Annotated in this window: 44 protein-coding genes; 15 read left to right on the top strand and 29 right to left on the bottom strand. The window is 70.4% G+C overall.

Annotated features, from left to right (window positions below; translation table 11 throughout):
• Positions 1–108: 108 nt before the first annotated feature.
• The gene (locus tag ABZT17_RS32030; RefSeq protein ID WP_356353970.1) at positions 109–516 is read right to left on the bottom strand and encodes a hypothetical protein; all 408 of its coding nucleotides are present in this window, start codon (positions 514–516) and stop codon (positions 109–111) included.
• Positions 517–653: 137 nt separating this feature from the next.
• On the opposite strand from ABZT17_RS32030, the gene ABZT17_RS32035 reads away from it, so the two are divergent.
• The gene (locus ABZT17_RS32035) at positions 654–1,304 is read left to right on the top strand and encodes a uridine kinase (protein WP_356353972.1); all 651 of its coding nucleotides are present in this window, start codon (positions 654–656) and stop codon (positions 1,302–1,304) included.
• A gap of 229 nt (positions 1,305–1,533) precedes the next feature.
• On the opposite strand, the gene ABZT17_RS32040 is transcribed toward ABZT17_RS32035, so the two are convergent.
• Entirely contained in the window at positions 1,534–2,277 is a 744-nt protein-coding gene (locus ABZT17_RS32040) for a SigE family RNA polymerase sigma factor (protein WP_356353974.1), read from the bottom strand.
• 256 nt (positions 2,278–2,533) lie between these two features.
• Between ABZT17_RS32040 and afsQ1 the strand changes: the two genes are divergently transcribed.
• The 5 genes from afsQ1 to ABZT17_RS32065 all read left to right on the top strand — a co-directional run bounded on the left by afsQ1 (position 2,534) and on the right by ABZT17_RS32065 (position 6,317).
• Complete coding sequence (gene afsQ1, locus ABZT17_RS32045) at positions 2,534–3,211, top strand: two-component system response regulator AfsQ1 (protein WP_020141253.1); 678 nt, start codon at positions 2,534–2,536, stop codon at positions 3,209–3,211.
• On the top strand, positions 3,208–4,773 hold the full coding sequence (locus ABZT17_RS32050; protein WP_356353976.1) for a HAMP domain-containing sensor histidine kinase: 1,566 nt from the start codon (positions 3,208–3,210) through the stop codon (positions 4,771–4,773). Before afsQ1 ends, ABZT17_RS32050 begins: the two co-directional genes overlap by 4 nt.
• Positions 4,773–5,375, top strand: a complete 603-nt coding sequence (locus ABZT17_RS32055) for a hypothetical protein (protein WP_356353977.1) — start codon at positions 4,773–4,775, stop codon at positions 5,373–5,375. The genes ABZT17_RS32050 and ABZT17_RS32055 overlap by 1 nt, the downstream gene beginning before the upstream one ends.
• Before the next feature lie 82 nt (positions 5,376–5,457).
• Entirely contained in the window at positions 5,458–6,009 is a 552-nt protein-coding gene (locus ABZT17_RS32060; RefSeq protein WP_356353979.1) for a VanZ family protein, read from the top strand.
• A gap of 104 nt (positions 6,010–6,113) precedes the next feature.
• On the top strand, positions 6,114–6,317 hold the full coding sequence (locus ABZT17_RS32065; protein ID WP_232647623.1) for a PspC domain-containing protein: 204 nt from the start codon (positions 6,114–6,116) through the stop codon (positions 6,315–6,317).
• Between the two features lie 92 nt (positions 6,318–6,409).
• Here the strand turns inward: ABZT17_RS32065 and ABZT17_RS32070 are convergent, their stop codons facing one another.
• Entirely contained in the window at positions 6,410–6,769 is a 360-nt protein-coding gene (locus ABZT17_RS32070; RefSeq protein WP_356353982.1) for an ATP-binding protein, read from the bottom strand.
• A gap of 139 nt (positions 6,770–6,908) precedes the next feature.
• Positions 6,909–8,066: an adenosine deaminase gene (locus ABZT17_RS32075; RefSeq protein WP_356353984.1), complete on the bottom strand. Its 1,158-nt coding sequence runs from the start codon at positions 8,064–8,066 to the stop codon at positions 6,909–6,911.
• Positions 8,067–8,179: 113 nt separating this feature from the next.
• Here ABZT17_RS32075 and ABZT17_RS32080 point away from each other — a divergent pair, with 113 nt between their 5' ends.
• Positions 8,180–8,941, top strand: coding sequence for an alpha/beta hydrolase (locus ABZT17_RS32080; protein WP_356353985.1), 762 nt, complete (start codon positions 8,180–8,182; stop codon positions 8,939–8,941).
• Between the two features lie 3 nt (positions 8,942–8,944).
• Here ABZT17_RS32080 and ABZT17_RS32085 read toward each other — a convergent pair whose 3' ends face one another.
• The 4 genes from ABZT17_RS32085 to ABZT17_RS32100 all read right to left on the bottom strand — a co-directional run bounded on the left by ABZT17_RS32085 (position 8,945) and on the right by ABZT17_RS32100 (position 16,909).
• Positions 8,945–11,017, bottom strand: a complete 2,073-nt coding sequence (locus ABZT17_RS32085) for a metallophosphoesterase family protein (RefSeq protein ID WP_356353987.1) — start codon at positions 11,015–11,017, stop codon at positions 8,945–8,947.
• The gene (locus tag ABZT17_RS32090; protein WP_356353988.1) at positions 11,014–14,484 is read right to left on the bottom strand and encodes an FtsK/SpoIIIE domain-containing protein; all 3,471 of its coding nucleotides are present in this window, start codon (positions 14,482–14,484) and stop codon (positions 11,014–11,016) included. The genes ABZT17_RS32085 and ABZT17_RS32090 overlap by 4 nt, the downstream gene beginning before the upstream one ends.
• 665 nt (positions 14,485–15,149) lie before the next feature.
• Entirely contained in the window at positions 15,150–15,833 is a 684-nt protein-coding gene (locus tag ABZT17_RS32095; RefSeq protein ID WP_356353990.1) for an SLATT domain-containing protein, read from the bottom strand.
• Positions 15,834–15,946: 113 nt separating this feature from the next.
• Positions 15,947–16,909, bottom strand: a complete 963-nt coding sequence (locus tag ABZT17_RS32100; RefSeq protein ID WP_356353991.1) for a LysR family transcriptional regulator — start codon at positions 16,907–16,909, stop codon at positions 15,947–15,949.
• Positions 16,910–16,972: 63 nt separating this feature from the next.
• On the opposite strand from ABZT17_RS32100, the gene ABZT17_RS32105 reads away from it, so the two are divergent.
• The gene (locus ABZT17_RS32105) at positions 16,973–18,298 is read left to right on the top strand and encodes an MFS transporter (protein ID WP_356353992.1); all 1,326 of its coding nucleotides are present in this window, start codon (positions 16,973–16,975) and stop codon (positions 18,296–18,298) included.
• 178 nt (positions 18,299–18,476) lie between these two features.
• Positions 18,477–19,484 (top strand): sigma-70 family RNA polymerase sigma factor, encoded by a 1,008-nt coding sequence (locus ABZT17_RS32110; protein ID WP_356353993.1) that lies wholly within the window; start codon positions 18,477–18,479, stop codon positions 19,482–19,484.
• Here ABZT17_RS32110 and ABZT17_RS32115 read toward each other — a convergent pair.
• Positions 19,368–19,754 (bottom strand): STAS domain-containing protein, encoded by a 387-nt coding sequence (locus ABZT17_RS32115; protein ID WP_356354041.1) that lies wholly within the window; start codon positions 19,752–19,754, stop codon positions 19,368–19,370. The genes ABZT17_RS32110 and ABZT17_RS32115 overlap by 117 nt on opposite strands.
• Before the next feature lie 203 nt (positions 19,755–19,957).
• Here ABZT17_RS32115 and ABZT17_RS32120 point away from each other — a divergent pair, with 203 nt between their 5' ends.
• Positions 19,958–20,878, top strand: coding sequence for an AEC family transporter (locus tag ABZT17_RS32120; RefSeq protein ID WP_356353995.1), 921 nt, complete (start codon positions 19,958–19,960; stop codon positions 20,876–20,878).
• 1 nt (position 20,879) lies between these two features.
• On the opposite strand, the gene ABZT17_RS32125 is transcribed toward ABZT17_RS32120, so the two are convergent.
• The 8 genes from ABZT17_RS32125 to ABZT17_RS32160 form a co-directional block, all read right to left on the bottom strand.
• Positions 20,880–21,464 carry a Uma2 family endonuclease gene (locus ABZT17_RS32125; RefSeq protein WP_356353997.1) on the bottom strand — a complete coding sequence of 195 codons (585 nt, stop codon included), beginning with the start codon at positions 21,462–21,464 and terminating at the stop codon, positions 20,880–20,882.
• 96 nt (positions 21,465–21,560) lie between these two features.
• Complete coding sequence (locus tag ABZT17_RS32130) at positions 21,561–22,853, bottom strand: thymidine phosphorylase (RefSeq protein WP_356353999.1); 1,293 nt, start codon at positions 22,851–22,853, stop codon at positions 21,561–21,563.
• An 85-nt stretch (positions 22,854–22,938) separates the two neighbouring features.
• Positions 22,939–23,337, bottom strand: a complete 399-nt coding sequence (locus tag ABZT17_RS32135) for a cytidine deaminase (protein WP_356354000.1) — start codon at positions 23,335–23,337, stop codon at positions 22,939–22,941.
• Positions 23,334–24,617, bottom strand: coding sequence for an ABC transporter permease (locus ABZT17_RS32140; protein WP_356354003.1), 1,284 nt, complete (start codon positions 24,615–24,617; stop codon positions 23,334–23,336). Before ABZT17_RS32140 ends, ABZT17_RS32135 begins: the two co-directional genes overlap by 4 nt.
• Positions 24,617–25,744: an ABC transporter permease gene (locus ABZT17_RS32145; RefSeq protein WP_356354004.1), complete on the bottom strand. Its 1,128-nt coding sequence runs from the start codon at positions 25,742–25,744 to the stop codon at positions 24,617–24,619. The genes ABZT17_RS32140 and ABZT17_RS32145 overlap by 1 nt, the downstream gene beginning before the upstream one ends.
• Positions 25,741–27,321 (bottom strand): ABC transporter ATP-binding protein, encoded by a 1,581-nt coding sequence (locus ABZT17_RS32150; protein WP_356354044.1) that lies wholly within the window; start codon positions 27,319–27,321, stop codon positions 25,741–25,743. The genes ABZT17_RS32145 and ABZT17_RS32150 overlap by 4 nt, the downstream gene beginning before the upstream one ends.
• Positions 27,322–27,520: 199 nt before the next feature.
• Positions 27,521–28,579 (bottom strand): BMP family ABC transporter substrate-binding protein, encoded by a 1,059-nt coding sequence (locus ABZT17_RS32155; RefSeq protein WP_356354009.1) that lies wholly within the window; start codon positions 28,577–28,579, stop codon positions 27,521–27,523.
• A 329-nt stretch (positions 28,580–28,908) separates the two neighbouring features.
• Positions 28,909–30,129 carry a M20 family metallopeptidase gene (locus ABZT17_RS32160; protein ID WP_356354011.1) on the bottom strand — a complete coding sequence of 407 codons (1,221 nt, stop codon included), beginning with the start codon at positions 30,127–30,129 and terminating at the stop codon, positions 28,909–28,911.
• A gap of 229 nt (positions 30,130–30,358) precedes the next feature.
• Between ABZT17_RS32160 and ABZT17_RS32165 the strand changes: the two genes are divergently transcribed.
• Entirely contained in the window at positions 30,359–31,027 is a 669-nt protein-coding gene (locus tag ABZT17_RS32165) for a class I SAM-dependent methyltransferase (RefSeq protein ID WP_356354013.1), read from the top strand.
• A 316-nt stretch (positions 31,028–31,343) separates the two neighbouring features.
• On the opposite strand, the gene ABZT17_RS32170 is transcribed toward ABZT17_RS32165, so the two are convergent.
• From ABZT17_RS32170 to ABZT17_RS32185, 4 genes are all read right to left on the bottom strand, one after another.
• Entirely contained in the window at positions 31,344–32,420 is a 1,077-nt protein-coding gene (locus tag ABZT17_RS32170) for a hypothetical protein (protein ID WP_356354015.1), read from the bottom strand.
• A 31-nt stretch (positions 32,421–32,451) separates the two neighbouring features.
• Complete coding sequence (locus ABZT17_RS32175) at positions 32,452–33,387, bottom strand: N-acetylneuraminate synthase family protein (protein WP_356354017.1); 936 nt, start codon at positions 33,385–33,387, stop codon at positions 32,452–32,454.
• A gap of 14 nt (positions 33,388–33,401) precedes the next feature.
• Positions 33,402–34,670: an acylneuraminate cytidylyltransferase gene (locus ABZT17_RS32180; protein WP_356354019.1), complete on the bottom strand. Its 1,269-nt coding sequence runs from the start codon at positions 34,668–34,670 to the stop codon at positions 33,402–33,404.
• Between the two features lie 164 nt (positions 34,671–34,834).
• Positions 34,835–36,181, bottom strand: a complete 1,347-nt coding sequence (locus ABZT17_RS32185) for a DUF6716 putative glycosyltransferase (protein WP_356354021.1) — start codon at positions 36,179–36,181, stop codon at positions 34,835–34,837.
• A 198-nt stretch (positions 36,182–36,379) separates the two neighbouring features.
• Between ABZT17_RS32185 and ABZT17_RS32190 the strand changes: the two genes are divergently transcribed.
• Both ABZT17_RS32190 and ABZT17_RS32195 read left to right on the top strand, forming a co-directional pair.
• Positions 36,380–37,366 carry a glycosyltransferase family 2 protein gene (locus ABZT17_RS32190; RefSeq protein WP_356354023.1) on the top strand — a complete coding sequence of 329 codons (987 nt, stop codon included), beginning with the start codon at positions 36,380–36,382 and terminating at the stop codon, positions 37,364–37,366.
• Positions 37,366–38,697 carry an alpha-2,8-polysialyltransferase family protein gene (locus ABZT17_RS32195; RefSeq protein ID WP_356354025.1) on the top strand — a complete coding sequence of 444 codons (1,332 nt, stop codon included), beginning with the start codon at positions 37,366–37,368 and terminating at the stop codon, positions 38,695–38,697. Before ABZT17_RS32190 ends, ABZT17_RS32195 begins: the two co-directional genes overlap by 1 nt.
• Before the next feature lie 143 nt (positions 38,698–38,840).
• Here the strand turns inward: ABZT17_RS32195 and leuE are convergent, their stop codons facing one another.
• Together leuE and ABZT17_RS32205 are read right to left on the bottom strand one after the other, a co-directional pair.
• Positions 38,841–39,488: a leucine efflux protein LeuE gene (gene leuE / locus ABZT17_RS32200; RefSeq protein WP_356354027.1), complete on the bottom strand. Its 648-nt coding sequence runs from the start codon at positions 39,486–39,488 to the stop codon at positions 38,841–38,843.
• Between the two features lie 49 nt (positions 39,489–39,537).
• A complete protein-coding gene (locus ABZT17_RS32205) occupies positions 39,538–41,118 on the bottom strand; it encodes a methylmalonyl-CoA mutase family protein (protein ID WP_356354028.1) in 1,581 nt (526 codons plus the stop codon).
• A gap of 233 nt (positions 41,119–41,351) precedes the next feature.
• On the opposite strand from ABZT17_RS32205, the gene ABZT17_RS32210 reads away from it, so the two are divergent.
• Positions 41,352–42,167, top strand: a complete 816-nt coding sequence (locus ABZT17_RS32210; RefSeq protein WP_356354030.1) for a L,D-transpeptidase family protein — start codon at positions 41,352–41,354, stop codon at positions 42,165–42,167.
• Positions 42,168–42,402: 235 nt separating this feature from the next.
• On the opposite strand, the gene ABZT17_RS32215 is transcribed toward ABZT17_RS32210, so the two are convergent.
• The 3 genes from ABZT17_RS32215 to ABZT17_RS32225 form a co-directional block, all read right to left on the bottom strand.
• The gene (locus tag ABZT17_RS32215) at positions 42,403–43,533 is read right to left on the bottom strand and encodes a hypothetical protein (RefSeq protein ID WP_356354031.1); all 1,131 of its coding nucleotides are present in this window, start codon (positions 43,531–43,533) and stop codon (positions 42,403–42,405) included.
• Positions 43,533–44,195: an RNA polymerase sigma factor gene (locus ABZT17_RS32220; protein WP_356354032.1), complete on the bottom strand. Its 663-nt coding sequence runs from the start codon at positions 44,193–44,195 to the stop codon at positions 43,533–43,535. The genes ABZT17_RS32215 and ABZT17_RS32220 overlap by 1 nt, the downstream gene beginning before the upstream one ends.
• Before the next feature lie 643 nt (positions 44,196–44,838).
• Positions 44,839–45,096, bottom strand: a complete 258-nt coding sequence (locus ABZT17_RS32225) for a hypothetical protein (RefSeq protein ID WP_356354033.1) — start codon at positions 45,094–45,096, stop codon at positions 44,839–44,841.
• Positions 45,097–45,337: 241 nt separating this feature from the next.
• Here ABZT17_RS32225 and ABZT17_RS32230 point away from each other — a divergent pair, with 241 nt between their 5' ends.
• Positions 45,338–45,886 carry a hypothetical protein gene (locus tag ABZT17_RS32230; RefSeq protein WP_356354034.1) on the top strand — a complete coding sequence of 183 codons (549 nt, stop codon included), beginning with the start codon at positions 45,338–45,340 and terminating at the stop codon, positions 45,884–45,886.
• Between the two features lie 101 nt (positions 45,887–45,987).
• On the opposite strand, the gene ABZT17_RS32235 is transcribed toward ABZT17_RS32230, so the two are convergent.
• The 3 genes from ABZT17_RS32235 to ABZT17_RS32245 all read right to left on the bottom strand — a co-directional run bounded on the left by ABZT17_RS32235 (position 45,988) and on the right by ABZT17_RS32245 (position 52,372).
• Complete coding sequence (locus ABZT17_RS32235) at positions 45,988–49,599, bottom strand: tetratricopeptide repeat protein (RefSeq protein WP_356354035.1); 3,612 nt, start codon at positions 49,597–49,599, stop codon at positions 45,988–45,990.
• Complete coding sequence (locus ABZT17_RS32240) at positions 49,596–50,492, bottom strand: S-4TM family putative pore-forming effector (protein ID WP_356354037.1); 897 nt, start codon at positions 50,490–50,492, stop codon at positions 49,596–49,598. The genes ABZT17_RS32235 and ABZT17_RS32240 overlap by 4 nt, the downstream gene beginning before the upstream one ends.
• Positions 50,493–50,866: 374 nt before the next feature.
• Complete coding sequence (locus tag ABZT17_RS32245) at positions 50,867–52,372, bottom strand: ATP-binding protein (RefSeq protein ID WP_356354039.1); 1,506 nt, start codon at positions 52,370–52,372, stop codon at positions 50,867–50,869.
• Positions 52,373–52,696: the final 324 nt, after the last annotated feature.

Genomic DNA, 52,696 nt, shown 5'->3' on the forward strand with positions numbered 1-52,696 from the left:
GCTGCGCTACCGGGTCGAGGTGGAGAAGGGCATCGACCTGTCCGCCGCGGACGTCGCGCGGCACCCGATCGAGTGACGGCACACAAGACTCACCTTGCGACACGGGTGTCAGTGGTTCAGCAGGCCCGTCGCCTCTCCCAGGACCGGGATGCTGCCGATCGACGACGCCTGGGCCACCGGGGCGGTCAGCATCTGGGAGTTCAGGGACTTGAAGTCGGCGAGCTGGGTGCCCACGCCGTTGTCGAGGGGGTCCACGCCCGTGCCGGCGAGGGGGTTGGGCTTGAGGGCGGAGACGGGGCCGGTGACATAGCCGACGGTGCCGGTGAGGGCCTGGAGGCCCGCCTGGGGGTCGACGCGGCCCAGCGACGTGGGCCGGGTGTGCACCACCTCGTTCAGCACCGGCGCGGTGTCCGCGGAGGCCGTCGCGGCACCCGCCCCGAGCGCCGCACCCGCCGTCGCGAGGGCGACCAGGGCGCGCTGGGCGGTCGGAGTCGGGGAAGACGAGTGTCGTGCCATCGCTGCTGCCACCTTCTACTGCGTTCTCATGCACAGGGTAATCAGGTCGACACGTAGGGTAGTTGAGGTGTGACGCGCGCTCCAAAGACGACCCGCGGGGTCGGCAGGGCGTACGGAATACGTCAAACTGGTGTCCCGTGAGCATCCATCGCCCCTCCCCCGCCCGTGTCGTGCTGCTCTGCGGTCCCTCGGGCTCGGGCAAGTCCCTGGTCGCCGCCCGCTCCGGCCTTCCCGTGCTGCGTCTCGACGACTTCTACAAGGAGGGCGACGACCCGACGCTGCCGCTGGTGGCGGGGAGCTCCGACATCGACTGGGACCACCCGGACTCCTGGGACACGGACATCGCCGTGGCCGCCATCGCCGAACTGTGCCGCACGGGCCGTACGAACGTCCCCGTCTACGACCTCTCCCTGTCCGCCCGCACCGGCGAGGAGGCCGTCGACATCGGGCGGACACCGCTGTTCATAGCGGAGGGCATATTCGCGGCCGAGATCGTCGACCGCTGCCGTGAGTTGGGCCTGCTGGCGGACGCCCTGTGTCTGAACCGCGGCCCGGTCCGCACGTTCCGCCGCCGCTTCCTGCGCGACCTCAAGGAGGGCCGCAAGTCGGTGCCCTTCCTGCTGCGCCGCGGCTGGCGTCTGATGCGCCAGGAACGCACGATCATCGCCCGCCAGACCTCCCTCGGCGCCCACCCCTGCGACCGGGACGAGGCCCTGGGCCGCCTGGCCGCGGCCGCGGTCGGGCGGCGCCCCGCACACACCACGGATACGGCGCCCTCAGCGTCGTAGAGGCGCACCCGGGCATACGAAAGCGGGACTGGACGGACCCCCCGGCCCTCCAGTCCCGCTTCCCCCGTTCCCCCGTGGTGCTTCCCCCGTGATCCCCCGTTTCCCCGTTTTCCTTCGGTGCTTCCCCCGTTGTGGTGCTTCCCCCGTGGGTCCCCCGTGACCCCCGTTGGCCCCCTCGGACCGTTCCCCCGTTACCGCTCCCCCGTGTTCCTTGCTTCCCCCCCGACCCTCAGGCGACGAGCTCCCCGAAGGCGTTCTCCTCGTCACGGCCGAAGCTGAGGACCTCGTCCTCGCGCAGCCGGCGCAGGGAGCGCCAGATGCTGGACTTCACCGTGCCGACACTGATGTCGAGGATCTCCGCGATCTCCGGGTCGGTGCGGCCCTCGTAGTAGCGAAGGACCAGCATCGTGCGCTGGAGTTCGGGGAGGCGGGCGAGCGCCTGCCACAGGACCGCGCGCAGCTCCGTGCCGCGCATCGCGTCCGTGTCGCCGGGCGTCTCCGGCAGCTCCTCGGTCGGGTATTCGTTCAGCTTGCGGCGGCGCCACGCGCTGATGTGCAGGTTGGTCATGGTCCGGCGGAGGTACCCGCCGACGGCCGCCTTGTCGCTGATGCGGTCCCATGCCTTGTACGTCGAGAAGAGGGCGCTCTGGAGGAGGTCCTCGGCCTCGAAGCGGTCACCGGTCAGGTGGTAGGCGGTGGCGTACAGGGAGGCGCGACGCTCCTGGACGTAGGCGGTGAACTCCGCCTCCGACAGCGAACGGCGTTCCCCCGTGTCCTCCCTGTACGCGCTTCCCCCGTGCGGTTCCCCCGTGAAACCGTCAACCACCGTCATGTACACGGTGTGCTGACGCCCGGCGCCGCGAGCGCACCCCCGCCCGCTCACGGCGCCGGACTCCTTGGAACCCCGGCCCCCGTTCACGTCGTGCAGGCGCGTGATCACTGCGCTATTGCTGTTGCTGTGCAGCGTGTTCATCTCGCGCCCCCCGTCGTGGACTTCCGGTGTTCGGCTTGCTCAGGCGGTGTATCCGTGCGGTGCTTGTTTGCCTGTGCCGAGAAGCTTGCCCTCGCACCTTCATGGCCGTGTCCGCCGACTGTCACAGACCTGTCACAGGGGTAGGCCCAGTGGTCGATCTCAGCGGGGCCACAGGGCGGTCACAGAGAAGAGCGCTACGTGCACGTAGGTGTACAGGAGTCGAAACACCGCCCCACCATGGGCCAGAATGAGCCCCGTGCCTTCCCTGTTGCTGATCGAGGACGACGACGCCATCCGTACGGCCCTGGAGCTGTCTCTTACGCGCCAGGGACATCGGGTTGCCACCGCTGCCACCGGTGAGGACGGTCTGAAGCTCCTGCGCGAGCAACGGCCGGACCTGATCGTGCTGGACGTGATGCTGCCCGGCATCGACGGGTTCGAGGTGTGCCGGCGCATCCGGCGCACCGACCAGCTGCCGATCATTCTGCTGACCGCCCGGAGTGACGACATCGACGTCGTGGTCGGACTGGAGTCCGGCGCCGACGACTACGTGGTCAAGCCGATCCAGGGCCGGGTGCTGGACGCCCGTATCCGGGCCGTGCTGCGGCGCGGCGAGCGGGAGTCGACCGACGCGGCGAGCTTCGGCAGCCTGGTCATCGACCGCGCCGCCATGACCGTGACGAAGAACGGCGAGGACCTGCAGCTCACACCCACCGAGCTGCGGCTGCTGCTGGAGCTGAGCCGGCGGCCGGGGCAGGCGCTGTCCCGGCAGCAACTGCTGCGGCTCGTCTGGGAGCACGACTACCTCGGCGACTCCCGGCTGGTGGACGCCTGCGTCCAGCGGCTGCGCGCCAAGGTCGAGGACGTGCCGTCGTCCCCGACGCTGATCCGTACCGTGCGCGGCGTGGGCTACCGGCTGGACACGCCTCAGTGACGATCGCGCAAGGGGGGGTTCGCGGCTGGGCCGCGCACCGCAAGGGACATCTCTCACGGCTGCGGTTCACCAGTCTCCGGCTCCGGCTGGTGGTGGTGTTCGGCCTGGTGGCGCTCACCGCGGCCGTCTCCGCGTCCGGGATCGCGTACTGGCTCAACCGCGAGGCCGTGCTCACCCGCACCCAGGACGCGGTGCTCGGCGACTTCAAGCAGGCGATGCAGACCCGGGCCGGCACCCTGCCCGCTCGTCCCACACAGGACGAACTGCAGCACACCGCCGGCCAGATGGCCAACAGCAGCCAGCGCTTCAGCGTGCTGCTCGTCGCGCGGAACTCCAAGGGCGAGACGGTGTACGGCAGTTCGGGCGGCCTCGACGGCTTCTCGCTGCGGGACGTGCCCGAGTCGCTGCGCGCGGCGGTCGACAAGAAGCAGTCCGTCGACCCCGGCTCGGGCAACAAGTACGCGTACCACCTCTACTGGCAGCGCGTCATCGACCACGGCACGCCCTACCTGGTCGCCGGCACCCGGGTGATCGGCGGCGGCTCCACCGGCTACATGCTCAAGTCGCTGGAGCCCGAGGCCAAGGACCTCAACTCCCTGGCCTGGTCGCTGGGGATCGCCACCGGCCTCGCGCTCGTCGGCTCGGCCCTGCTCGCCCAGGCCGCCGCGTCGACCGTGCTGAAGCCCGTACAGCGCCTGGGAGTCGCCGCCCGCCGCCTCGGCGAGGGCAAGCTCGACACCCGGCTGCGGGTCTCCGGGACCGACGAACTCGCCGATCTGTCGCGGACGTTCAACGACGCGGCGGAGGCGCTGGAGAAACGGGTCGACGACATGGCCGGGCGCGACGAGGCGTCCCGCCGCTTCGTCGCGGACATGAGCCATGAACTGCGTACCCCGCTCACCGCGATCACCGCCGTCACCGAGATCCTGGAGGAGGAGCTGGAGGCGGAGTCCGGGTCGATCGACCCGATGATCGAGCCCGCCGTCCGGCTCGTGGTCAGCGAGACCCGGCGCCTCAACGACCTCGTCGAGAACCTCATGGAGGTCACCCGCTTCGACGCGGGCACCGCCCGGCTGGTCCTGGACGACGTCGACGTGGCCGACCAGATCACCGCCTGCATCGACGCCCGCGCCTGGCTGGACGCCGTCGAACTCGACACCGAACGCGGTATCCACGCCCGCCTCGACCCGCGCCGCCTTGACGTCATCCTCGCCAACCTCATCGGCAACGCGCTCAAGCACGGCGGTTCGCCGGTGCGGGTCGCGGTGCGCACCGCGGACGACCAGGTGGTGATCGCCGTACGGGACCACGGCCCCGGCATCCCGGAGGACGTCCTGCCGCACGTGTTCGACCGCTTCTACAAGGCGAGCGCGTCCCGTCCCCGCTCCGAGGGCAGCGGCCTCGGCCTCTCCATCGCCCTGGAGAACGCCCATATCCACGGCGGCGAGATCACCGCCGCCAACTCGCCCGACGGCGGCGCGGTGTTCACCCTGCGCCTGCCGCGCGACGCGTCGGCGCTCACCCAGGAGGCCGACGGCGAGGCCAAGCAGGGGGACGCCTGATGAACGTACGACGTCTGCTGGCGCTGCCCGTCCTGGCCGTGCTGCTCACCGGCTGCGGCATCCGTTCCACGGAGGTGCCGACGGACTTCGGCGCGGCGCCCTCGCAGGTCATGTGCTCACCGGCCGAGCCGGACGTCTCGGCGCAGGCCTCGCGCGGGCTGCCGGTCCGGGTGTTCCTGCTGTGCGGCTCGTCGCTGGTGGCCGTCGACCGGACGGTACGGGTCCCGGACGGCACCGCGGACTCCCAGCGGCGCGTCCTGGTGGCGCAGGGGCTGCTGGACCAGCTGGCGGCGACACCGTCGGCGGCCGAGAAGGAGGCCGGGTACACGACGGACGTACGGGGCGGTATGAACGTCTCCGGACCGCGCTCCGGCGATCCCGACGACACCCTCCGGCTGAGCACCCGCCCCGACGACCTCACCTCCTACGCCCTGGCCCAGGTCGTCTGCACGTTCTCCGACTCGGCGGCGGCGGAGGGCGACGGCTCGGTCATCCTCGGCGGCCCCGCCAAGACCCCGCCGCGCCGCTACGAGTGCACGGACGAGGTCCGCTCCCGCCCGGGCAGCGAACAGCCGCCGTCGAGCCGGGTTACGGGCGGCTGACGTACACATGTGGTGCAAGCCTCATGAAGGTACGTAGGGGGATCCCGGAACCGTTCCGGGCGGGGGGTGCGTCTAGGGGGGCGTGCAGCGTCAAGGCTTCATCGGCGGCAACGCCGCGATCAGCGTCCGTGTGACAGGGGGTGTCCTCCTTGTCGCACACCTCGCGTTCGTCGCCTGGCTCACGCTGCGTCCGCTGGACGTGCCCTGGGTGACGCCGCCCAATGTGCGCCCGTTCGCGGGCATCCGGGCCGACCTGGTGCTCGGCTGGGCGGTGGCGGCCCGGCGCATCGCCGAGGGGCTCGCCCTTCTCGCGCCGCTGGGCGTGCTGCTCCCGATGGCCCACGGCAGGCTGTGGTCCTCTCCGCTGGGCTCCCTGCTCCGCACGGTCGCCACCGGCTTCCTGGTCTCCCTCGGCATCCTGCTGCTGCAGACGGGCGTGCCCGGCCGCGTCCCCGACGTCGACTCGCTGCTGCTGAACACGGTCGGTGTGGCCATCGCCCATCTCGCCGTCGTCCCCGCGTCCCGCACCTGGCTCCGCCGCAGGTCCGAGCGGCAGCAGGTGGCGGCCCTCCGCCAGGAGGAAGCGAGTCAGGGTCGTACCCCGACGTTTCCCAGGGTCGGCATAGCTCCGTAGAGTGACGCTTCGCGAGCTTCGGGTACGTAGCGTTGTGAACAGATGAGGAAGCCGTACCGGGCACCTCGTACCGACGCTCACCAGCCCAATCAAAGGAGCCGCACATGTCCGCCCTTGTCCGCCCCACCCACGGCCGCATGATCGGCGGAGTGTGCGCCGGTCTGGCGCGGCGCTTCGGCACCTCGGCGACCACGATGCGGGTGATCTTCCTGCTCTCCTGCCTGCTGCCGGGCCCCCAGTTCCTGCTCTACATAGCCCTGTGGATCCTGCTGCCCTCGGAGGACAAGGCGGCCCGCACCGCCTGGTGACGACCCACACCGCGCGTATACGCCGATGGGGCGCACCCCGTGTCCGGAGGGTGCGCCCCATCGGCGCGCTCAGGGGCTAGTCGCTTCCGGGGTCAGCCCAGCGGGACGCCGTTCACGGGCAGACCGTGCGTGGGCAGGCCCGTCTGGCCCACGGGGAGCCCGCCCAGGAGGCCGGCGACCGGGGCGGTCGGGCCGTCGGAGAGCACCTTCGTCGCGGCCGGCTGCGCCGCGGCCACACCCGAGTCGAGGGCGGCCTTGCCCTGGGCCACCGCCTCACCGGCACCCGGCAGCGCCGCGGAGAGGTTCTCCGCCGGGAGCGTCTTGGTGACGGTGTCCAGCGCCCCGGTGGCGTCCGGGAGCGCCGGAGCCGCGTTCGCGGCGCCCGCGCCGACGGCGGCGAAGGCGGCACCGAGGGCGGCGACACCGAGGGTCTTGGCAGCAGACTGCTTCATGGAATGCGTCCTCGAAATGGAGTTACGGGGATGTGAGCGGTCCACGACCGTAAACATGCGAACCCGCCCGCCGCAAACATCGAAATGCGGACGGATTGTGAACACCCGTCCGCATTCCGACCCCGCCGCTGTCCCCCGATCAGCCCTCCGCGTCCACAGAACCGCTGGTGGAGGCGGTCTGCTGGAACAGCCATTCGGACTTGAGCTCGGCATACCCGGGTTTGACGACGTCATTGATCATCGCGAGTCGTTCATCGAAAGGAATGAACGCTGATTTCATCGCATTGACGGAGAACCACTGCATGTCATCGAGCGTGTAACCGAATGCGTCGACAAGATGCTCGAATTCCTGGCTCACGCTGGTCCCGGACATCAGCCGGTTGTCGGTGTTCACCGTGGCCCGGAAGTGCAGTCGCCGCAGCAGCCCGATCGGGTGCTCGGCGTACGAGGCGGCGGCCCCCGTCTGCAGGTTGGAGCTGGGGCACAGCTCCAGGGGGATGCGCTTGTCCCGTACATAGGAGGCGAGCCGGCCGAGCTTCACCGAGCCGTCGGCCCCCACCTCGATGTCGTCGATGATGCGCACCCCGTGCCCGAGCCGGTCGGCGCCGCACCACTGGAGGGCCTGCCAGATGGAGGGCAGCCCGAAGGCCTCACCGGCGTGGATGGTGAAGTGGTTGTTCTCGCGCTTCAGGTACTCGAAGGCGTCGAGGTGCCGGGTGGGCGGGTAACCGGCCTCGGCACCGGCGATGTCGAAGCCCACCACCCCCAGGTCCCGGTAGCGGTTGGCGAGTTCGGCGATCTCCAGGGCGCGTGCGGCGTGCCGCATGGCGGTGAGCAGGGCGCCGACGCGGATCCGGTGGCCGTTGGCGCGCGCCAGCTGCTCGCCCTCCCGGAAGCCCTGGTTGACGGCCTCGACGACCTGTTCCAGTGTCAGACCGCCGTCGAGGTGCTGCTCGGGCGCGTACCGCACCTCGGCGTAGACGACCCCGTCCTCGGCGAGGTCCTCGGCGCACTCGCGGGCGACCCGGACGAGGGCGTCCCGGGTCTGCATGACGCCGACGGTGTGGGAGAAGGTCTCCAGATACCGTTCCAGGGACCCGGAGTCGGCGGCCTCCCGGAACCAGATGCCCAGCTTGCCCGGGTCGGATTCCGGCAGCCTGGAGTAGCCCGTCTCCCGGGCGAGTTCGACGATCGTCCCGGGGCGGAGGCCACCGTCCAGGTGGTCGTGCAGCAGAACCTTCGGCGCCCGGCGGATCTGGTCCGGCGTCGGGGTGTTCGAGATGGTCTGGCTCGTCATCTCCGCACTCTAACTCCTACGCGCGTAGATCGCGCGTTGTACAACTCCGTCGATACGTAACGGTGACCGCGAGGAGGGGTGGCGTACACCAGGGCTTCTGACACTGTTCTGTCATGGCACACCAAGCGACGCCGGTACGACGGGCCCGGCTGGGGAGGGCGATCGGTCCGGAGCCGACGGCGGTGAGCGCAGTGGTGCTGCTGCTCCCCGGCGGTGACGAGGAGTCGGATCGCAGACCGTCCCCCATGCTGGCGGCGGCATCCGTACGGGCGTTGGGGCGCAGACTGGCCCGCGCCGGCCGTGCGGACGGGCTGGCCGCGCATGTCGTCCACTACCGGTACCGGGGCTGGAACGGCAGCGCGGCGCATCTGGCACGGGACGCGGAGTGGGCCGCCGACGAGGTCGTACGGCGCTACGGGGACGTCCCGGTGTGTCTCGCCGGGTTCGACATGGGCGGGCGGGCGGCGCTGCGGGCGGCCGGGCACGAGGCCGTCAACTCCGTGCTGGCGATCGCTCCTTGGCTGCCGGAGGAGGACATGGCGGCTTCGCCTGAACCGGTGAAGCAGCTGGTGGGCCGGCGGGTGCTGATCGTGCACGGCACGAACGACGTGGTCTCCGACCCCGAGCTGTCCTTCCGGCTGGCGGCGCGGGCGAAGAAGGCGAACCGGGATGTGTGCCGCTTCGAAGTGCACTCCGACGGCCACGGGTTGCACCAGTACCGGAGCGAAGTCCAGGCGCTCGCGGAGGACTTCGTGATGGGAGCGCTCTTCGGCCGGGCCCTGTCCCGCCCGGTCCAGGACGCACTGGCCGCACCACCACCGCTGGGGCTGCGGATGCCGTTGGCGGCGGGGTTCGGGAAGTCGTTGCGGCGATAGGGCCTACCCGGAGTGAGACTCCACGAGGGTGGCCCGGTCGCAGGTCAAGTGGCTCATCGGTAACTCGCCCTCCGCGCCGGGCAAGAAGGCGACGGCCGCGTCCGGCACCCACTGGCCGCCTTCGAGGCGCACGGTGCGTAGCGCGACGGTGTGCCTGGTGCCCTCCCTGGCCAGGAGGATCTCGTTGTAGCCGTTCTGCTCGTCCGTGTGCCGACTGCCGAGCGCCGGGGCTCCGGCGATCCGAGTGGTCCAACTGCGCCGTCCGCCGAGGAACCGCTCCGCGGCCAGAAAGGCCAGATGGGTATGACCGTGCAGGACGAGCGCGGTCTCGGCGACGGCCAGGGCCCGTTTGACCTGGCCGGCGTTGATCACCCCGGAGTACGGAGCCACCTCGACCGAGGGCACCGGGGACAGTGGATGATGCAGGGCGGCCAGTGAGGTGTACCCGGGCTCGGCGTCGAGCCGGTCCAGCACACCGCGTGCGATCACACCCGGGTCCAGCCGTTCGAAGTCCTGGATGAGCGCGCTCACCTCGTCGTCGTCGAAGGTGCTCACGAACTCGGCCTGGAAGTCGGCGAGCCGCGCACGGTCGGCGTCCTTGGCTGGCTCGCCACCGGATTCCGCACTGCCCAGCAGCGCCACTTTGAGGCCTGCGTCGGGGTATCTGACGTACAGCCTCCGCCTGGTGTGGTCCGGGTTGTGCAGGTCGGGATGCGGGTAGTCCGCGAAGACCCGGGCGAACCACTCGTGCCGGGCTCCCGGCTCGGAGTCCAGGCACAGGTCCCAGGACACATCGTGGTTGCCGCCCGCCAGCAGGATGCGTGGGTCGGCGGGCCTGAGGTCGGGGTGGTCGACGACACAGGAGGCCAGCTCCCTCAGCCAGTCCAGGGCTTGCCGACCGAACTCCTCCTGCGGACGGTTGACGAGATCCCCGGTGACGATCACGAGATGGGGGGCGAGTCCCTGCCGTGCGAGGCCGCGCACGTGGTCCAGATAGCTCTCCAGCGGTGAGCCCGCCCCGGCGAGCGCGGCCAGCCGCCGCCCCGCCTCGGTGGTGTCCTTGGCGTCGACGGTGGTGCGCAACTCCCCGCCGTGGTGCAGGTCGGATACATGGTGCACGCGCAGTACCGCGGGCAGGTGGCGGGCCAGCACCGGGTCGGCGGAGAGGCGTGCGGCGTCGGTGGCCGCGGCGCGAGGGACAGCGGCGGACCGGGGCGTCCCACTGGTGCAGGGTTCTCCGGGGACAACGGATCCTGCCCGTGCCTGCCCAGCCGCCCCCACCGGCAGACCCGCATCCTGCCACCGCCGGGCACGGAGAGCGGACCTGTGCTCTTCCGACAGGCCGTTGTGGAACCACTGATCGACATACGCGTGGCGCGTCACCGCCTCCTCGAACGCGGCGCGGCCCAAGGCCGCGATGTCCGTGGACAGTCGCGGATCCGACTCGCACATCTGGAGGGCGAGTTCGAGGAGGAAGGGGGTCTGCAGCCAGGCCGGATCCTCCTCCCCGAGGCGGGCGACGGCCTGCGGTGCCCAGTCGGGTGCCCTCTCGGCCATCCGCCCGCACTCCGCCTCGTCAAGGGCCGGCGGCATGATGACGTCCTTCGGGGAATCCGCGCCGAGCAGCGGGCCGAGCAGCCCATGTTCGGCGGGCGTGGCGAGCACCACCGGGACGGCGCCCGCGTCCCGGATCCGCCCCAGTCCGGCGGCGAGCGCCTTCGTGGCCTCCTCGCCCCGGCCACCGGAGGCCAAGGCCGGCTCGTCGACAAGAACGAGCGTGCCGGCCGGAGTGCGTGGCACCACGCGAGGGTTCGTCAGACAGGCCAGGCCGGAGCGCCGTACGGTCTCAGGGTCCGCACGTAGGTCCACACGGCGGGTGGTGCCCTCCGGCCGGACCCGTTCGACGGCCTGGGCCAGCCAGGTCTTGCCCGCCCGACGGGGCAGTACGACGAACCAGGCGACGCTGTTGGGTACTTGTCCCTCCACAAGCGGCCGGGCCCAGCCCGGCACCTTCCGCGGGGTGAACCTGATGTCGAGTTCTGGGCGGTAGGCCTGGCTCGGCCTGTAGTGGTTCATGTACGCGGCTCCTCGTCCCGCAGTGAGTTCTCGTTCCGTGCGACCCAGCCGAAGAACGGCCGGTCGTCAAGCCATTCGTCGCCGTGCCGCAGCAGACCGACCTCCCGCAGGTCCTGGCGCTGGGCCAGGGCCGCGTCCGCCGGCACCCGGCCCGGCTGCACCAACAGGGCCGCCCGGCCGGCCGGGCCGATCTCCGTCCAGCGGGCCAGGAAGTGGTGGGTCCACTCGTCGAGAAGCTTTCGGTCCAGCAGCTCTCTCAGCGCGTCCGGATCGGTCAGCGGACGCAGCGAGTTGCCCAGCACGGCGCGGACGACCGCGTCGCCGGCCGCCTGGAGGTAGAACGGCCAGGTACCCACGAGGTCGATGATCGCCGCGCCTGTGCGGTCAGGAGCGATGTCGACACCGAGGTTGGCGGCCGTACCCGTGAGGAAGGTGAGGGCGTCCCCGATCTCCAGCGGGCCGAGCACGCGCGCGTTGACGTCGTTGCCGAAACTGGAGCCGGGCACGGTGAGCGCCCACCGCACCACCCGGTTCCAGTCCTTCTCGGTCCCGGTGTAGACGAGCCACGCACCGGCCTGTCCGAGATCCCGCAGCCACGAGACCACCTGGGCGTCGTAGCGGACCATGCGACCGATCTCGTCGAGCAGGAACGCGACCCGACGCTGCCCCGTCCTGCCGCGCACCTTCTCCACCAATCGTTGCGCCGCGCCAACATCACCGCCCACATCGGCATCGAGCAGCCCAGCGAGCACGTCGGGGCTGTCCGTACCCTCCGGCGGCAGGACGACGTGCCTTACCGCGCTCGCCCCCTGGTCGCGCAGGCGGCCCCGCAGCTCTTCGAGGACCCAGGACTTCCCGACTCGACGCTGCCCGAGCAAGGCCACGGAGGTACCGGTGGCGAACCGGTCACGCAGCCAGGCCAATACCTCCTCCCGGCCTACCGGATGCCCATGCGCGTCGCCCACATGGAACTGGTCGGCCACCAGGGGGAAGTCCTCGATCCGGAACGGCCGCCGGCTCGGCTGTACCGCCCGGTCCCGTTCTTCGGCCCGAGCCGCGATCACAGCCAGCGCGTCGGTCTGGGCGCCCCGGGTGAGCGGACCCGGCAGGACGGCGATCTGGAGCTCGCGCCCGCTGCCGCTGCGCAGGGCACGGCCGGCGACCTGCTGGATCGGGACATGCCGGGCGCGGACACCGAAGGCGGCGTAGTCCTCGCGGTCCCCCAGCGACAGCACCAGCGCCTCTCCACCGAGCGAGCTGACAGCGGTGCTGCGCGTGAGTGAACCCTTGTCCCCGGTCAGGACCGTGCGGATACCGACCTGTGGGCCCTCCCGAAGCAGGGCGAACAAGTCGAGCACGGCCTGCGGATGTCCCGCCGCCTCCATGCGGGAGACGAAGCCATCCCACTCGTCGAGCAGCACCAGCAGATACGGCAGCCTGCGTGGCCCCGCGACCGCCTGCCGCTGCGCCACCAAGTTGGCGAACTGCCCTTGGTGCAGTAGTTCCTGACGACGACGCATGGTGGCCGTGAGCCGCCCCAGCAGCCGAACGACCAGTTCAGGCCGGCCCGCACCCACCACCGCCCCACAGTGCGGGAGTTCATCGAGCGCCTGGAGGGCTCCGTTGCCGCAGTCGATGCCGTACAGGTGCACGTCAGCGCTGCTGCATTGACCGGCGACCGCGGCCGCGAGAGTACGCAGGGCCTGCGAGCGTCCGCTGCGCGGTCGGCCGACGATCCGGAGGTTGGCGTCCTCTGCCAGGTCCAGCAGCGCGGGCCGCTGGGCCTGCTCCTCGGGTACGTCCTCCAGGCCGAAGGCGAGCGGAGCGAGGTCCCGTCCCTGTGCCGGGGGTTCGAGATCGGTGAGGTGCACGACGTCGCCGAGCGGGGGAAGCCAGGGCGGGGCAGGGGCAGGTACGCCGAGGACGGTAGCTGCGTGCTGCAGCGCCCCCACGAGAACGTCCAGATCCTTGGTCACCGAACCCGGCGCGTACGTCGGACCTGGATCGGGTCCTAGCGTCAGTTCGCGCACGTGGACGCTCGGCCGACCGTCGACGGCCCGCTCGACCCGGTCCAGTACCCGGGCGAACTGGACCTGGGTCAACTCGCTGACGCCGGTGCGCACATACGCCCTCCCGGGCGCGGTCTTCGGGATGCGGGCGGCGTCTCGGGCGCCGATGGCCATCTCGCTGTCCTCGGCCGACGCCGTGCGCAGGGCGATACGGAGGTTGGTGTTGGCCTGGATCACCCGGCGATTACGGCCGGCCGGCTGCTGCGTGCCCAGGATGAGGTGGATGCCGAGCGAACGGGCTCGCGCGCCGAGCTCCACCAATCCCTCGACGAAGTCCGGCATCTCCTCGGAGAGCAAGGTGAGTTCATTGACCACCACTACGAGCCGGGGCAGCGGGGGAAGGGCTAGATGGGGCGAGCGCCGACGTAGGCCCGCGTAGTCTTCGATGTCCTTCGTGGACGTCTTGATGAGCTGCCGCTCCCTGCGCCGCAGTTCGGCCGCAAGGGCGGTCAGCACGCGCTCCCCGAGTCGGGAGTCGAGATCGGTGGCCGACGCCGCCGTGTGAGGCAAGCCGGCCAGGACGCCCAGTTCGGACCCACCCTTGTAGTCGATGAGCACGAAGTTCATCTCGTCCGGGCGGTTGCTCACCGCCAGGGACGCGATCCAGGTCCGCAGAAACTCCGTCTTCCCCGAACCCGACGCTCCGCAGACAAGCGCGTGCGGACCTTGACCGACCAGATCGAGGGCGAGCGGGCCGTCGTGGGCCATGCCCACCGGCGCGATGGTGCCACGGCCGTATTCGGACCATTGAGAAGCGATCTCCATCCCGTCGGGGTCCGGCAGGCTGAGGAGATCGAGGAGGCGGCAGGAGGCGAGGGGGGCGTCGTTCTGCACGGTGGCGTCGCGGAGCGGGGCGAGGGTACGGGCGGTCTCATCCAGCCAGGCGGGGGTGACAAGGTCCAGGGAGTCGATCTCCCTCCGCATGATCTCCGAACTCGGCGGCCGGGGGCGTCCGCCGGTGATGGCTTTGCCGACGAGTAACGCCCCTGTCCGTGACTCCGGGCGCCACTCGATCGCGGCCGGGCACTCGGCGGGCAGCAGGCGCAGCTCCGACTCCAGGCAGATCGAGTAGATACCTAGCCCGGGTCCTTCACGCAGGATCTGGGTCATGGGGGACGAGGCACGCAGCCCACGCACTCCATCGAACACCACTACGACGGCCGGCTGCTTTTTCGCGCGGCTCTCCTTGTCACGGGTGCGCTGCGCGGCCCGGGCCTCCAGCAACTCCATGACGGGCCCGATTTTCTGATCAATGCCGACCGCGGGCAGCCAGCGCAGGAACCGCCACACGTCGTCGAGGGGTCCGTCACTGAAGATGTGAAAGGTGACCTCGGCCGGGCTGTGCAGCAGAGCCGCCTGCGCGACGAGCCAGGCGCAAATGGACCGGGACTCAGCCATGTTTCCACCGGCGATGCCCAGCACGCCTGCCACACCTAGGGGCACGGTTCTCGGGTGCCCGGATCCGTCCGTCCCGCAGCGCAACGCGAGGAAGTCGACGTCATCGGGCCGACGCTCCCACAGCCTGGGATCCGGCGCGTAGGCGGCTTTGCGCAGGGTCGTCGGACCTGGCCACAACCGCTCCACGAGATGGTCCGGAATTGTGAGCGTGCGTCGTCGTCGCCCTAGGGGCCACATCGCCTGGCGCAGGCTGGTCACCACATCACGGACTGACAGACTGGGGCGCCGACCCTCCCGAAGCGGCCGCGCGAACAGCAGTGTCCTGTTCGGCCCCGGCGACATCATGCTCGCCGGCAGCCGCACATAGTCCGGCTGCGGTATCTCCCCCACCGGCCGCGCCCCGAGCCCGACCCGGAAACCGTCGAGCAGAGGCACGTGCCCCAGCGGCATCTCCGGTGGCAGCGCGCCCCCTTCGGACAGGTACAGCGATGGTGTCCCCGGCTCCCCGCAATAGACCGCAAGCTTTCTCGCCACAGCCCGTACAGGCGTCCGCTCATCCCCCTCCAGGACGACGTCCCGCTGTTCCCCGTCCGGTGTCACCACCGTGAACTTCCACTCCACGTTGTCGCTCGCTCCCCCTTGAGACGTGCATCGGCCCGACGCCGTCAGCGTTCGGAAGCAGGGGCGGGGCTGGGCAAGGTGGGTGCGCCCGCCAGACCTCCGTCCTGCCGAAGTTGCTGGTCGGCCGAGGCGAACTCGACCATCCACGTGGCCGTTTCCGATTCGAGGCGGGCGTGTACTGCACCGATGAGCTCGGTGATGAGCCGCATCCGCAGTTCCAGGTCGGCCGTGTCCCGTGCGCCGTCCGCGGGCAGGGCGGCGTGACTCGCGGCGCGCAGGTCCTCTGTCGTCCAGCCCAGCCGGAACTCGTCGAGCCGGCTACGAAGAGCCTGGGCGGAGCTCACGTCCCGCATCCACCCGGCGGACAGTCCGAAGAAGTGGTCGAAACCCTTACAACCGGCGGCGAGCGCCAGCAGGACGTAACCCCAGCCCTGCCAGGAGCCTCCGACTGCGGTGCTGGCCAGCGGTACGGCCGTGCCCGCGACGGCGAGCACGATGGTGCAGCCGCGTACGACTCGGGAGCCGATGCGCTTGAGCCGCTTGTCCTGGTAGTACCACTCGATGGTGTCCTCGGCCTGCTGCTCAGCCCAGCGCCGCACGCTGTCCAGCGCCTCCCGCTGCTGTCCGGGCCCGATGACCCGTATCTCGGGGAAGGGCAGGCTGCGTAAGTCGCGCGGAGACCTGCGCCGGGCATCACCCGCGGCCGACGAAGTACCCTGACGCACCATCAACATGTCCCTCGAGCTGGGATATCCGGCACACCGGAGCGTAACCGGTCCCGCCCTCCCACGTCGCGCGGTACGGCGCTCTCTGCTCGGGCGCCTGCCCCCCGGGACAGCGGTCAGTTCGCGAGCAGGCGCCCCCGGCGGGAGAGCAGGAACTTCTTGAACGCGGATACCGGGGGTGTGTCCGGGTGGCCGTCCAGCCAGGCGACGCCGATTTCTCTTGCGGCTCTCGGGGCCGTGACCGTCAGTTCCGCGACTCCCGGGCGGGGGAAGGCCGGTGGGGGCAGGAGGGCGACTCCCAGGCCGGCGGCCACCAGGCCCCGTAGGGTCTCCGCCTCCTCTCCCTCGAAGGCGACGCGGGGTCTGAAGCCCGCCTCCTGGCAGAGGTCGTCGGTGATGCGGCGGAGGCCGTAGCCGGGTTCCAGGGTCACGAAGGTCTCGTCGGCGGCCTCCGCGAGGCGGATGCGGCGGCGGGTGGCCAGACGGTGGTCCGCGGGCACCACCAGGCGGAGTTTCTGTTCGTCCAGGCGGCGGGCGACCAGGTCCGGGGCGTCGGGGACCGGGGAGGTGAGGCAGAGGTCGAGCTCGCCCGCCCGCAGCTTCTCCAGCATGGCCTCGCCGTAGTTCTGGACCAGGCTGAAGCGGACTCGGGGGTGGTCGGTGCGGAAGGCCTGGATGAGGGCCGGGACGGTCTCCGCGCCCATGGTGTGGAGGAAGCCGAAGGCGACCTTGCCGGTGGTGGGGTCGGCGTCGGCCCGCACCTCCTCCGCGGCCCGTTCGATCTCGGTGAGGGCGCGCTCCACGTGGGTGAGGAAGGTGCGGCCCGCCGGGGTGAGGGAGACGGTGCGGCCGTGGCGGGCGAACAGGTCGACACCGAGGTCCTGTTCGAGGCGGGCCATGGCGCGCGAGAGCGTGGACTGGGGGACCTGGAGTTCGTGCGCGGCGCGCGTGACGTGCTCGGTGCGGGCCACCGCGGCGAAGTGGGCGAGGCGCGGGGCCAGCGACCTCGTCATCCCGGCCATGTCTTCTGTGTCACCGGACGGTGACAGGCGGGCCTGTGAGCTGTGTTGATGCACCATGGGAACGATTATGGCGATTCCATGCATTGGACGGATGAACGGGAGCGTACGTAGCTTCGAGGCATGTCTCCCGCCAGTACCGGGGCGTCCACCGTCATGGACGCCGTCTCGTCCGTCTCCGCTTCCGAATCCGCTTCCGAATCCCGTATGGCCCCGGGTGGGCCCGGCTACCGCCGGATGAGCTTCGCGCTCTTCCTCGCGGGGGTCGCGACCTTCGCGCTGCTGTACTCCACGCAGGCCCTGCTGCCGTTGATCTCGGGTGACTTCGGGGTGACGGCGAGCCGGGCGAGCTGGACCGTGGCCGCGGCGACGGGCGGGCTGGCCCTGTTCGTGCTGCCGATGAGCGCGCTGTCGGAGCGGTTCGGGCGCCGTACGGTGATGACCGCCTCACTGGCCGTCGCGGTGTCCGTGGGTCTGCTGGTCCCCTTCGCGCCCTCGCTGGGTGTGCTGGTGGTGCTGCGGGCCTTGCAGGGGGCGGCACTGGCGGGTCTGCCCGCGTCGGCGACGGCGTATCTCGCCGAGGAGGTCCGGCCGAAGGCGCTGGTCACGGCGATCGGGCTGTTCGTGGCGGGCAACAGCGTCGGCGGGATGAGCGGCCGGGTCATCACCGGCTGGGTCGCGCAGGAGTGGGGCTGGCGGGTGGCGGTCGGCGTCATCGGGGCGATCGCGGTGGCGTGTGCGGTGGCCTTCCGGCTGCTGCTGCCCGCGCCGAGGCACTTCGTCGCCGGTTCGCTGCGGCCCCGGGTGCTGGCCCGGACGGTCCGCGCCCATCTGTCCGACCCGCTGCTGTGCCGGTTGTACGCGATCGGCGCGCTGTTCATGACGGTGTTCGGCGGGGTCTACACGGTGATCGGCTACCGGCTGACGGAGGCACCGTTCGCGCTGCCGCAGGGCGTCATCGGGTCGATCTTCCTGGTGTACCTGGTGGGCACGGTGTCGGCTTCGACGGCGGGACGGCTGGTCGGCCGGCTGGGCCGCCGAGGGGCCCTCTACCTGGCCGGTGGCACCACGGCGGCGGGCCTGCTGCTGTCCCTGGCGGCCTCCCTCCCGCTGGTCCTGCTGGGCCTGGTCCTGATCACGGCGGGCTTCTTCGCGGGCCACGCGGTGGCCTCCTCGGCGGTCAGCAAGACGGCCACCACCGGGCGGGCACAGGCTTCGGCGCTGTACCAGTCGGCGTACTACATCGGTTCCAGCGCGGGCAGCACGGCGGGTGCGCTGGCCTTCCACTCCGGCGGATGGGCCGGGACGGTGGGCGTCGGGCTGCTGGCGGTGCTGGGAGTCGTGACGATCACGGTGTTCGGGACCCGTGCGGCGAGGGCGAGCGCACGCCGGGAACACCGGTCCGCGCATCTCAGCCCGTCTGGGGGTGTCCCCTCCGCGGGAGTTTGAGGACGCGCCCCCTCGGGGCCGATCGGGGATCTGGGGGGCAGCGCCCCCCCAGCACCACGGCAACCCCCGCCCACCTGCGCATTCCCCCGCTCGGCAAGCCATTGTCAGTGCCCTGCGCTAGCTTCGGACGTGCTGGGCGCGAAGGCGCGACACAGACGGCCACAGGGGTGGGTGGACGATGACGACAACGGACCTCGACGTCAGGCTCGAGAAACACCGCGTCGAGCTGACCGGTTACTGCTACCGCATGCTCGGCTCCTCCTTCGAGGCCGAGGACGCGGTGCAGGACACGATGGTCCGCGCCTGGCGGAGCTACGACAAGTTCGAGGGCCGCTCCAGCCTGAGGTCATGGCTGTACCGGATCGCGACCAACGTCTGTCTCGACATGCTGACCGCCGGCAACAAGCGCGCCCGCCCGATGGACCTCAGCGAGTCCACCCCGCTGGCCCAGGCCGCCCTCTCCCCCCGTCCGGACCACACCTGGCTGGAGCCGATGCCGGACGCGCGTGTGCTGCCCACCACGGACGACCCGGCGGAGGCGGCCGTGGCCAAGGAGTCCGTGCGGCTCGCCTTCATGGCCGCGCTGCAGCAGCTGCCCGCCAAGCAGCGCGCCGTGCTCATCCTCCGTGAAGTGCTGGCCTGGAGGGCGAGCGAGGTCGCCGAGCTGCTGGACACCTCGGTGGCGTCGGTGAACAGCGCGCTGCAGCGGGCGCGGGCCACCCTCTCCGAGCGCGAGCAGTCCGACAAGGCGGCGGGCGCGTCCGTGTCGGACCCGCTGGACGAGGAGCAGCGAAAGCTCCTCGACCGCTATGTCGCCGCCTTCGAGGGCTACGACATGGCGGCCCTGACGGCGCTGCTGCACGAGGACGCCGTGATGACGATGCCGCCGTTCGACCTGTGGCTCACGGGCCACGACGACATCACCGGCTTCATGACGACCCTCGGCTCCGCCTGCGAGGGCTCACGCCTGATCCCGGTGCAGGTCAACGGGCTGCCGGGGTTCGCCCAGTACAAGCCGGACCCGGAGACCGGCGGTTACACGCCCTGGGCGGTGCAGGTCCTGGAGATCTCAGACGGCCGGCTCACCGGGTTCCACTTCTTCCTCGACACCAAGCGGTGGTTCCCGCTGTTCGGCGTGCCCCTCCACCTCGAAGCGGAGCCCGACCAGGTCGAGCAGGGCGCGTAGGGAGGGCGCCGGATCCCGCAGCCGGATCCGTCCGCCGGCCCGCCGGGCGGCCAGCTGCAGCCGCGCCAGCAGGTCCACGGCGGTGAGGCCGGGCGGTCCGATGGCGGCGACGTCCACCACGAGGACGCTCGCCCCGGTGGACTCCAGCAGCGCGCGCACGTCGTCGCACAGCCCCCTCACCTCGTCCTGGGTGACGGGGCCGGGCAGCACGACTACGGCAGGTGTCATGGCGTCCACGAACGGTAGACCCCCGCGGCGGGCCGAACTCATCGGGTCCACCGGGCGGGGCAGCCGGTCGGGCGGCCCGTCGGGCGGCCCGTCCACCGGCCGGAATCACATTGACCTGTACACCTCCTCCCCCAGAGGGTTGGGTGTATGCCCCACGGATCATCGCCTCCCCGGACACCCCGCGGCCTCCCGCACACGCAGACCGCCGAGGCCACCCAGGCCACCGAAGCCACCCAGGAGGCGCCTTGCAGGGCGTGCTGACGGGCTTCGCGGTGATCGCCGTCGTCATCGGCGTCGGCTATGTCATCGGACGCCGGGGCCATCTCGGCGAGCACGGCCGGGAGGTCCTGACGAAACTGGCCTTTCACGTCGCTTCCCCGGCCCTGCTGTTCACCACCCTCGCCCGGGCCGACCTGTCGGTGATCTTCTCCAGCCGGCTGCTGGTGACGGCGATGAGCACGGCAGCGGCGGCAGGGGTGTTCGTGGCGGTGGGTGTCGTACGGGGCTGGGGCGTCGGGCGCACCACCATCGGCGCCCTATGCTCCAGTTACGTCAACTCGGGCAACCTCGGCATCCCGATCGCGGTGTACGTCCTGGGCGACGCCTCCCTGGTCGCCCCGGTACTCCTCTTCCAGATCATCGCGGTGACCCCGATCGCCCTGACGGTCCTGGACCTTTCCGGGAGGGGCGAGAAGGGACCGCTGTGGCTACGGCTGCTCACTCCCCTGCGCAATCCGATCGCGGTGGGCTCGCTGGCGGGGGTGGCCGTCTCCGCGACCGGCGTGAAGGTCCCGGCCCCCGTCATGGACCCGCTCACCCTGATCGGCAACATGTCGGTCCCGGCGGTCCTGCTGGCCTTCGGCATCTCCCTGTGCGGGAGCACGATGCCGGGACGGGGTGCGGAGAGAGTGCCGGTCTTCCTGTCCGTCGCGCTGAAGGCGGTGGGCCAACCGGTGGCCGCCTGGGCTCTGGCGACAGGTGTGTTCGGGCTGCGGGACCATCAACTCCTGGACGTGGTGGTGACGTCGGCGCTCCCGGCGGCGCAGAACCTGTACACGTACGCGAGCCGGTACGGGGTGGCGGAGGGGTTGGCGCGGGACTCGATCCTGCTGTCGACGGTGTCGTCGGTGCCGGTGCTGGTGGTGGTCGCCGCGTTGCTCGGGTGACTCACGTCTCGGGGAACTCGCTGGTGTCGATGACGAGGTCGAAGGGCGCGGGAAGCGTGAGGAGTTCGCCGAACTTGGCGACGGCGAGCGGGCGATAGACGTCTCCGTGCGGCTCTCCGTAGAGCGTCGCGGTGGGGCCCTCGGGCGCCCAGCGGTCGACCAGGAGGTAGAGCGGGATGCCCGCGGAGGCGTAGGCGGCCGGCTTGCTCACACGGTCGTGGCGGGCGTTCTTCCTGGAGGTGACCTCCACGACGAGTTCGGCGACGGCAGCCGGCAGGTAGGTGTCCGCCTCGGTGCACTCCTGCACTGGGGCGACCAGGATGTCCGGGATGAACATGCCGAGCCGCGAGGGGACGGCGATGGCCTGCGTCTGATAGACCCCCCAGTCCTCGGGGATCACGGAGTACAGGCGACGCTGGCTGCGGGCCGCGATCACGTTGTGACGGGGTGCGGGAGCAGGTGACACGGTGATGATCCCCTCGATGATCTCCACCTTGCTGCCCTCGGGCCAGTCCATCTCCTCCCAGAACCGGACGAGGTCGTCCCAGCTCTGCCCGGGGTCGTGGCCCACGGTGAGTGCGCCCATGGCGGTCTCCTTCGGTTGCGTCACAGATCCCAGCATGCCGAACGGGACCGGTGGCGGTCCACCGATCCCGTTCACTCGAAAGAGAAAGTCCCCTGGTCAGGCGATACGTTCCAGCACCACCGGCGACGCCGTGAACTCCGTACCCGCCACCCCGATGTCGTACGAACCCTCCACCGCCTGGAGGGCGTACTCGAAGCGTTCGGGGGTGTCCGTGTGGAGGGTGAGGAGGGGCTGGCCCTCCGCCACCGTGTCGCCGGGCTTGGCGTGCAGTTCGATGCCCGCGCCCGCCTGGACCGGGTCCTCCTTGCGGGCTCGGCCCGCGCCGAGGCGCCAGGCGGCGACACCGATGTCGTAGGCGTCGAGGCGGGTCAGCACACCCGTGGACGGGGCCTTGATGACGTGCTGCTCGCGGGCCACCGGCAGCTCCGCGTCCGGGTCGCCGCCCTGGGCCGCGATCATCCGGCGCCAGACGTCCATCGCCGAGCCGTCGGCCAGGGCCTTCGCCGGGTCGGCGTCGCGGACGCCGGCGGCGTCGAGCATCTCGCGGGCCAGGGCGATGGTCAGCTCCACCACGTCGGCCGGGCCGCCGCCCGCCAGGACCTCGACCGACTCACGGACTTCGAGGGCGTTGCCGGCGGTGAGGCCGAGCGGGGTGGACATGTCGGTGAGGAGGGCGACCGTCTTGACGCCGTGGTCGGTGCCGAGTCCCACCATCGTGGAGGCCAGCTCGCGGGCGTCCTCCAGCGTCTTCATGAAGGCGCCGGTGCCGACCTTCACGTCCAGGACCAGGGAGCCGGTGCCCTCGGCGATCTTCTTCGACATGATGGACGAGGCGATCAGGGGGATCGCCTCGACCGTGCCGGTGACGTCCCGCAGGGCGTAGAGCTTCTTGTCGGCGGGGGCCAGACCGTCGCCCGCCGCGCAGATGACGGCGCCGGTGCCGTCCAGCACCGACAGCATCTCCTCGTTGGAGAGCAGGGCGCGCCAGCCGGGGATGGACTCCAGCTTGTCCAGGGTGCCGCCGGTGTGGCCGAGGCCGCGGCCCGACAGCTGGGGGACGGAGGCACCGCAGGCCGCGACCAGCGGGGCCAGCGGGAGGGTGATCTTGTCGCCGACGCCGCCCGTGGAGTGCTTGTCGGCCGTCGGGCGGGACAGGGACGAGAAGTCCATGCGCTCGCCGGAGGCGATCATCGCGGCCGTCCAGCGGGCGATCTCACGGCGGTTCATGCCGTTGAGCAGGATGGCCATGTTCAGGGCGGCCATCTGGTAGTCGGCGACCTCCCCGCGGGTGTACGCGTCGATGACCCAGTCGATCTGCTCATCGCTGAGCTCACCGCGGTCCCGCTTGGTGCGGATGACGGAGACGGCATCCGCCAAGAAGTCGGTCATGGCTTGCTTTCCTTCCGAAGGTTCCAGAAGTCGTACGACCCCTCCGAGCCGGTCGCTTGCACAACTCGGAGGGGTCGTACGGGACTTACTTGGCGAGGTACTCGGGGCCGAAGGCCTGGGGGAGCATCTCGGAGAGCGGGAGGATTCCCGCCGGGGTCTCCAGGAGCAGGTCGGGGCCCCCGAACTCGTACAGCAGCTGACGGCAGCGGCCGCACGGGACCAGGATCTCGCCGCGGCCGTCCACACACGTGAAGTGCGTGAGGCGGCCGCCGCCCGTGCGCTGCAGCTCCGAGACCAGCCCGCACTCGGCGCACAGGCCGAGGCCGTAGGAGGCGTTCTCGACGTTGCAGCCGGAGACCGTGCGGCCGTCCTCGACCAGGGCGGCGACGCCGACCGGGTAGTCCGAGTAGGGGGCGTAGGCGTGTGTCATGGCCTCGCGAGCCAGGTCGCGCAGGGCCTCCCAGTCGACGGCGGCCGGCGTCACTTGCCCTGGCCCTTCCGGTAGCGCATACCGTCCGCCTTGGGCATCCGCAGACGCTGCGCGGACAGCGACAGCACCAGCAGCGTGACGACGTACGGGGTGGCGCCCACGAAGTCGCTCGGGACCTCGTCGGTGACCAGGTACCAGACCAGGACGCCCGCGGCCACCATGAGGCTGATGCCGCCCTGCCAGTGCGCCTTCTTGTACAGCTTCCAGCCGGCCATCGCCAGGAGCAGCACGAACAGCAGGAGCAGCAGCGCGTGGACGGTCTCGCCGCCGTTGCGCAGCTGGAGGGCGTCGGAGTAGCCGAACAGGCCCGCGCCCATGGCGAGGCCGCCGGGACGCCAGTTGCCGAAGATCATGGCGGCGAGACCGATGTAACCGCGGCCGCCGGTCTGGCCCTCCAGGTAGCTGTGCGAGGTGACCAGCGCGAGGAAGGCGCCGCCGAGGCCGGCGAGGCCGCCGGAGACGGCCACGGCCATGTACTTGTACTTGTAGACGTTGACGCCGAGGGACTCGGCGGCGATCGGGTTCTCGCCGCAGGAGCGCAGCCGCAGGCCGAACGGGGTGCGCCACAGCAGCCACCAGCTGCCGATGAACAGCACGACCGCGAGGACCGTCACGATGGACAGGTCGGTGAACAGGCCGCCGAGGATGCCGGCGATGTCCGAGATCAGGAACCAGTGGTGGTTCTCGACGGAGTGCAGCCCGCTGGACAGGCCCGGCACGTCGAAGCTGGGCAGGGAGTCCACGGGCGGGGACTGCTTGGGGTTGCCGCCCGCGTTCGCCGCCTTGCCGTCCACGAAGAAGAGCTTGGCGAGGTACTGGGTGGTGCCGAGCGCGAGCAGGTTGATCGCGACACCGGAGACGATGTGGTCGACGCCGAAGGTGACGGTCGCGACCGCGTGCAGCAGGCCGCCGAGGACGCCGAAGACGACACCGCACAGCAGGCCGAGCCAGGGGCTGGACTGCCAGCCGATCCAGCCGGCGCCGAAGGTGCCGAGGATCATCATGCCTTCGAGGCCGATGTTGACCACCCCGGAGCGCTCGGACCACAGACCGGCGAGACCGGCGAGGCCGATCGGCACGGCGAGGCTGAGCGCGGCGGAGACCTGGCCCTCGGAGGTGAGCTGGTCGGAGCCGGAGATGACGCGGACCGCGGCGACGAGCAGCAGCGCGCCGGCGACGATCATGAGGATCTGGCCGAGCGAGCGGCCGGACCGGGTGGCGGTGTCCGCCTTGGGTGCCGCGGGGGGCGGCGTGTCGGTCATCGTGGCAGTCATCACGCCACCTCCTGCTTCTGGGTCGGGGCTGCGGCCTGGGCGGCGAGCTCGGCGCCGACCCGCTGCTGCTGGCGCTTGAGTCCGTACCGGCGTACGACCTCGTAGGCGATGACGACGCACAGGACGATGACGCCCTGGATCACGCCGAGGATCTCCTTGTCGTAGCCCTCGAACTCCAGGTGGTTGGTGGTGCGCTCCAGGAAGCCCCACAGCAGGGCGCCCAGCGCGATGCCGACCGGGTTGTTGCGGCCGAGCAGGGCGATGGCGATACCGGTGAAGCCGATGCCCACGGGGAAGTCGTTGCTGAACTGGTGGCTGTCGTTGAGCAGGGTCGGCATGCCGATCAGGCCGGCGATGCCGCCGGAGATGAGCATGCTGGTCGCGATCATCTTCTTCACGGAGACACCGCTCGCGGCGGCGGCGGACTCGGACTGGCCGACGGTGCGCAGGTCGAAGCCGAACCGGGTACGGCCGAGCACGAACCAGTACGCGATGCCGACGAGCACGGCGACGACGATGAAGCCCCACAGCTCACCCGCGGCGCCGGTGTCGATCTGGAAGAAGTACGACGACTGCGGCAGCGGCTTGGTGGAGACGACCGTGCCGCCGGCCTGGAGCTCGGCGAGCTTTCCGGGCTGGAGGAGGTAGGCGATGATCGCGGTGGCGATCGCGTTGAGCATGATCGTCGAGATGACCTCGCTGACGCCGCGGGTCACCTTCAGCACGCCCGCGATGCCCGCCCACACGGCGCCGGTGCCCATGGCGCACAGGATGATCAGCGGGATGGAGATCCAGCCCGGCGTGGTCAGCGCGCCACCGAGGACGGCGGCGAAGAACGCGGCGATGCGGTACTGGCCGTCGACGCCGATGTTGAACAGGTTCATCCGGAAGCCGATGGCCACCGAGACACCCGCCAGGTAGTACGTCGTCGCCTTGTTGAGGATGTAGACCTGGCTGTCGCTGGCGGAGCCGTAGGTCAGCATGTCGCTGAACGCGGCGCCCGGGTTCTTGCCGGTGGCCAGGATCACCAGGGTGGTGACGAGGAGCGCGGCGACGACCGCGAGCAGCGGGGCGGCGATGCCGAGGAGCAGCCGCTCCTTGTCGATGCGTTGGGTCAGCTTGTTCATCGGGCGTCGTCCTCGTCGTCCTCGGCGTCCTCGGCGGAGACCGCTGCGGAGTCCCCTGTGGAGCCTTCCGCGTGCTCCAGGTGACCGGTGGCCGCACCGGTCATGGCGGAGCCCAGCTCCTCGGGGGTGATGGTGGCGGGGTCGGCGTCGGCGACCAGTCGGCCGCGGTACATCACCCGCAGGGTGTCGGACAGGCCGATGAGCTCGTCCAGGTCCGCGGAGATCAGCAGCACGGCCAGGCCCTCGCGGCGGGCCTCGCGGATGTGGTCCCAGATCGCGGCCTGCGCGCCGACGTCCACACCGCGGGTGGGGTGGGCGGCGATGAGCAGCTTGGGCGCGTGGCTCATCTCGCGGCCGACGATCAGCTTCTGCTGGTTGCCGCCGGACAGCGAGGCGGCGGTGACGTCGATGCCGGGGGTGCGGACGTCGTACGCCTGGATGATGCGCTCGGTGTCGGTGCGGGCCGCCTTGATGTCGAGCAGCTGGCCGCGGGAGTTGGGTTTCTCGGTGACATGGCCGAGGATGCGGTTCTCCCACAGCGGGGCCTCGAGGAGCAGACCGTGGCGGTGGCGGTCCTCGGGGATGTAGCCGACGCCGGACTCGCGGCGTTGGCGGGTGGGGGCGTGGGAGATGTCGGTGCTGTCGAGGGTGACCGTGCCGGAGTCGGGGGGGCGGATGCCCATGATGGCCTCGACCAGTTCCGACTGGCCGTTGCCCTCCACGCCGGCGATGCCGAGGACCTCGCCCTTGTGGATGGTGAAGGAGATGTCGTCGAGGATGATCCGCTCGACGCCGTCGAGGTCGGTCTGGGCCAGGCGCAGGCTGTCGAGCTTGAGCAGCGCGACGTCCGTGACCGTGGACTCCTCGGTCTCCGGCGTGGGCAGTTCGCTGCCGACCATCAGCTCGGCGAGCTGCTTGGGGGTGGTACCGGCCGGCTTCACCGTACCGACGGTGGTGCCGCGCCGGATGACGGTGATCTCGTCGGCGACGGACAACACCTCACCCAGCTTGTGGGAGATGAAGATGACGGTGAGGCCCTCGGCCTTGAGCTCGCGCAGGTTGTCGAAGAGGGCGTCGACCTCCTGGGGCACGAGGACGGCGGTGGGCTCGTCGAGGATCAGCGTCTTGGCGCCGCGGTAGAGGACCTTGAGGATCTCCACGCGCTGGCGGTCGGCGACGCCGAGCTCCTCCAGGAGGACGTCGGGGCGGACGTTCAGGCTGTACGCGTCGGAGATCTCCCTGATCTTCGCGCGGGCCTTGGCGCCGATGCCGTACAGCTTCTCCGCGCCCAGGACGACGTTCTCCAGGACGGTGAGGTTGTCGGCGAGCATGAAGTGCTGGTGCACCATGCCGATACCGCGGCCGATGGCGTCGGCGGGGGTGTGGAAGGTGACCGTCTCGCCGTTCACCGTGATGGTGCCCTCGTCCGGCTGCTGCATGCCGTAGAGGATCTTCATCAGGGTGGACTTGCCGGCACCGTTCTCACCGCACAGGGCGTGCACGGTGCCCGTGCGGACGGTGATGTCGATGTCCTTGTTGGCGACGACGCCGGGGAATCGCTTGGTGATGCCGCGCAGTTCGACGGCAGCGGGAGGGCTGGACGCGTTGATGGCGCACTCTCCTCGGGGAAAGGGGCTGCGTAGGGGAGGGCAGGCGTCGGCGACGCTAGCGCGGCAACTCCGCGCTACACGCGTAGAGTTGACACATTGTTATGGCTCGACGAGGGGGTTGTCGAGGCCCCCTCGTCGAGCCCGGGTTCCGGCGGGAACCGTCAGGTCAGCTGGTCTTGACCTTGATGGTGCCGTCGACGATCTTCTTCTTCGCGGCGTCCAGCTGCGGCTGGATGTCGTCGATGAAGCCACCGCTGGTGGAGAGGCTGACACCGCCCTTGGCGAGGGAGTAGATCTGGTTGCCGGTCAGCGGCTTGCCGTCGTTGACGGACTTGATGAAGTCGTAGACGCCGACGTCGACGTTCTTGACCATCGAGGTCAGGATGGAGCTCTTGTACGCGGCCAGACCCGGGATGTTGTACTGGTCCGAGTCCACGCCGATCGCCCAGGCGCCCTTGACGCCGTGGACCGCCTCGATCGAGCCGTTGCCCGAGGAGCCGGCCGCGGAGTAGATCACGTCGGCGCCGTTGTCGAGCTGGCCCGACGCGGCCTCCTTGCCCTTGGCGGGGTCGGCGAAACCGGAGAAGTCCGAGCCATGGGTCAGGTACTGGACGTCGACCTTGACCTTGGGGTTGGTGTCCTTGACGCCCTGGACGTAGCCCGCCGCGAACTTCTTGATCAGCGGGGTGTCCACACCGCCGATGAAGCCGACGTGTGCCTTCTTGGTCTTCAGCGCCGCGGCGACACCCGCCAGGTAGGAGCCCTGCTCCTCGGTGAAGGTGATGCTGTCGACGTTCTTCGCCGTCGCGACCGAGTCGATGAGGCCGAAGTTGACCTTCGGGTACTTGGGGGCGACCTTGTCGACCGAGGTGGCGTAGGAGAAGCCGACGGCGACGATCGGGTTGTAGCCGGCGTCGGCGAGGTCGGTCAGGCGCTGCTCGCGGTCGGCCTCGGTGTCCGAGGTCTTGGCGGTCAGCTCCTTGATGGAACCGCCGAACTCCTTCGCGGCCTTGTCGGCACCACGCGCGGCGGAGTCGTTGAAGGAGCGGTCACCACGGCCGCCGACGTCGTAGGCGAGACCGATCTTGATGCCGCCCTTGCCGCCGCTGGAGGAGGGGGAGGACGAGCTGTCGTTCTCGGAGGAGGTGCTGCCACACGCGGTGGCAGTCAGTGCGAGAGCTGCGGTCGCGATACACGCAGCGGAAAGCTTGGCTACCCGGCGCACGGGAGGCTCCTTCACCTGACCTGAGCGCCTTGTCGGCGCTTCATGTGAGCACCATGCCAGTGCTCGGGCCCGGACGCCCCTGCGGCGTCGGCTTCGCGGCATCGTAACGCGCGTAGATGTCGGAAACAGACCTCTTCCGAAGCCGTTATCGATTCGAGGCAAACACCCTCTGAACTCGGGGTCCCGCCCCTTCACACACCCGGATTTCGAAGTGCGCACGATTGGCTTACGGACATGTTGCGCCGGACGGCGCATTGGGTTCTGGGGGACCGGGAGGCGCGGCACCCACACGACGGCACGGTGCGGCACCCCCCCGACAGTGCGGCGGCTCAGCCCGCGGCGTCGAGCAGCGCCGCCGCCGTGAACAGCTCCACACCCACCGTGATCGCGGACTCGTCGGCGTCGAAGTCGCCCTGGTGCAGATCGCGTACGGTCCGCTCGCCCGGAGTGCGGACGCCGAGGCGGGCCATGGCGCCCGGGACGTGCTCCAGGTACCAGGAGAAGTCCTCGCCGCCGAGGCTCTGCTCGGTGCTCTCGACGGAGAGGACACCACGGCGGGCGGTCATGGCCTCGCGCAGCAGCTCGGTCGAGTCGGCGTCGTTGACGACGGGCGGGACACCGCGGACGTAGTTGATCTCCGACTTGGCGCCGTGCAGGTTGGCGACCTCGTCGATGGCCGCGACGACCAGGTCCGGCGCCTGCCGCCAGGCCTCGAGGTCGAGGCAGCGCACGGTGCCGGAGAGCTCCGCGTGCTGCGGGATGACGTTCGGGGCGTGCCCGGACTCGATACGGCCCCAGGTGATGGCGAGCCCGGCCCGGGTGTCGACCCGGCGGCCGACCAGTGCGGGCACGTCGGTGACGACACGGGCGGCGGCGGTGACCAGGTCGGTGGTCAGATGCGGGCGGGCGGTGTGGCCGCCGGGCCCGTCGAGCGCGACCTCCAGCCGGTCGCAGGCGGAGGTGATGGCGCCCTGCCTGAGGCCGATCTTCCCGACGTCCACCCGGGGGTCGCAGTGCAGGGCGAGGATCTGCCCCACACCCTCCAGCACCCCGCAGTCGATCGCGTCGGCGGCGCCGCCGGGCAGCACCTCCTCGGCGGGCTGGAAGAGCAGCCGCACGGGCCGCGGGAGCCTGCCCTGCCTGAGCAGGTCGGCGAGGACGAGACCGGCGCCCAGCACCACGGTCGTATGGACATCATGGCCACAGGCGTGCGCACGGTCCGGCACGGTCGAGCGGTACGAGCACTCACTCTTCGTGTCCGGGATGGGCAGCCCGTCGATGTCGGCCCGCAGGGCGAGCATGGGCCGCCCGCCGTCCCACTCCCCGATGTCGCAGACGAGGCCGGTCCCGGTGGCGAGCACCCGCGGCTTCAGACCGGCCCGCTCGAGCCGCTCCTTGATCGCCGCGGTGGTACGGAACTCCTGGTTGCCGAGCTCCGGGTGCATGTGCAAGTCACGGCGGAAGGCCACGAGTTCGGCATGCAGCGCCTCGGGCAGCGTGCCGTCGAGCGCGGCTTCCCCGGGAAGATCGACCTCGGACTCTGGTGACATCAGTTGCTTCACCCTCTTAAGCGTAGGACGCCGGGGTGGCCAACTGACCCTCGATCAACAAAAGTTCAACCCCTCAGGGGAAGAAAATCTGGCCGCTCGACGCATGGGTGGGTGTGGAGGTGGGTAAACCTCTTCTTTCTCTAGCATTACCACGCCTCGGCTCCCCGGAGCGGTTCTGTTCATCTGTCGGACCACCCGGTGCGGCACGAGTGCCCGCTAAGGTCGCTCCGTGAGCGTCGAGATCCCGGAATTCATACGGTCCACCCGTACGTCGTACGACACGATCGCGGACGACTACTCCGCGCAGTTCGCCGATCACCTGGCCGAGAGCCCGCTGGAGCGCGCTCTGCTGGGAGCCTTCGCCGAGATGGTGGGGGCGAACGGGGGCGGGGCGCCCGCTCCGGTCGCCGACCTGGGCAGTGGGCCCGGACATGTCACCGCTCGGCTGGACGCGCTGGGGGTGCCGGTCTTCGGGGTCGACGTCTCGCCCCGGATGGTGGAGCTGGCCCGCCGGGCCCATCCCGGCCTGCGGTTCCACGTGGGCTCGATGACCGCGCTGGACCTGCCGGCCGGGACGCTGGGCGGGATCGTCGCCCTGTACTCGATCATCCATGTGCCCCATGAGCACCTGCCGGCGGTGTTCGCCGACTTCCACCGGCTCCTGGTGCCCGGCGGGCAGGTGCTGATCATGTTCCAGTTCGACGAGTGTGAGAAGGGCCTCCACCTGGACGAGCGCTTCGGCCACGAGATCTCGCTCGACTACCACTGGCACACTCCGGACTCGGTGGCCGGGCTGCTCACCGAGGCGGGCTTCCAGCTGCACGCCAGCATCCGGCGCGAGCCGCGGGACGACGAGAAGATGCCGCGCGGCGTGGTCCTGGCCACGAAGGCCTCGTAGACGCCGTGGGGGCCGCCTGACGCCCGCCGGGGCTCCCTCACCCGGTCCGCCGGGCCCGGGATGCCCCAGGCGCCCGCTTCGGCCCCCTTCTGGCCCTCCATGGGCCCTGATGGCCGGCATGGGCCCTGATGGCCTGCTCCGTCCCCTCCCCCGCCCCTCCTGGAGCGCCTGAACCCGCCCCAGACCGCCTGGGTCCTGTTGCGAAAGCCCCGCCTGCCCCACGACGCCCGGCACACCGAGAGCACGCTCCCCCATGACGCCGCGGCGCCCGCCCTCCACGCCCTCCGGGCGGACGACAGGACTCTCGCCACAGGCCCTAGACCACCGGCACCGCGCTCACCGTCTGCAGGCGTGTCACGTCCCGTGCCGTTCCCGTCACGCCCGACAGGAAGCCCTGGGCCCGTGGGGAGGCGTGCTCGGTGAGCCAGGCCGGGTCGATGTCGCAGACCGCGACGCGGACCTCCGTGCCGGCGAGCGCGAGGGGGAGGGTGTGGACGACGGTGGAGGGGAAGCTGAGGATCGTACGGCCGACCGGGCCCCGGCGGGCGATCAGCTCCAGGGGCAGGTCGGGGCGGACGATCTGCAGCCCCGTCTCGACCGCCAGCCGGTGGAGTTTCTCGGCGCTCTCACGGCGATGGGCGAAGTAGCGGGTGGCGCCGTGGGTCTTGGCGAGGCTGCGGACGGCTTCCAGATAGTGCTCGTTGTCGACCACGCCGGTCTCCACCAGCGAGGTGCCGACCATGTCGGCGCCCTTGGTGATCCGCGGCGGGCCGAAGCGGAAGCGGGTCCAGGAGAAGTCGTTGGCGTGGACGGTGACGCCCGGCGGGGTCTCGTCCATCGGCATGGAGGAGAAGATCGCCACTCGGCGCCTGGCGCTCGGGGTCAGCCGGCGACGGGCCTTGGAGGACACCGGAGCGAAGATCAGGTCACGGGCGCCCGGCCGGCCGCCCTTGCGGTGCCAGCGGACCAGACGCTCACCGCGGGCCAGCTGGGCGACGAACTCCATGGTGGCCGTGCCGTCGTCCACCACGACGAGGTCACGGGCCTTGGTGATGGTCAGCAGCAGCTGTACGTAGCGGGAGAAGGGGTCTCCCAGGACGATGCGGTCGGCCCTGCGGAGCATGCCCGCGAGGCCTCCGATGGTCTGGAAGGGCGCCGCGGGGCCGCCCCGGGCCTCCTCCCAGCGGACCCGGTGACCCTCCTCGCGGGCGAGTTCGGCCATCCGGCGCAGCTGGCCGCGGGTCATGGGGTCGGTCGGTGACAGGACGACGAGGGTGAGCCCCGCGCCGGGCGCCTGGGCATGCGCCCACTCCAGCACGTTCAGGAGCTGTACCGGACTCTCGACGAACGCGAGAGTGGAGGTGCTGCCGGCGGATCCGGCGCGGCGGCTCATCGACGTATGACCGTCCCCTGCTCGTCGTTGATCAGACCGCGACCGGCTCGCCCGCGGCGGCGGCGATCTCCGCCTCGGCGACGACACCGGCGACGCGGCGCAGCTTCTTCATCGGGCCGAGCTCGGAGTCGTAGACCTTCTTGACGCCGTCGCCGAGGGAGGCCTCGATGGTGCGGATGTCGCGGACCAGGCGCGTGAGGCCCTGGGGCTCGACGGAGGCGGCCTGGTCGGAGCCCCACATCGCGCGGTCGAGGGTGATGTGGCGCTCGACGAAGGTGGCGCCCAGCGCGACGGCGGCCAGCGTGGTCTGCAGGCCCGTCTCGTGGCCGGAGTAGCCGATCGGGACGTTCGGGTACTCGGCCTGCAGGGTGTTGATGACGCGGAGGTTGAGCTCCTCGGCCTTCGCCGGGTAGGTCGAAGTGGCGTGGCAGAGAAGGATGTTGTCCGAGCCGAGGACCTCGACCGCGTGGCGGATCTGCTTCGGGGTCGACATACCGGTGGAGAGGATGACCGTGCGGCCGGTGCCGCGCAGGGCGCGCAGCAGCTCGTCGTCGGTGAGGGACGCGGAGGCGACCTTGTGGGCGGGCACGTCGAACTTCTCCAGGAAGGCGACGGCCTCGGTGTCCCACGGGGAGGCGAACCAGTCGATCCCCTTCTCCTTGGAGTACTCGTCGATCTGGCGGTACTCGTCCTCGCCGAACTCCACACGGTGGCGGTAGTCGATGTACGTCATCCGGCCCCAGGGGGTGTCGCGCTCGATGTCCCACTGGTCGCGCGGGGTGCAGATCTCCGGGGTGCGCTTCTGGAACTTGACGGCGTCGCAGCCGGCCTCGGCGGCCGCGTCGATGAGCTTGAAGGCGTTCTCGAGCTCGCCGTTGTGGTTGATGCCGATCTCACCGACGACGTAGACGGGCCGGCCCGGGCCGGCGGTCTTCGAACCGAACTGGCGCAGACGGGAGTTGCTCATGACAGGAACGTTCCTTACTTGTCGAGGGAGTCGAGAGAGGGGCCGAGGATCCAGCTGGCGATCTCTCGGATCGCGCCGTCGCCACCGGGGACGGTGGTGACCGCACGGGCGGCGCCGCGTACCACGTCGTGGGCGCTCGCGACCGCCACGGGCCAGCCCACGAGGGCGAAGCACGGGAGGTCGTTGACGTCGTTGCCGACGTAGAGCACGCGCTCGGGCGCGATGCCCTGCTCCTCGCACCACTGCTTGAGTGCGAGGTCCTTCCGGTCGATGCCGTGCAGGACCGGGATCTTGAGCTTCCTGGCCCGGGCGGCGACGACCGGGTTCTGCTCCGTGGAGAGGATCAGCATCTTCAGGCGGCCGCTCTTGCGCAGGGCCGCGATGCCGAGCCCGTCCCCGCGGTGCACGGAGACGAACTCCTTTCCATCGGCGTCGATCAGCACCCGGTCGTCTGTCTGGGTGCCGTCGAAGTCGAGTACGACCGCGTCGACGTCGTCGGCGGTGGGCAGCGAACCGGGACGGTCCGCGTCGAAGAGGGGCGCGAGAGCGCGGGCCCGGGCGAGGTCGTGCGGGTCGTCGATCTCCAGCACGCGCGCGGGGTCGGTGCGGACGAGTTCCGTACGCCCGAAGAAGCGGTGCTGGTGCTTGCGGAAGCCGGGGGCGTCCATCGCGTAGGCGGCGCCGGTCTCCAGGAGGTCCTGGGGGCGGTCCTGGCGGCGCGGGCGGTAGGACTTGTCGTGGTTGACGCCGTAGCCGCCGCCGGTGGCCGCGTCGGCCTCGGAGACGGTGCCGGCGGTGACCTCGTCCTCGGCGTCACGCCAGATGAAGCCGTGGAACGGGGCGACGGTCACGGCGGTGTCGGCGCCGTTCTCGACGACCGCGGACGCCACCCCGTCGATGTCCTCGCGGATGATGAACGGGCTGGTGCACTGCACGAACACCACCACGTCGACGGCCGCGCCGTGCAGCGCCTCGTGGGCGTCCATGGCGTGCAGCACGGCGGCCTCGGAGGTCGCGGTGTCACCGGCGATGGCGGCCGGACGCAGCACCACCTCGGCGCCGGCCTCACGGGCGGCGGCGGCGATGGCCTGGTCGTCGGTGGAGACGACCACATCGGTCACGAGACGGGTCGCGAGGCACTCGCGCACCGCACGCGCCACCAGCGGCACCCCGCCGACGGGGGCGAGGTTCTTCGCGGGCACGCCCTTGGAGCCGCCGCGAGCGGGGATGACGGCGAGTACGCGGCGCACGGTGGCCCCGGCAGTGACCGGCGAGTCGGACATGGGTTGCACTCCTTGCGCAGGGTTCGCAGAGACGGGGAGGGGCCGGCGGAGTCGCCCCTCCAGGGGCGCGGGGCTGTGTTGATCAGCGGCTCCGCCGCGGGGCGCGACCTGCCCGGACGACGCCGGACCCGCCCGACGACCCGGCTCGGCACCACCGATGGCGCTCACAGCTCCCCCATCCGCCGGATGACGGGCGCCACCCGCTGCACCCCGTGCCGGTACGCACCCCGAGCGGCCCGCCGCACGATCTGCCGGACCGGCCCCGGCTCCTTGTCGGCGGCCGGCGCCCCCGGCAGCACGCCGCCGTCCGGGCCGAGGTGGTGGCGGGCGAGGATGCCGGGGAGGTAACCGGGGGCGGTCGCCGGTGTGTAGTAGGGGCTCAGGGGCGCCAACTCACCCGGCGTGGCGAGGAGTTTGGCGATCCGCTCACGCGCCGCGTCGAAGGCGGTGTCGTACGAGCCGTCCACGGCGACCCCCTGCCGGGCCACCCACTCCTCGTCCGGCACCGGCCGGTGCCCCGCGTCCAGCTGGTCCCAGGAGGCGAGGCAGCCGGAGCCGACGAAGTGGTGGTTGCCGAGCACCTCGCGGATGCCGAGGTCGGTCAGGACCACCGTCGGGATACGGCGGTGCAGGGACTCCAGGGCCGCCGTCGAGCTGATGGTGACCAGCAGGTCGGTGCGGTCGAGGACCTCGCCCATGTTCCCGTAGACCAGGCGGAAGTTGGCCGGCGGGTCGAGCCGCTGGACCAGCTTCTGGTACGGCAACTCCTCGATGTGCGTGGTGTGTTCGCCCGGACGGGAGCGGAGCTTCAGCAGCACCTCGCGGTCGGGGTGCAGCCGGGCGTGCTGGATCAGCCGGTTCAGGAGATAGTCGCGGTCCCTGCGGTTGTCGGGGACCGACGGCTGGACCGCGAACACCACGGTGTACGGATCGTGTTCACCTTCGTACGCCGAACCACCCAGGAACGGCAGCGCCACCTCGGTCACCGACGAGGCGTCGGCGCCGACCCCTTCGTACACCGCCCGGAATCGCTCGGCGTCCTGGCGGGAGTTGGCGAGGACAAGGTCCGCGCCGTGGCGCAGGAGGAGGCCGTCCGCGAGCTTCTCGTAGACGACTCCGACATAGCCGGTGACCACGACGGGGCGCGACCCGCGGCCCCGCCAGGCGTGGTTGAGGCCGTGGAGCATGGCCTGCACTCCCCCGCCGACGAGGGCGAGGACGACGACGTCGTACTCCTCCTCCGCCATGGCGCGCAGGAACTCGGGGGACGTGACCTCCCTCATGGAATCGGCGCGCACACCGACCTCCGCCAGCTGGCGTGCGGTCGGGGTCGCCCGTCCGCGCAGCAGGAACCCGCGCAGCTCCGGACGGACTTGCGCGTCCTCGTGGCGGGCGGCTTCCATGGACGGGCCCGGAACGATACGGGCCGCGGTCAACGCACCCCATTTCCAGCGGGTGTCGGAGTCCGCGAGCACGGCGATTCGCGTGGGCTTCGAGGTACTTGGTGGCACGTCGAAGACGCTAGGAAGCAATTCCGAGGTACGGCCCAACCGCACCTGGCCAAAAAGTTAACAACACCCCGCCGAGAGCCGAACTGGGCCGTGGATTCTCAGGAAGTACAGTGGATGCACCGATCCGACACATTGAGTTCACCCAGTGTAAAGACACCGGAAAGTTGACCTGCTGGGCCGGCTCATAGGCTGCCGTGCGTGCCCAAGCTTTCCGTGATCGTGCCGTTCTACAACGTGCAGCAATACGCCCCCGACACCCTCAGAAGCCTGCGTTTGAACGCACGGCCGGATTTTGAGTTCGTCCTGGTCGACGACCATTCCAAGGACGAAACTCCGGCCATTCTCGAACGCGCTGCCGAGGAACTCTCCGATGTCGCGCAGGTGCGTTATATCCGCCATGAGAAGAACGGCGGACTCGCCACCGCGCGCAACACCGGCCTGGACGCCGCGCAGGGCGAATACCTCACCTTCCTGGACGGGGACGACTGGCTGGCGCCCGGCTACTTCGCCCAGCTGGTCGACGCGATCGAGGGGTTGGACTGCGACTTCGTGCGCACCGACCATGTGCAGGCGACGGCCCGCGCTCGGTCGCTGAGCCGGGTCCCGCAGGGACGCCGCTGGGAGAAGATGAACCCGCGCGAGGCGATCCTGCCGGCCGACCGCTCGACCTCGGTGGACTACGCGTTCGCCTGGGCCGGCGCCTACCACCGCCGGCTGCTCGACAGGGGTCTGCTGCACTTCACGGACGGGCTGCGCACGGCCGAGGACCGGCCCTGGATCTGGAAGCTGCACCGCGAGGCGGAGTCGTTCGCCGTGGTCAGCCTGCTGGGTGTGTTCTACCGGCGCGGGGTGGCCTCCTCGCTCACCCAGATCGGCGACGTCCGCCAGCTGGACTTCATCCGCGCCTTCGACCAGGTCATAGAAGAGACGCGGAAGGATCCGGACGCCGACCGGCTGCTGCCGAAGGCGGTCCGCACCTACTGCGCGATCATCGCCCACCATGTCTCGGACGAGGAGAAGTGGGAGCCGTCCGTGTACCGGCAGCTGCGGGCCAGGAGCGCGGCCGCCATCCAGCGCCTGCCGCAGGACATGCTCGGCGACGTACTCGAAACGATGGACATGCACCGCTCCTCCAAGCTGCGGCGGCTGCGGCGCAGAATCACGACAGCGAAGGCGGCTGCCTGATGCCCCGTACCACCCGCATCTACTGCGTCTCGACCCTGTACGGCGCCGCCACCCTGGCCGCCGCGCTGGACTCGGACTGCTTCGAGGACGAGGACCGCAGCCTGCTGCTGGTCTTCAACAACTCGGCGACCCCGGAGACGACGCCGCCCGTCGACGAGATGCCGGGCTTCGAGACCCTGCGCGACCACTTCGACGAGGTGCTGTCGTGGAACGAGGCCATCAGCCCCTTCCACCCGGGCGCCTGGATCCCGCGCCAGGACGACATCCCGCTCTTCGAGCGCTATCTGCGGCTGCTGTGGAACCTGGGCGACGACCGCGTGGAGCTGGTCGTGGAGTCCATCCAGGTCGCCCCGGCCCTCACGGTGGCCCAGCTGTTCACCGACGCGCCCGTGCACGTCTACGCCGACGGCCTGATGAGCTACGGCCCCACCCGCAACAAGATCGACCCGCTGGTCGGCACGCGCGTGCGGCGCCTGCTCCATCTGGACCTGGTGCCGGGACTGACCCCGCGGCTGCTGACCGAGTTCGACGTGCCGGCGCAGGTCGTACCGAGTGCGGCGTTCCTGAAGGTGATGGGTGAACTCACCGCTTCCGTGGCGGAGTTGCCGGTACTGCCCGACGACTCGGCGCTGCTGCTCGGCCAGTACCTGTCGGCGCTGGGCATCCTCTCCCCCGAGGAGGAGGAGGACCTGCACGTCCGGATGATGCGGGGGGCGGTGGAGCGCGGGCACCGGTCGATCGTCTTCAAGCCGCACCCCACCGCACCGGCCCGCTACAGCCGCGCGTTGGAGACGGAAGCCGCGAAGCTGGGCGTCGATCTCACCGTCATAGGCCTTCCCGTCCTCGCCGAGGTGCTGTTCGAGAGGTCGCGGCCGGGGCTGGTCGTGGGCTGCTTCTCCACGGCCCTGTTCACCGCTTCGGCGTTCTACGGCCTCCCGGTCGCCCGCATCGGCACCGGGCCGCTCCTGGACCGTCTCACCCCGTACCAGAACAGCAACCGGGTCCCGGTCGTCCTCGCCGACGGGCTGATCCCGGACCTGGAGGGCGGCAGGGGCGAGAAGACGCTTCCCGCGGCCACCCTGGACGGCCTGCTCGACGCGCTCAGCTACACCATGCAGCCCCAGATCTACCCGCCGCTGCGCACGGCGGCGGAACGCTACCTCTCCAAGCACCTCACCCCGCGCACCAAGCGCTACTTCCGGCGCAAGCGCCTCACCGCCCTGGGCCTGCCGGGCGGTCTCCCCGAGCGCCTCGCCTTCATCCCGCGCAACTCGACGGCACGACGGGTGGTCCGCAGGGCGCGCGCACTGCGGAATTCGGTGAAGCGCTGATCCGCGTATGACAGCCCGGCCCGCGGCCCGCGGGCCGCCTGCCGTCACCCACCGCACCCCGGGGCGGCAGGCACCGCGCCCTGAACGGGCCTCGACGCCGGCCACGATCAGCGCGGGCTGGGGTACCAGGCGCGGGTCGGTCTCTAGGCGCCGGCCAGCGACAGCTTCACCGCGAACCCGAGGAACAGCACTCCCGCCGCCGACGTGGCCGTGGCCGACAGCCGCTTGCGCCTGCGGAACGCGGCGGCCAGCCTCGTCCCGCCGAATATCAGCGCGGTGAGATACAGGAAGCTGGCGATCTGGGCGAACGCCCCCAGCACCACGAACGACAGCGCCGGGTAGGCGTACCCGGGGTCGACGAACTGCACGAAGAAGGCGACGAAGAACAGGATCGCCTTCGGATTGAAGAGGCTGACGACCAGCGCGCGCCGGAAGGGCCGCTCGTCGGCGCCGGCCTCGGGAGCGGTCTCCTCGGCCTTCTCCCGCCGCGCCCGCCACATTCCCCGGGCGGCTCGCATCATCCCGACCGCGAGCCACGTCAGATAGCCGGCGCCGGCGTACTTCACGATCCCGAACAGCACGGCGTTGGCCTCGAGCAGCGAGGCGACCCCGGCGGCGGACAAGGTCATCAGCACGGTGTCCCCGCACCACACCCCGGCCGCGGCGGTGTACCCGGCCCGCACCCCTCGCCGGGCGGCGACGGACAGCACGTAGAGCGAGTTGGGCCCGGGCAGCAGGACGATCAGGACGAGGCCTGCCAGATAGGTGGGGAGATCGATGACACCGAACATGAAAAGGAGTCTCGCACGGGGGTCTGACATCCCCCCGTGCGTGTGCCGGTCAGAAGGCGTCCGAGGGCACGTAGGTGCCCCAGACCTCCCGCAGCGCGTTGCAGACCTCGCCGACCGTGGCGCGGGCGCGCAGGGCGTCCTTCATCGGGTAGAGGACGTTGTCCTCGCCCTCGGCCGCCTTCTTCAGGGCGTCCAGGGCCGTGTCCACCGCCTGCTGGTCGCGCTCGGCGCGGAGCTTCGCCAGGCGTTCGGCCTGCTGGGCCTCGATGGCGGGGTCGACACGGAGGGGCTCGTAGGGCTCCTCCGCGTCCAGCTGGAAGCGGTTGACCCCGACGACCACGCGCTCGCCGGAGTCGGTCTCCTGGGCGATGCGGTAGGCCGAGCGCTCGATCTCCGATTTCTGGAAGCCGTGCTCGATGGCGGAGACCGCGCCGCCCAGGTCCTCCACCTTCCGCATCAGCTCGACGGCCGCCGCCTCGACGTCGTCCGTCATCTTCTCGATGACGTAGGAGCCGGCGAAGGGGTCGACGGTGGCGGTCACATCGGTCTCGTAGGCGAGGACCTGCTGGGTGCGCAGGGCGAGGCGGGCGGACTTGTCCGTCGGCAGCGCGATCGCCTCGTCGAAGGAGTTGGTGTGCAGGGACTGCGTACCGCCGAGGACCGCCGCCAGGCCCTGGACCGCGACCCGGACCAGGTTGACCTCGGGCTGCTGGGCCGTCAGCTGGACGCCCGCGGTCTGGGTGTGGAAGCGCAGCATCAGCGACTTGGGGTTCTTCGCCCCGAACTCGTCCCGCATGACACGGGCCCAGATACGCCTCGCCGCACGGAACTTGGCGACCTCTTCGAGGATCGTCGTACGCGCGACGAAGAAGAAGGAGAGACGGGGCGCGAAGTCGTCGACGTCCATGCCGGCCGCGACCGCCGTGCGGACGTACTCGATGCCGTCCGCGAGGGTGAAGGCGATCTCCTGCGCCGGGGAGGCGCCCGCCTCCGCCATGTGGTAACCGGAGATCGAGATGGTGTTCCACTTCGGGATCTCGGCCTTGCAGTACTTGAAGATGTCGGCGATGAGACGGAGCGAGGGCTTCGGGGGGAAGATGTACGTCCCCCGCGCGATGTACTCCTTGAGGACGTCGTTCTGGATGGTCCCGGTGAGCTTGTCGGCGCTCACGCCCTGCTCCTCCGCGACCAGTTGGTACAGGAGCAGCAGCAGGGACGCGGGCGCGTTGATCGTCATCGACGTCGAGACCTTGTCCAGCGGGATGCCGCCGAACAGCACCCGCATGTCGTCGACCGAGTCGATGGCGACGCCCACCTTGCCGACCTCGCCGTGCGCGATCGGGGCGTCGGAGTCGTGGCCCATCTGGGTGGGCAGGTCGAAGGCGACCGACAGACCCATGGTGCCGTTGGCGATCAGCTGCTTGTAGCGGGCGTTGGACTCGGTCGCCGTGCCGAAGCCGGCGTACTGGCGCATGGTCCAGGGCCGGCCGGTGTACATGGAGGGATACACACCCCGCGTGAACGGGTACCCACCCGGCTCGCCCAGCTTCTCGGCCGGGTCCCAGCCGTCCAGGCTCTCAGGGCCGTAGACCGGCTCGATGGGCAGTCCGGACTCCGTCTCGCGCGCCATGGTGTGATGCCTCCCGCTGAGCTACTGGCCAGTAGAGACCGACCCTCCTGCGGAGCGTAGCGGTGCCCGCGCACCCGGTGCAGGGGAGCACGCTGGGACCTTCCTCACAGGTGTTCTGCGGCCTTCGTCACAACCATGCACCGCCGTTCGCGAGGCGTCACCCGCGGGCAGCATGTCAGGTGACACACGGGCTCATCGGTGAGACGGCGGGGGTCGGGTTGCGTACTACGGGCATGGGGCGATCGATCACCGTCACCGCCGCGCTCGCGGCCCTGGTCGCCGTGTGCGGCTGCACGGTGCAGGGTGCGGACAACAAGGGGAACTCTCCGGTCCACATCATCCTGCCGAGCAGCAGGGCGCCGTCCCCGAAGAAGGACACCGGCGGCTCGGGCTCGCCCACCGCCTCGACCCCGGGTTCCGCGGTGCTGTGGTCCCGCGGCGACTCCGGTTCGGGTGTGCGCGAACTCCAGGCGCGGCTGCGGCAGGCCGACTGGCTCTTCGACGGTCCGACTGGGTCGTACGACGATCTCACCGAGGCCGCGGTCAAGGGGTTCCAGGGCAAGCGGGGGCTGCCGAGGACCGGCGAGACGGACACCGTCACCTGGCAGCGGCTGAAGAGGATGACCCATGAGCCGGGCAGGTGGGAGCTGTATCTGATGGGCGGGCAGCCCGCCGGCGCACCCGACCCGCGCTGTACGACCGGGCGCGTGCTGTGCATCGACAAGACGACCCGTACCCTGCGCTGGATGATCGACGGCCGCACGGTCTCGGAGATGTCGGTCCGCTTCGGCGCCATCGGCACGCCCACCCGGGAGGGCGTGTTCCACGTGTACTGGAAGTCGCGCCACCACTGGTCGACGCTGTACGACTCCCCGATGCCGTACGCCATGTTCTTCAGCGGCGGCCAGGCGGTGCACTACTCCTACGACTTCGCGGCCCGCGGTTACGCCGGCGGCTCGCACGGCTGTGTGAACGTCCGGGACGAGGCGGCGATCGCCGGCCTGTACGCGCAGGTGCGGGACGGCGACAAGGTCGTCGTGTACCGCTGATCGTCGTGTACCGCTGAGGCACCCGGCGGGCCGAGGTGTGGGGCGCGGGCGGGACCGGGGGAACGTGTCCCGCCCGCGCCGGGGTGCACGAGCCGTGGGTACGGGGGGAACCCCGGCTCTGTGCGAAAAGCCGATGACCAGTCGGCTCACTCAGTACTGCGTGGGGGCGGCCGAAAACGTTACTGGCGTGGCGAGGAAATTTCCCCGGCCCTCGGACGGCCGCCGACACGGTGGGTCAGAGCGCGCTGTACGTCGGTTCCGGGGTCGGCGCGGGCGCCGGGTTCAGGGGCGCCAGGAGGCGTCCCGGGGCGAGCGGGGCTATCGGCGCCACGGTGTGACCACCGGTTCCGGTGCCGCCGGTGATGAGATGCCTGCCGCCACCGTCGGGGGCTATGTGGTGGCCGTCGTCGTCACCGCCGCCCTTGCCGTTGCCGCCCTTGCCGCCTGACCCGTTCTGGTCGCCCTTGCCGCCCGAACCGCCCTTGCCCTCACCGGGCTTGTCCTTGCCCTGGTCGCCCTGGTCGCCCTTGTCCCGGTTCCTGCCGTCGGAGGAGGTGGACCCGGACCCGGCGAGGACGGTCTTGCAGTACTTCGAGACACGGTCGGGTGTGTAGCCGCCGGCCGCGTGCTCCAGGGCCTGTCTGCGGTCGGGCGCCAGCTCCTTGCCGCCGAGCGCGTCCCGGCAGGCCGACGGCGCCTGCCGCCGCCACCAGCCACGGGCCTCGGGTCCGGCCGACGGTGCGTCGCCGGGCGTGCCCTTCGGCGTGGCCGAGTCCGCGGAACCGCCGGTGGAGCCGTCGGGCGAGGGCTCGCCCGGGACGCCGTTCGGCGAGGGCGACACCAGCGGGCGGTTCGAGGCCGCGGCGGACACCGAGGCGGCGGGCCCGGGATCGTGCCCGCCGAACGGCGTCGGCAGGATTCCGCTTGTCGCCCCGTACGCGATCCCACCGACCATGCCGGCCGCCAGCACGGCCGTGAGAGCGAAGTGCGAGCGCCGACGCCGCCGAGGGCCACGGCCGCCCCGACCGGGCTCACCGATCCGGACGAGCCCGGCGTCGGCGGGGTGGGGGTGGGCGCGGTAGCCGGCCACGAACGGCTCGGGGCGCGCGTCGGCGGCCCCGGCGGCGGCCCGCGCGAACTCCGCGTCGGCCCGGGCGGCGCGGGCCGCCCGGAACGCCGCCATCGCCGCGTCCTCGCCCGGCAGTTCCGTGCTGCTCGGCGGGGGTTCCGCGGTGAGCGACTCAAGGGTTTTGGCGAGGCGTTCGGCCTGGTCGCGGGCGGTGGCGTCGACAGCTTCCAGTGACTCACCGCGCAGCAGAGCCTCCGCCGTTTCGCGGTCCAGCCACTTGTACTGCTCGTCGGCCATCACATGTCCTTCTGCGTCCGCGCGCGCATATGCGTCACACTCGCGGACGTCACCGCGCGCCCGCGCGGTTCTCGCTGAGGTGGCAGCGCGTCCAGGCCGCCGTTCGATTCCGGATCGTCGCCGAGCAGTTCGGCGAGGCGCTTGAGACCACGGTGCGCGGCCGTCCGTACGGCGCCCGGCCGCTTCCCGAGCGTCTCCGCCGCGGTCTTGGCGTCGAGGCCCACGACCACCCGCAGCACCACCGCCTCGGCCTGGTCCTGCGGCAGCCGGGCGATCAGGGAGAGCGTGTGGTCGGTGGCGAGGGCCTCCATGGCCTCTCCGGCCGTGTCGGACTCCGCGGGCTTCCCGGTCAGCTCCGTCTCGTCACCGCCGATCGCCGGGCGGCGGCCGCGCATCCGGATGTGGTCCAGGGCGCGGTTACGGGCTATGCGGGCGGCCCAGCCGCGGAAGCGGTCCGCGTCTCCGCTGAAGCGGTCCAGGTCACGGGCGATCTGCAGCCAGGCCTCGGAGGCGACGTCCTCGGCGTCCGGGTCGCCGACGAGCGTGCGGACGTAGCCGAGCAGCCGTGGATGCACGGTTCGGTACACAGTCCGGAACGCGGTCTCGTCCCCGTCCTGTGCCGCAAGCACCGCGGCGGTCAGCTCCGCGTCGTCCCCCAGCACCCGTAAGTTCCTCAGTCGAAGGTCGGCCGGTGGTCCCGGCTTCGAGCCCGCCGTCGATAGGCGATCATTCAACATCCGTGTCCGGCGCGAAAGGCACGTTACGACCTGAAACCGCTGCTCGTCCATGTCCGCACAACCCGCAACCACCTTGTGACGGAGCGGAGGACAGCCGGGTGTGACAGAAACCGCACTCACGGCGCTGTAGAGAGTACGGGCCGCCGCGCGGCCCGCCCGCGCGACGGCCGGGGCCTCTCCTGTGGGGGGTGGCGGCCCCGGCCGTCTCCGCGGTTTACCGCCTCTGACCTGGGCTTTTACCTGGTTCCCGTAGCCAGCGCGACCAGCGGGTGACCAGCGGGCCAGACACCTCATGTTCTCCTAACCGGCAGTAGGCCCGGACCCGTCGCAGATGTCAACTCTCGCGCCCCTCGACTCGGCGCTCGCCGTGCTGTGCCTTGGCGCGGTCCGACCAGTGAGCCTTTGCCAAACTGATGAGATTGGCCGTGTGTTGGCTGCCCGGCGGCAGGAGATCGGGACAGGGCAGCGGCAGCCTTCCACCGCGCGTCAGGCCCTGCTCGCCCTGTCCACCAGGGGTGCTCGCGACCGGTCACCGCTCCATGCAAGAAGCTGTCGGGTCCCAGTCCGGTCATCGGCCGAAGGGCCACCATGACACCCTGGGGCGGGGCTCGCCGAGAACCCTGCGCACCATGTCCTTGGAAATGTCGTGGCGGCCCCGGACGTAATAGATCTCCGCGTGCACCTCTTCGGGCGTGGCCCCCGGGTTCTCCTCCGCGACCTGGCGGATGTACCGGGCCTTGGCCTCGTCGGGGTGACTGCCCGCTGGTTGCCTGCGGCGCTTGACGCGCCGCCGGATGCGGCGACCGGAGTTGTCGGAGTAGACCACGCGCGACTCCCCCCACGCGTCGATGGTGGATTCAGACGCTAGGGGAGCGGAGCGGCGCAGGTCCATGACTGATCGTGCGCACCCATGACCGTCCGCCGGCAGGTTCCTGACCGGCTCTAAGCTGTCGGCTGCGTTCCGGCCGGTAGCGCGGCGGTCACAGGGAGGGACGGAGATCACGGCAACCGTTCATGTCGCGGTCCTGGACCCCTTGCCGGTGTTCCGGCATGGTGTCGCAGCGTCGTTGTCGAGCCTGGGACACCTCGTCGAGGAGCCCGCGAACGCCGAAGCCTGGCTGCGTGAACGCCCGGGCGGCGTGGTGCTGATGACCCTGCGCTCCGCGGAGGACCTGGACAGGCTGACCGCTCTGTGCCGCCTACGGCCCCGCCCGCTCGTCGTCGCGCTGCCGTCCGCCAGCGATGCCTTACTGGGTGTGCGGGCCATGCGGGCCGGTGCCCGGTCGGTCGTGGCGCGCGAGGCGACGGTGCCGGCGTTGCAGCGGGCGGTGTCCGCGGCCCTGGACGGCGAGGCGGTGATGCCGAGCGAAGTGGCCGATCTCCTGGTGACCGGCCGGGGCGGCCGGGCCCCGCGCGGCCCGGTTCCCTCCGCGGAGCAGATCGCCTGGTTGCGCCGGCTCTCCGACGGTTGGACCGTGTCCCGGCTGGCCTCGGACACCGGCTACTCGGAGCGGGCGATGTACCGGCTGCTGCGGGCGTTCTACCAGCGGATCGGTGTCAATACCCGGCTGGAGGCCATCATGCTGGCGCACGACAAGGGCTGGTTCGAGAACTAGGGCCTGTCCGACGGATCCTGTCGCAGACGCGGGGCGTTCCACGCCCATCTGCGCCGATGAGTCATCGTTGCTTTCCTGCGACCTGATCCGCCGGACAGGCCCTAGCCGGAGCGGCCCGGTCGCATGCGCGCCAGCTGCGTGAGGACCGGTTCGAGGCGTGGATCGCCGTTGGCCAGGACCTCCACCATGAACCTCAGCCGGTCGTCCAGCCCGGGCGTCCGCTCGGCCGGCTCAGGGCGTGCCCGACGGAACGCCTCCAGTGCCGTCGCGGGTTCCGTGTCGCCGACGAGGACCGAATAACACCGGGCGACACCGGTGAAGTCCCACGCGACCAGGTCGTGCACGTCCGCCCTGATGCGCTGGCCGGTCTCGTCGTGGAGTTGCTGGAAGAGATCCCTCGCGGTGCCGGGGAGACCGCAGCGGTGCGCAATGATCCCCCGCAGCGCGAGTTCCACGGTCTCCTTGCCGGCCACCCGGTAGCGGGCCGACTCCTCGATCGCTTTCCGGGCCGCCGGGAGATCGCCCAAGTGCATGTGCGTGAGGGCCAGTACGGTGAGCGACCGCCGCAGGTTGATCGGGTCCCTGTGGTCGCGTGCGATACCGATCGCCTGCTCGACCGCCCTTCGCGCCTCACCGTAGCTGTCCTTGTAGAGGTACAGTTCGGCCGTCGCGCAGAGCAGGTCCGCCTGGAGCGTGGGATCGGGGCGGGCCGTGGCCAGCTCGCCACACCTGACCAGCATCGTCAGCGCGTCCGGGATCGCGTTCAGCTCGGCGTACCACCGGGCCAGCCGCAGCGCGGCGCCGGACGCCAGTTCGGGATCGATCTCGTGGGCGGCTTCGAAAGCCGCGAGGGCGTCCTTGATCGCGCGCCGGTAGCTGCCCTGCCGCTGTCGGCAGTCGGCCAGTCCGGTCAGCGCGGCGGCACGGTCTCCGCCGTCGTCATCGTCCTCGCCCGCCAGCGCCCAGGCCCATCCGTAGTGCTTCTCGGCGTCCTCAAGGCGGCCGTGTTCCCAGAACATGGTGCCCAGGCCGATGTGGATACCGCGTATCACCTCACGGTCCTGGTCTTCCTGAGCCATCTTGAGCGCGGTCCGGTAGGCCGACCGGGCCGAGGCGAAGTCGCCACCGTACGAGTAGATGTCCCCCAGCGCGGCGAGGTTCGCCGTCTCGGCTCCCCGTTCGTCACCGAGCCGGCCGCGCACGGCTTCCCGCTGGGTCCGCAGTTCGGTCCCACTGCCCCAGCGGTCCACCAGTTCCTCCATCGCCTCGATGACGCTGTACGCGGAGTCGTACAGTCCGGCCCGGAGCCAGACGTCGACGCGCGCGAAGTGCGCGTGCAGGTCGACCAGGCCGTGGACGTTGTCGTCGTCCTTCTGCATGCCCCGCAACACCTTGGCCGCTCGCACCAGGAGGACGCGCCGGGTCAGCAGCTCGCCCTCGTCCCCCTGCCGGTCACCAGCGGCCAGGCGGCTGAGGACCGCCTCGGTCTCGCTCTTTCGCAGATACCGGCGACCGTCCCGGACCTCCAGGACGAGACCGGCCGCCACGAGCGCTCGCAGGGCCGGCTCGATCCGGGGCGCCGGCACATACGGCTCCAGGATGCCGATGACGGCTTCGGTACCGGCCGGAATGCCGAGCGCCGCCAGCCCCTCAGCCACCCGCTGCTGATCTGCGGGAAGGCGGTCGACGAACATGTGCACCAAGCGTTGATGCACCTCGCTCGCCGGCTTGGCGGACAGCCACGCTCTGACCTCGTGGACCTGTAGCCCCGGCGGATCGCTGCTGATGACCGCGGAGAGCAGTTCGGCGAGCCGCGGGTTGCCGGCCAGACGACCGTGAACGCTTCGCAGATCGTTCTCCGGCAGGCCGGCCAGTCCGTACGTGTCGCTCGGGTCGAGGGCGGAGAAATGCTCCCGCAGCGACGGTGGCTCGAGCCCGCTGAGGCTGATGTGGACCGCCTTCTCCGTCCACGCCGTGCCTGTCGTCGCCACGGGCATGTGCTGCGTCACGAAAACGACCTTGACATGCGGGTTCGGCCGGCCTTGCACGATCTCCAGCGCGAGGTCGAGCTCCGAGTCGCTCAGGACGTGCCCGTCCCCGAGAAGGTTCTCCGCCGAGTCGATCACGATCACCCGCGGGAAGCCATCGGTTGCGCCAAGGCAGTCCAGGGCGATCTCCAGGCGTGCCCGCGCGTAGGGGCCAACCGCCCGGCGTGACCCGGGTGGTTCGATGTCCTCGACCAGGGTCGCCACGCCGATCTCCCCGTACGGTGTGGCGTCGTGCCAACGAACCGCCGAGGACTCGTTGTCCGGATCCGTCCAGCCCAGGTCGGCGAGCACCTCGCGCACCAGCGCCGTCTTGCCTATCCCGGCTGGGCCACTGACCACGATCACGGAGGTGGCCCTGTCGCCCAGCGCCGCGCGAAGATCACCGCACGGATCCGTGCGGTCGACGAAGACGGATGTGCCCCGCCTCGGCCGACCGGTGGTCCGCGTCGCCACCTTGCCGGTCTTGCCGAGGTCCTCTCCCGCGTCGAAGAACTCCGGCCTGGCTGCCGACGGGTTCACCGGCCCCAGGAGAACCCGGGTGAGCCGCCCCGCGAGCCGTGCGCACCAACGGCGGGCATCGGGCGTACCGGTCGAGTACGCACTGTGCAGCATCGCCTGCGCGAGCAGGGAGACCTTCAACTGCCTGTGCCAGTGCTCCGGATCCCCGCGTCTGTCGAGGACGAACTGGAATGCGGGCCCCCGAAGCGCGTCAATGATCTTTCGCACCCAGCCGTGCATACCGTCATCGAGGCGCTTGTCGCGCTTGTCGCGCACCAGATAGGTGAGGAACGTCGACTGGATGCCCGGAGAGCACTTTCCGATCTCCCGCCAGCAGAGCGAGACCAGCAGAGCGGCGAGATCCCGGCTCAGCGGTGCTCGCGCTTCGTAGGTGGCCAGGTCGATCAGCCGGAAGTGGTTCGCGTCGACGATCCCGTCGTACGCAGGCACAAGGATGTTGTCCCCGTGCAGGTCGCCGTGCGTCCTGCCCACCAGACAGTGGATCTCCCTCCGTGTCGCGGGCGTGTCCTTGGTGAACAGCCGCCACGGGTTGGGCAACGGCTCGTTCTCACCCGGCAGTTCCAGGAGGTCGGGCGTGAACAGGCCGCGCTTTCGCGCCCAGTCGTGCAGCCACCCGTCGGTCTTGAAGCCGTCGCCCAGTTCGCGGGTCAGCAACCCTGCCACCGTCGTCTGCTCACTGTTGTAGTCCTTACCGGTCCACCCCAGGAGCATCGTGCGCCAGATCGTCTTGCAGGCGTCGGCGAGTTGGCCGGGATCCGCCTTCCCCAGCGGAATGCCGTCGGCCTCGAACTGGCCGACGACGAAAGCGTCCTGGGAACAGCTGACCGTTGGGAAGGCAATCTCGGCGAGATGCTGTCGGCGGAATTCTTCGGGTGCCTCCCGCAGGGCCGCCCAATGCCGTCGGCTCTCCCGCTTGTGCTTCAACGGCACCGCCGGACAGTACTTGATCACACACCAACTCGGTTCGGGCGGCCCTGAGGAGTGTTCCACCAGCGCCTTCGCCAGCCGTGCCCCGGTGAAGCCGTGACTGCCTTCCTCAAAGGTGCCGCTACGGATCTTGAGGTCGTTGTCGCGCAACGACTCGATGATCACCGACGCTACGTCGGGGTCTCCGAACTCACGGGTCAGCTCCTCCAGGACGGTCATGACCGGGGGAACCTCGATTCCAGCTCGCGCATCCTGATCTGGAAATCGCCCTTGTCCTGGTCGTGGTAGCGCCGGAAGTACCAGGCCGGCAGACGCGGCTGGAGCCGTCTCAGCTGATAGAGCGTGTCCTGGACCTGGCGGGCGAAGCAGGTCAGCGCGTCCTGTGCCGTGATCACCGGTGACGTGGGGTCGTCGATGACCGCACGCACCAGCCCGAGGACGCGCAGCCTTTCCCGAACGCTCGTCATCTGCGTGCGGTACATCTCCAGGCACAGGAGCAGCAGGCCGAGCGAGGGAACGAACCACCCGGTGACCAGCCGGCTCAACGTCCCGCCAGCGGCGAGGGTCAGCAGGACACCCGCCGCAGACCACAGCACCAGTACGCCGAGCATCAGCTGAGCGAAGCGAAGCCGGATCCGGGACCCCCAGGCCAGGTTCTGTTCCAGGCAGAAGAGCACGTCATAAGGCGCGGCGGCGTCCACCGCGAGGTAGTAGCCCCGCAGCCGGTCCTCAGCGCCGCGAAAGCGCCGACTGAGCCGACTCACCTCGTCGTCGCCGATCCGGTTCCCGACCGCCACGCTGTTCCACGGCAGGCCGAGCACATCGGCGTCGAACATCTCCTGAAGAGTCGCAGCGATCCGCAGGTACCGCTCGGCCCAGGGCGCCATCACTCCTATGTAGAGTGCGGCCCAAAACGTGCCACCGAGAGTGATGGCGGTGCCGTACCGCGAACCCGAGCCGGTCAGCAGGCCGGCGGCGGCCAGGGCGACCGAGACTCCCAGACTCAGCGTCTGCGCCCGCTGGTTGCGGAAATGGGCCACGGCGATGGCCTTGAGCACGCGCATGGCCGCGGCGCTCTCCTGCCGGTCCGCGATGGGATGAGTGCTCGCCAACGTCCCTCCCCCGTATGCAGATCTACGCAGCGAGTTTCACACGTCTGGTGGCCCTGGCGGTACGGTCAGTCGTCCCCGGTAACTGACTGTGCGCCCGCCCCGACCGTCTCGGCAACCTCTACGTCCGCGAGGATGAAATCTCTCCGCACCGGTCGGTCCAGCTGAGAGAAGAACGTGGGGTGCGGCAGACACCAGGGGCATGATTCACGCCGCTCGGGAGGACACCGCCGCCCGGACCTGGAACGTCGGCGGAGGCCCTGTTGACGGCGGCGAGCCGACCGGGAGGGAGGCCGGTGTCTTCGGCGGGACAGGACGGCTCAAGAAGGTTCCACCCGTGGCTCAGCGAGCGTCGGCACAAGCGCAGGCTGTCGATGTCAGCTGCCGTAGAGAGCGGACAGATCAACCAGAAGGAGGTCGTCACGACGCTCGGCCAGGTCGACCAAGTCGGGATAGAACCCGTGCAGGGAGTACAGGGCCAGGGTGGTGGTGGCGGTGCCGTACCCCTGATCAGCAAGCAGGGCACGGATACGTTCCAGGCGCTCCAGGTCACCGGTTCCCCGACGGGCGGCAGTCGCCTTGGCCTCGCCCAGCAGCGCGATCCTCGCACGGGGAGCCTGCGGGCGCTCACCGGCGGCCAGGGCGATGACATCGACCTCGTGCTTCGTCCGGGCGGCCTGGTCGGCGACCTCTGCGGTGCCGACCGGGCCGGGCAGTCCAGCGGGCAGCAGGGTGTGGGCGTAGCGGCGGGTGAAGTCGCGGGCAAGATCCTCGAAGTGCGGTCCGAGGATCTTGGAGTTGAAAGTCGGAGCGGCCTGCCGCCACACCTGCTCGGCGAAGCCCTGCTCCACGGCGGCAGCCTGCGGGAGGGTGACGAGCTGGTTGAAGCGGATGACGGGGTCGGCGAGCGTGATGACGGGGTGCTTGGAGCGGAGGATGTCCTGTTCCCGTCGGATGTAGCCGGTGGACTCCAGCACTCCGAGAGGGTGGGCGACGGCGTTGCGCGGACGCTCCAGGGCGGCACCGATCTTGCTGGGGGTGCTGGCGCCGTTCGCGATCGCGGTGAGGATGTCGTAGTAGAGGGTGTGCTGCGTGATCCTCGGGTCCTCGCGCAGCAGGTACTCGGTCTCGGTGCGCGAGTACACCGCCCGCCCCGGGTCGAGCAGCGTCCGGGTGAGCCAGGTGTCGAAGCCGTCGTCCGGATGGGGCCGACCCGCCACCGGCCGGTAGCCGGGGGCGCCACCCAGGACCGCGTGCACCTTCAGTGCGGTCAACGGGTCTGCGATCTGCCAGAAGTCCCGGCTGTCCCGGTAGTCGAAGGCGCCCAGCCGTAGATCGACCACGGCACGTCCCCGTAGCGGCTTGGTTCCCGAGAGCAGTTCGTGCATGACGCTCATCGCGGAGCCGCACAGGATCAGCCGCGGACCAGGCCCGTCACCACGCCGGGCGCCGCGCTGGCGTTCGTCGTAAAGCTGCTGAAGCAGTCCCGGGATCTCGGGCGAGTGCTGGAGCAGATAGGGCAACTCGTCGATCACCAGGAGCGGATGCGCCGAGCGGCCCGTCACATCAAGCGCATTGGACAACACGTCACGCCAGTCGGTCAGGCGCAGACTGCCCGGCCTCAGACTGGCATGCGTGGCGACCGCGTCACTGAACCGTTGAATCGCGGGCAGCCTCCCCTCTTCCCGGACCGCTGTGACATACAGACCGCCGACCTGCTCGGACAGGGCCTGCAGAAGGTACGACTTCCCATGCCGTCGCCGCCCCGACACGATGCCGAGCCGCATCGCCGGGTCCGGATCAGTGAGGAACTCGGCGAGCAGATCCCACTCCCGGTCCCGGTGGACCACGTCGTCCGGCTTGGCCGGTTGGCTCTTCCTCACTCGCCCTCCTACACCTCGACCACGACGGATTACGTCTAACTCTACTTCGACGAATTTCGTCGTACTCGAATTCCCCACCGATCGACCTCGCCACACTTGACCGACCGCTGCCAAGGAACGGACACCTGACCAGCGCGTGACCAGTAGCGGTCAGGAACAGCCAGAAACGCCTAGATGAGGGCCGATCCAGACGGGAAGCAAGAACCTGCACCCGGGCAACAAAATGCCTGGTCAGCAGCGCAGCGCGCCTTCGGCGCGCGCCGGGGGCGTGGTAAATCCCGTGGCGCGCCCGGGGTGCTTCTGTCTGCCCTGACGTGGGCTGCT

The organism is Streptomyces sp. NPDC005648 (genome assembly GCF_040605395.1).
Taxonomy (GTDB): Bacteria; Actinomycetota; Actinomycetes; order Streptomycetales; family Streptomycetaceae; genus Streptomyces.

Excerpts from the sequence above, each read along its gene's own strand:
- ABZT17_RS32030 (WP_356353970.1), bottom strand. The coding sequence starts at position 516 with ATGGCACGACACTCGTCTTCCCCGACTCCGACCGCCCAGCGCGCCCTG.
- ABZT17_RS32040 (WP_356353974.1), bottom strand. The coding sequence starts at position 2,277 with ATGAACACGCTGCACAGCAACAGCAATAGCGCAGTGATCACGCGCCTG.
- ABZT17_RS32055 (WP_356353977.1), top strand. The coding sequence starts at position 4,773 with ATGAACGTACGACGTCTGCTGGCGCTGCCCGTCCTGGCCGTGCTGCTC.
- ABZT17_RS32065 (WP_232647623.1), top strand. The coding sequence starts at position 6,114 with ATGTCCGCCCTTGTCCGCCCCACCCACGGCCGCATGATCGGCGGAGTG.
- ABZT17_RS32070 (WP_356353982.1), bottom strand. The coding sequence starts at position 6,769 with ATGAAGCAGTCTGCTGCCAAGACCCTCGGTGTCGCCGCCCTCGGTGCC.
- ABZT17_RS32075 (WP_356353984.1), bottom strand. The coding sequence starts at position 8,066 with ATGACGAGCCAGACCATCTCGAACACCCCGACGCCGGACCAGATCCGC.
- ABZT17_RS32080 (WP_356353985.1), top strand. The coding sequence starts at position 8,180 with ATGGCACACCAAGCGACGCCGGTACGACGGGCCCGGCTGGGGAGGGCG.
- ABZT17_RS32085 (WP_356353987.1), bottom strand. The coding sequence starts at position 11,017 with ATGAACCACTACAGGCCGAGCCAGGCCTACCGCCCAGAACTCGACATC.
- ABZT17_RS32090 (WP_356353988.1), bottom strand. The coding sequence starts at position 14,484 with ATGGCTGAGTCCCGGTCCATTTGCGCCTGGCTCGTCGCGCAGGCGGCT.
- ABZT17_RS32095 (WP_356353990.1), bottom strand. The coding sequence starts at position 15,833 with ATGGTGCGTCAGGGTACTTCGTCGGCCGCGGGTGATGCCCGGCGCAGG.
- ABZT17_RS32100 (WP_356353991.1), bottom strand. The coding sequence starts at position 16,909 with ATGGTGCATCAACACAGCTCACAGGCCCGCCTGTCACCGTCCGGTGAC.
- ABZT17_RS32105 (WP_356353992.1), top strand. The coding sequence starts at position 16,973 with ATGTCTCCCGCCAGTACCGGGGCGTCCACCGTCATGGACGCCGTCTCG.
- ABZT17_RS32110 (WP_356353993.1), top strand. The coding sequence starts at position 18,477 with ATGACGACAACGGACCTCGACGTCAGGCTCGAGAAACACCGCGTCGAG.
- ABZT17_RS32115 (WP_356354041.1), bottom strand. The coding sequence starts at position 19,754 with ATGAGTTCGGCCCGCCGCGGGGGTCTACCGTTCGTGGACGCCATGACA.
- ABZT17_RS32125 (WP_356353997.1), bottom strand. The coding sequence starts at position 21,464 with ATGGGCGCACTCACCGTGGGCCACGACCCCGGGCAGAGCTGGGACGAC.
- ABZT17_RS32130 (WP_356353999.1), bottom strand. The coding sequence starts at position 22,853 with ATGACCGACTTCTTGGCGGATGCCGTCTCCGTCATCCGCACCAAGCGG.
- ABZT17_RS32140 (WP_356354003.1), bottom strand. The coding sequence starts at position 24,617 with ATGACTGCCACGATGACCGACACGCCGCCCCCCGCGGCACCCAAGGCG.
- ABZT17_RS32145 (WP_356354004.1), bottom strand. The coding sequence starts at position 25,744 with ATGAACAAGCTGACCCAACGCATCGACAAGGAGCGGCTGCTCCTCGGC.
- ABZT17_RS32160 (WP_356354011.1), bottom strand. The coding sequence starts at position 30,129 with ATGTCACCAGAGTCCGAGGTCGATCTTCCCGGGGAAGCCGCGCTCGAC.
- ABZT17_RS32170 (WP_356354015.1), bottom strand. The coding sequence starts at position 32,420 with ATGAGCCGCCGCGCCGGATCCGCCGGCAGCACCTCCACTCTCGCGTTC.
- ABZT17_RS32175 (WP_356354017.1), bottom strand. The coding sequence starts at position 33,387 with ATGAGCAACTCCCGTCTGCGCCAGTTCGGTTCGAAGACCGCCGGCCCG.
- ABZT17_RS32180 (WP_356354019.1), bottom strand. The coding sequence starts at position 34,670 with ATGTCCGACTCGCCGGTCACTGCCGGGGCCACCGTGCGCCGCGTACTC.
- ABZT17_RS32195 (WP_356354025.1), top strand. The coding sequence starts at position 37,366 with ATGCCCCGTACCACCCGCATCTACTGCGTCTCGACCCTGTACGGCGCC.
- leuE (WP_356354027.1), bottom strand. The coding sequence starts at position 39,488 with ATGTTCGGTGTCATCGATCTCCCCACCTATCTGGCAGGCCTCGTCCTG.
- ABZT17_RS32205 (WP_356354028.1), bottom strand. The coding sequence starts at position 41,118 with ATGGCGCGCGAGACGGAGTCCGGACTGCCCATCGAGCCGGTCTACGGC.
- ABZT17_RS32210 (WP_356354030.1), top strand. The coding sequence starts at position 41,352 with ATGGGGCGATCGATCACCGTCACCGCCGCGCTCGCGGCCCTGGTCGCC.
- ABZT17_RS32215 (WP_356354031.1), bottom strand. The coding sequence starts at position 43,533 with ATGGCCGACGAGCAGTACAAGTGGCTGGACCGCGAAACGGCGGAGGCT.
- ABZT17_RS32235 (WP_356354035.1), bottom strand. The coding sequence starts at position 49,599 with ATGACCGTCCTGGAGGAGCTGACCCGTGAGTTCGGAGACCCCGACGTA.